At 51.5% G+C, this 57,671-nt stretch carries 47 protein-coding genes and 3 tRNA genes (1 of these 50 running past the window's edge); 25 read left to right on the top strand and 25 right to left on the bottom strand.

What is annotated here, in order from left to right; genetic code table 11:
- Positions 1-674, bottom strand: partial view of a 4-demethylwyosine synthase TYW1 gene (gene twy1 / locus AAA857_RS08125; RefSeq protein ID WP_338174460.1) — the 5' portion only. It extends 337 nt beyond the left edge of the window; 674 of the gene's 1,011 nt are visible here — the first part of the coding sequence; its start codon is at positions 672-674; its stop codon lies beyond the left edge, outside the window.
- Positions 675-984: 310 nt separating this feature from the next.
- Entirely contained in the window at positions 985-3,108 is a 2,124-nt protein-coding gene (locus AAA857_RS08120; protein ID WP_338174459.1) for a DUF47 family protein, read from the bottom strand.
- Positions 3,109-3,188: 80 nt separating this feature from the next.
- On the opposite strand from AAA857_RS08120, the gene AAA857_RS08115 reads away from it, so the two are divergent.
- The 8 genes from AAA857_RS08115 (at position 3,189) to AAA857_RS08080 (ending at position 12,890) form a co-directional block, all read left to right on the top strand.
- Positions 3,189-4,241 carry a phosphate uptake regulator PhoU gene (locus AAA857_RS08115; protein WP_338174458.1) on the top strand — a complete coding sequence of 351 codons (1,053 nt, stop codon included), beginning with the start codon at positions 3,189-3,191 and terminating at the stop codon, positions 4,239-4,241.
- Positions 4,242-4,347: 106 nt separating this feature from the next.
- Positions 4,348-4,512 carry a hypothetical protein gene (locus AAA857_RS08110; RefSeq protein ID WP_338174457.1) on the top strand — a complete coding sequence of 55 codons (165 nt, stop codon included), beginning with the start codon at positions 4,348-4,350 and terminating at the stop codon, positions 4,510-4,512.
- Positions 4,513-4,667: 155 nt separating this feature from the next.
- Complete coding sequence (locus AAA857_RS08105) at positions 4,668-5,618, top strand: fatty acid desaturase (RefSeq protein WP_338174456.1); 951 nt, start codon at positions 4,668-4,670, stop codon at positions 5,616-5,618.
- A gap of 83 nt (positions 5,619-5,701) precedes the next feature.
- Complete coding sequence (locus tag AAA857_RS08100; protein ID WP_338174455.1) at positions 5,702-7,690, top strand: aconitase family protein; 1,989 nt, start codon at positions 5,702-5,704, stop codon at positions 7,688-7,690.
- Positions 7,691-7,833: 143 nt separating this feature from the next.
- Complete coding sequence (locus tag AAA857_RS08095) at positions 7,834-9,897, top strand: DNA topoisomerase VI subunit B (RefSeq protein ID WP_338174453.1); 2,064 nt, start codon at positions 7,834-7,836, stop codon at positions 9,895-9,897.
- Positions 9,897-10,994 carry a DNA topoisomerase IV subunit A gene (locus AAA857_RS08090; protein ID WP_338174452.1) on the top strand — a complete coding sequence of 366 codons (1,098 nt, stop codon included), beginning with the start codon at positions 9,897-9,899 and terminating at the stop codon, positions 10,992-10,994. Before AAA857_RS08095 ends, AAA857_RS08090 begins: the two co-directional genes overlap by 1 nt.
- A gap of 45 nt (positions 10,995-11,039) precedes the next feature.
- Positions 11,040-12,089: a hypothetical protein gene (locus AAA857_RS08085; protein ID WP_338174451.1), complete on the top strand. Its 1,050-nt coding sequence runs from the start codon at positions 11,040-11,042 to the stop codon at positions 12,087-12,089.
- Positions 12,090-12,143: 54 nt separating this feature from the next.
- The gene (locus tag AAA857_RS08080) at positions 12,144-12,890 is read left to right on the top strand and encodes an ArsR family transcriptional regulator (protein WP_338174450.1); all 747 of its coding nucleotides are present in this window, start codon (positions 12,144-12,146) and stop codon (positions 12,888-12,890) included.
- A gap of 20 nt (positions 12,891-12,910) precedes the next feature.
- Here AAA857_RS08080 and AAA857_RS08075 read toward each other — a convergent pair whose 3' ends face one another.
- The 11 genes from AAA857_RS08075 to AAA857_RS08025 form a co-directional block, all read right to left on the bottom strand.
- Complete coding sequence (locus AAA857_RS08075; RefSeq protein WP_338174449.1) at positions 12,911-17,935, bottom strand: CARDB domain-containing protein; 5,025 nt, start codon at positions 17,933-17,935, stop codon at positions 12,911-12,913.
- 132 nt (positions 17,936-18,067) lie between these two features.
- Complete coding sequence (locus AAA857_RS08070; RefSeq protein WP_338174448.1) at positions 18,068-18,703, bottom strand: DUF2299 family protein; 636 nt, start codon at positions 18,701-18,703, stop codon at positions 18,068-18,070.
- A 59-nt stretch (positions 18,704-18,762) separates the two neighbouring features.
- Positions 18,763-20,361: a 1-acyl-sn-glycerol-3-phosphate acyltransferase gene (locus AAA857_RS08065; RefSeq protein WP_338174447.1), complete on the bottom strand. Its 1,599-nt coding sequence runs from the start codon at positions 20,359-20,361 to the stop codon at positions 18,763-18,765.
- On the bottom strand, positions 20,361-20,789 hold the full coding sequence (locus AAA857_RS08060; protein WP_338174446.1) for an HIT family protein: 429 nt from the start codon (positions 20,787-20,789) through the stop codon (positions 20,361-20,363). Before AAA857_RS08060 ends, AAA857_RS08065 begins: the two co-directional genes overlap by 1 nt.
- Positions 20,790-20,819: 30 nt before the next feature.
- Complete coding sequence (locus AAA857_RS08055) at positions 20,820-22,439, bottom strand: FAD-binding protein (RefSeq protein WP_338174445.1); 1,620 nt, start codon at positions 22,437-22,439, stop codon at positions 20,820-20,822.
- A 98-nt stretch (positions 22,440-22,537) separates the two neighbouring features.
- A complete protein-coding gene (locus AAA857_RS08050; RefSeq protein ID WP_338174444.1) occupies positions 22,538-24,106 on the bottom strand; it encodes a hypothetical protein in 1,569 nt (522 codons plus the stop codon).
- Between the two features lie 9 nt (positions 24,107-24,115).
- Positions 24,116-24,189 (bottom strand) — tRNA-Arg (locus AAA857_RS08045).
- 41 nt (positions 24,190-24,230) lie between these two features.
- On the bottom strand, positions 24,231-25,370 hold the full coding sequence (locus AAA857_RS08040; RefSeq protein ID WP_338174442.1) for a hypothetical protein: 1,140 nt from the start codon (positions 25,368-25,370) through the stop codon (positions 24,231-24,233).
- 50 nt (positions 25,371-25,420) lie between these two features.
- Positions 25,421-25,585, bottom strand: a complete 165-nt coding sequence (locus AAA857_RS08035; RefSeq protein WP_338174441.1) for a hypothetical protein — start codon at positions 25,583-25,585, stop codon at positions 25,421-25,423.
- A gap of 256 nt (positions 25,586-25,841) precedes the next feature.
- Positions 25,842-26,474, bottom strand: a complete 633-nt coding sequence (locus AAA857_RS08030) for a hypothetical protein (protein ID WP_338174440.1) — start codon at positions 26,472-26,474, stop codon at positions 25,842-25,844.
- 122 nt (positions 26,475-26,596) lie between these two features.
- Positions 26,597-28,033, bottom strand: a complete 1,437-nt coding sequence (locus AAA857_RS08025) for a class II aldolase/adducin family protein (protein ID WP_338174439.1) — start codon at positions 28,031-28,033, stop codon at positions 26,597-26,599.
- 66 nt (positions 28,034-28,099) lie between these two features.
- On the opposite strand from AAA857_RS08025, the gene AAA857_RS08020 reads away from it, so the two are divergent.
- A tRNA-Asp gene (locus AAA857_RS08020) sits at positions 28,100-28,171 on the top strand.
- 2 nt (positions 28,172-28,173) lie between these two features.
- On the opposite strand, the gene AAA857_RS08015 is transcribed toward AAA857_RS08020, so the two are convergent.
- The 3 genes from AAA857_RS08015 to AAA857_RS08005 are packed head-to-tail and all read right to left on the bottom strand — an operon-like array spanning position 28,174 to position 32,685.
- Positions 28,174-29,085 (bottom strand): hypothetical protein, encoded by a 912-nt coding sequence (locus tag AAA857_RS08015; protein WP_338174438.1) that lies wholly within the window; start codon positions 29,083-29,085, stop codon positions 28,174-28,176.
- A 29-nt stretch (positions 29,086-29,114) separates the two neighbouring features.
- Entirely contained in the window at positions 29,115-32,033 is a 2,919-nt protein-coding gene (locus AAA857_RS08010; RefSeq protein ID WP_338174437.1) for a low-density lipoprotein receptor class A repeat-containing protein, read from the bottom strand.
- A 52-nt stretch (positions 32,034-32,085) separates the two neighbouring features.
- Positions 32,086-32,685, bottom strand: a complete 600-nt coding sequence (locus AAA857_RS08005; protein ID WP_338174436.1) for a GMP synthase subunit A — start codon at positions 32,683-32,685, stop codon at positions 32,086-32,088.
- Positions 32,686-32,769: 84 nt separating this feature from the next.
- On the opposite strand from AAA857_RS08005, the gene AAA857_RS08000 reads away from it, so the two are divergent.
- On the top strand, positions 32,770-33,810 hold the full coding sequence (locus AAA857_RS08000) for a M24 family metallopeptidase (protein WP_338174435.1): 1,041 nt from the start codon (positions 32,770-32,772) through the stop codon (positions 33,808-33,810).
- Position 33,811: 1 nt separating this feature from the next.
- On the opposite strand, the gene AAA857_RS07995 is transcribed toward AAA857_RS08000, so the two are convergent.
- Positions 33,812-33,937, bottom strand: a complete 126-nt coding sequence (locus AAA857_RS07995; RefSeq protein ID WP_338174434.1) for a hypothetical protein — start codon at positions 33,935-33,937, stop codon at positions 33,812-33,814.
- Between the two features lie 42 nt (positions 33,938-33,979).
- Positions 33,980-35,074, bottom strand: coding sequence for a hypothetical protein (locus AAA857_RS07990; RefSeq protein ID WP_338174433.1), 1,095 nt, complete (start codon positions 35,072-35,074; stop codon positions 33,980-33,982).
- A gap of 37 nt (positions 35,075-35,111) precedes the next feature.
- Between AAA857_RS07990 and dph5 the strand changes: the two genes are divergently transcribed.
- Both dph5 and AAA857_RS07980 read left to right on the top strand, forming a co-directional pair.
- Complete coding sequence (gene dph5, locus AAA857_RS07985; protein ID WP_338174432.1) at positions 35,112-36,002, top strand: diphthine synthase; 891 nt, start codon at positions 35,112-35,114, stop codon at positions 36,000-36,002.
- A gap of 8 nt (positions 36,003-36,010) precedes the next feature.
- Positions 36,011-38,116, top strand: coding sequence for a sodium/proline symporter (locus AAA857_RS07980; RefSeq protein WP_338174431.1), 2,106 nt, complete (start codon positions 36,011-36,013; stop codon positions 38,114-38,116).
- On the opposite strand, the gene AAA857_RS07975 is transcribed toward AAA857_RS07980, so the two are convergent.
- Positions 38,106-38,957 (bottom strand): MBL fold metallo-hydrolase, encoded by an 852-nt coding sequence (locus AAA857_RS07975; protein ID WP_338174430.1) that lies wholly within the window; start codon positions 38,955-38,957, stop codon positions 38,106-38,108. The genes AAA857_RS07980 and AAA857_RS07975 overlap by 11 nt on opposite strands.
- A 100-nt stretch (positions 38,958-39,057) precedes the next feature.
- Between AAA857_RS07975 and AAA857_RS07970 the strand changes: the two genes are divergently transcribed.
- On the top strand, positions 39,058-40,803 hold the full coding sequence (locus AAA857_RS07970) for a hypothetical protein (RefSeq protein WP_338174429.1): 1,746 nt from the start codon (positions 39,058-39,060) through the stop codon (positions 40,801-40,803).
- A gap of 4 nt (positions 40,804-40,807) precedes the next feature.
- Here AAA857_RS07970 and AAA857_RS07965 read toward each other — a convergent pair whose 3' ends face one another.
- From AAA857_RS07965 to AAA857_RS07955, 3 genes are read right to left on the bottom strand one after another with little or no spacing between them, the layout of a single operon-like run.
- Positions 40,808-41,410 (bottom strand): LysE family translocator, encoded by a 603-nt coding sequence (locus AAA857_RS07965; protein ID WP_338174428.1) that lies wholly within the window; start codon positions 41,408-41,410, stop codon positions 40,808-40,810.
- A 23-nt stretch (positions 41,411-41,433) separates the two neighbouring features.
- Positions 41,434-42,612 (bottom strand): aminotransferase class I/II-fold pyridoxal phosphate-dependent enzyme, encoded by a 1,179-nt coding sequence (locus AAA857_RS07960; RefSeq protein WP_338174427.1) that lies wholly within the window; start codon positions 42,610-42,612, stop codon positions 41,434-41,436.
- Positions 42,613-42,647: 35 nt separating this feature from the next.
- Positions 42,648-43,616: a DMT family transporter gene (locus tag AAA857_RS07955; RefSeq protein WP_338174426.1), complete on the bottom strand. Its 969-nt coding sequence runs from the start codon at positions 43,614-43,616 to the stop codon at positions 42,648-42,650.
- A 93-nt stretch (positions 43,617-43,709) separates the two neighbouring features.
- Between AAA857_RS07955 and AAA857_RS07950 the strand changes: the two genes are divergently transcribed.
- From AAA857_RS07950 to AAA857_RS07935, 4 genes are read left to right on the top strand one after another with little or no spacing between them, the layout of a single operon-like run.
- Positions 43,710-45,089: an NAD(P)/FAD-dependent oxidoreductase gene (locus tag AAA857_RS07950; protein ID WP_338174425.1), complete on the top strand. Its 1,380-nt coding sequence runs from the start codon at positions 43,710-43,712 to the stop codon at positions 45,087-45,089.
- A gap of 9 nt (positions 45,090-45,098) precedes the next feature.
- Positions 45,099-45,887 (top strand): HAD-IIA family hydrolase, encoded by a 789-nt coding sequence (locus AAA857_RS07945; RefSeq protein WP_338174424.1) that lies wholly within the window; start codon positions 45,099-45,101, stop codon positions 45,885-45,887.
- A 5-nt stretch (positions 45,888-45,892) separates the two neighbouring features.
- The gene (locus tag AAA857_RS07940) at positions 45,893-46,789 is read left to right on the top strand and encodes a nuclease-related domain-containing protein (RefSeq protein WP_338174423.1); all 897 of its coding nucleotides are present in this window, start codon (positions 45,893-45,895) and stop codon (positions 46,787-46,789) included.
- A gap of 47 nt (positions 46,790-46,836) precedes the next feature.
- A complete protein-coding gene (locus tag AAA857_RS07935; RefSeq protein WP_338174422.1) occupies positions 46,837-47,124 on the top strand; it encodes a SemiSWEET family transporter in 288 nt (95 codons plus the stop codon).
- On the opposite strand, the gene AAA857_RS07930 is transcribed toward AAA857_RS07935, so the two are convergent.
- Positions 47,118-48,128 (bottom strand): glutamine synthetase beta-grasp domain-containing protein, encoded by a 1,011-nt coding sequence (locus AAA857_RS07930; RefSeq protein ID WP_338174421.1) that lies wholly within the window; start codon positions 48,126-48,128, stop codon positions 47,118-47,120. The two genes, AAA857_RS07935 and AAA857_RS07930, sit on opposite strands and share 7 nt — an antisense overlap.
- 313 nt (positions 48,129-48,441) lie before the next feature.
- On the opposite strand from AAA857_RS07930, the gene AAA857_RS07925 reads away from it, so the two are divergent.
- Positions 48,442-48,573: a hypothetical protein gene (locus AAA857_RS07925; RefSeq protein WP_338174420.1), complete on the top strand. Its 132-nt coding sequence runs from the start codon at positions 48,442-48,444 to the stop codon at positions 48,571-48,573.
- A gap of 50 nt (positions 48,574-48,623) precedes the next feature.
- Here the strand turns inward: AAA857_RS07925 and AAA857_RS07920 are convergent, their stop codons facing one another.
- The gene (locus tag AAA857_RS07920; protein ID WP_338174419.1) at positions 48,624-50,405 is read right to left on the bottom strand and encodes a CocE/NonD family hydrolase; all 1,782 of its coding nucleotides are present in this window, start codon (positions 50,403-50,405) and stop codon (positions 48,624-48,626) included.
- Between the two features lie 96 nt (positions 50,406-50,501).
- Here AAA857_RS07920 and pyrF point away from each other — a divergent pair, with 96 nt between their 5' ends.
- Both pyrF and AAA857_RS07910 read left to right on the top strand, forming a co-directional pair.
- Positions 50,502-51,296, top strand: coding sequence for an orotidine-5'-phosphate decarboxylase (gene pyrF, locus AAA857_RS07915; RefSeq protein ID WP_338174418.1), 795 nt, complete (start codon positions 50,502-50,504; stop codon positions 51,294-51,296).
- Between the two features lie 36 nt (positions 51,297-51,332).
- On the top strand, positions 51,333-51,650 hold the full coding sequence (locus AAA857_RS07910) for a hypothetical protein (RefSeq protein ID WP_338174417.1): 318 nt from the start codon (positions 51,333-51,335) through the stop codon (positions 51,648-51,650).
- 594 nt (positions 51,651-52,244) lie between these two features.
- On the opposite strand, the gene AAA857_RS07905 is transcribed toward AAA857_RS07910, so the two are convergent.
- Positions 52,245-53,294, bottom strand: a complete 1,050-nt coding sequence (locus tag AAA857_RS07905) for a DegT/DnrJ/EryC1/StrS family aminotransferase (RefSeq protein WP_338174416.1) — start codon at positions 53,292-53,294, stop codon at positions 52,245-52,247.
- Positions 53,295-53,384: 90 nt separating this feature from the next.
- On the opposite strand from AAA857_RS07905, the gene AAA857_RS07900 reads away from it, so the two are divergent.
- From AAA857_RS07900 to AAA857_RS07880, 5 genes are all read left to right on the top strand, one after another.
- Positions 53,385-55,829: an ATP-binding protein gene (locus tag AAA857_RS07900; RefSeq protein WP_338174415.1), complete on the top strand. Its 2,445-nt coding sequence runs from the start codon at positions 53,385-53,387 to the stop codon at positions 55,827-55,829.
- Positions 55,830-55,854: 25 nt separating this feature from the next.
- A complete protein-coding gene (locus tag AAA857_RS07895) occupies positions 55,855-56,385 on the top strand; it encodes a heme-binding protein (protein ID WP_338174414.1) in 531 nt (176 codons plus the stop codon).
- Positions 56,386-56,462: 77 nt separating this feature from the next.
- Positions 56,463-57,131, top strand: a complete 669-nt coding sequence (locus AAA857_RS07890; protein ID WP_338174413.1) for a nitroreductase family protein — start codon at positions 56,463-56,465, stop codon at positions 57,129-57,131.
- A 54-nt stretch (positions 57,132-57,185) separates the two neighbouring features.
- Positions 57,186-57,272 (top strand) — tRNA-Leu (locus AAA857_RS07885).
- 79 nt (positions 57,273-57,351) lie between these two features.
- On the top strand, positions 57,352-57,660 hold the full coding sequence (locus AAA857_RS07880; RefSeq protein ID WP_338174412.1) for a hypothetical protein: 309 nt from the start codon (positions 57,352-57,354) through the stop codon (positions 57,658-57,660).
- The last annotated feature ends 11 nt before the right edge of the window (positions 57,661-57,671 follow it).

Here is a 57,671-nt window from a genome sequence, read left to right as displayed (position 1 = left end):
ATCAGCGTATGGCGGCATACAATTCGTGTGTCAAGAGATGGAAGGAGGTCAATGGTCTTCTCAAACTGTTCCCATGCGCCATGATTGTATTTTGGCCGGCAAACATCGTCAAACACTTGCTTGTTTGGAGCATCGACCGAAACATACAGTTGCGTGGGAAGGGTGTCCAATTTCTCGAGTACCTTCGGAAGCGTCCCGTTGGTCACCAGCATCGTTGTCATTCCATGTTTATGGCACAAATCCATGTATTCTGAAAGGCGTGTGTAGAGGGTTGGTTCTCCGTTAAGGGAGATGGCGACATGCTTCGGGTTTTGGGCATCGAGCCATTTTTCCCGAGGTACTTTGGGGTTGCCTCCGAAGCCGGAAAGAAGGCGTCGTTGAGCACGAACGGATTCGTACAGTAGGTCAAGCGGGTCTTGATCTGTGAGTTCAAGTGTGTCCATATGGGGTTCTCGCCAGCAGTACGTGCAAGCGAGATTGCATTGGTCAACAACGGGCGACATCTGCATGCAGTTATGGCTTTCAACGCCGTAAAATTTCCCTTTGTAGCACTGCCGGTCTCGAAGAAGCGATTCTTTAGTCCAATGGCAGGTTTTCACACCGCCATGCTCACCAACAATGTGGTAACGTTGCTTCTGTAATTTGGCTTTGAGTTGAGGGTCCATTCCTGCCATGCAATCACACCTTGAGTCGTTATCCTCTGTTGGGCACAGGCCCTGTTGGGAGCGGCTCGGTTGGTAACTCGTCAAGTTACCATGCTATCAAGGCCTCGCTGAGAACGAGCCGTTAGTTGAGGTCGCGGCGAGCAGCCCTGGGGGTTTTTGACCCAAAAGGCTCCACCTCGAAATTTTTACTTCTGTACCTCGTTGATATTTGCCTCTTGGAGAACACACGTCACCTGCATTGAATGTCCATCATTTAGAACATGGCGGCCATGCTTTTGCGATAACAAGCGTCTTGATCGAAGACTGACTCAATCAAAACTCATCTGTTGAGGATTGGGAGGAAGGCATTTGCGGCCTTTTCACAAGCATTAGCGACATCGTCAAGACGTTGCAGGACCCGGTACATGTGCATGGCTGCAAGCGGGGAATCTTCTCCGTTGGTGAACACGTAAGCTGCCGCCATTGCTTCCACTCCATCCGCATCATTTTCTTTGATGTTGACTTCTCTGATGAGGTCAGCCAGTTTGGTTTCTGCAGCCTTGGTTTGACCGCTGATGGTGAAGTCTCGGAGTGCTTCTACAGCATCTTCGTACTTGGCAACCGTCTCAGCGACAGCCTTCGCCATCTCTTTGAGATTCTCCTTGGCTTTCTTGTCATCGAACAGAGGGCGGAAGGCCAGTTGCTCTGCGACATTTTGAGCATAGTCAGCAATCCTGTCCTGGCGCGTGACCATGTACAAAAAGTCATCAAGGCTGAGTTGTACGCCAATTCTCATGTCATTGAGAGCCAAACGGCGAACTTCAGTCTTGACGTTGTCCGCCGCAAGTTCAGATTCGATGGTGGATTGAATCGCTTCGCTTGCGTCCTCTCCATCGCATGCAATATTGACCGCATCAAGCATGTGTTCAACCGTCTTCTCCACCGCTTGTGCGTGCGCATGGAACAGTTCGAACGGCGTCACTGAATGAGCCGTTCCGCCAGCATCAGAGAGGGCATCTTCAACATGGACTTCACCGCTGCTCTTCCAGATGGCGTAGCCGACGGCGATGAACGAGAGGGGAAGCAAGACGATCATGTTCAACGGTTCGCCTCCGGAGGCTACGAACAATACAATGGCCCCAAAAGCCGCAGCCGGAACGCTTGCGACCCAAGATGCGGCAATTTTCCCAAACACTCGGAAGTCAACGGCTTTGGCGCCCCCGGCTAATCCAACTCCAACAACTGCACCAACGAGGGTGTGAGTTGTTGAAACAGGTACGGCCAAAAATGGCATTGAAAACACAAGAATGGTGGTCGCCGCCCCAAACTCTGCAGCGAAACCGCGAGTTGGAGTGATATCGGTGATTTTCTTTCCAATGGTTTCCATAACCCTCCAGCCCCAGGTCATGACACCGATGGCGATTCCAGCGGAACCAAGGAGGATGAGCCAAAGAGGAATGTCTGCTTTGGCCGTTAGCGTACCACCGTCGCTGCTGAGGACCTGCCAGACCGCGGCCATTGGTCCAATAGCGTTGGAACGGTCGTTGGCGCCGTGAGCAAACGCAACGTAAGCTGCAGTGATGATTTGCAACCAAACGAAGATACGCTCAACGCCACGGAAACCGCGCTTCTCTTCGGCGATGTCAATCCGGCGTAGCACGAGGTAGAGTACCAAACTCGACAAGACACCTATCGTCGCTGCAAGCATAATGGAGTTGATTGGAATCCATGCATTGACTGCCCATGGGTCGAAAACACCGTCTTCCTTGGCTGGCAGCCAATCGCGCTTATCGTCAATCCAACCCCTTCTGTCCGCATTTGAAATGAAGCCCTTGAGCGCCTTGAATTGAAGCGCCAAACCGAGAACGAAGAACGTGGGGAAAGCAAGCAGAGGTGCGAGCCATCGTGAGCGGTCGACTGGGTTCTCGTTTTCCAAGATGAGTTTCTTGATGATCATGAACGAGAAGAAACCAAGCAATCCGCCCATAACCGGGCTTGCAACCCAGGAAAGCACCACTTTCTGGACAACGTCCCAGTCGATTAAGGAGGTTTCATACTTGACTTCCAAAATGAGCCCAACACCAAGGATTCCTCCGATGATTGAATGCGTGGTTGAAACCGGGAGGCCCATTCGTGTAGCAATGGTGAGCCATGTGGCTGCAGCCATCATGGCGGCAATGAATCCAAAAGCAATGTCTTGGGAAAACGCAGGGTCAATGAGTGGGTCGGCAAAATCAACACTGAGAATGCCTTTTCGTACCGTATCCGTGACCGCATCGCCAGCAAAGAAAGCCCCACAAAACTCGAACACTGCTGCAATGATGACCGCTTGTTTGAGGGTGAGTGCTCTTGAGCCAACCGAGGTGCCCATGGCGTTGGCTACATCGTTTGCACCGATGTTCCAAGCCATGTAAGCACAGACTACGAGTGCTAGTCCAATCAGTACGATCGTGATTGCTTCCATGGGACTTCCTATAGTAACTCAGTATATATCCGAATTCCTGTATACTCTATATAGTGCTATTTAGTGAGAGGCGTGTTCACATGGTATTAGGACCTGGCGAAAACGAAGTCCGCAAGTTGCAATCCACTGGTGGTAGCACCTTCACAATCAGCTTACCAAAGCCTTGGGTGCTGGCCCAAGGCCTCAATGCAAGAGATTCGTTGAGGATGGATTGGCGGCCAAGCGGCGCCCTTCGAGTCACTCCTTTGGATTTGGCTACATCGTTTGGAAAACATGTATATTTTGATTTTGATACGCTACCGGAACACAGCCTTCATGACCATTTGATGGGCGCATACATCTCCGGGGCTGACCTGATTACGATTGAGTGTGGAGAGGGGGCGCGTCAAATGATAAATCCGCCCATCCGACGCTTCCTGCGTGCAACGCGCGGGTTTGAAATCATAGAAGAATCGGATACTCGCTTGGACTTGCGCTGCCTCCTCAACGCCGGCGACATGCCACTTCATTCAAGCCTTAATCGAATGTACCTGCAAGTTACATCTCTAATGCGAGACGTGATCAGCGTGTTTGAGGGGGGCGATTCAGAGTTCATCAGCGATGCTGAAGAACGAGAAAGTGAGGTGGACGCTTTGTTGTATTTGATCGAGCGCCAAGTCCGAATTCTACTTGATTCTCACCTGGTAGCAACGAAATTGAACCTCACTCGGACTCAGGCCCTTGAATACGCTAACCTTGCCCGATGCCTGGAGCGTATGATGGACCACGCATTTACCATGGCGCAATTCATTATTGAATACCCGCAGATCATTGAGCAGAATACCGAAGAGAGTCCGATTCACCATGTACCTGAATGGCAGTCTGCTCTGAAGGAATTGATGATCAACATTCGTACGAGGGACTCCACGCGGATTGAAGAAGCGCGGCATCAGTTGAAAGCCCTGCAAAAAACACTCCTGGTCTACGAACACAACATACTGAGCGAGAGGGGTGCTGGCCAATGGATGGCGCAAAACTTGAGTCTGTCAGAATCCGTGCGTCGTCTGTGTGCATATTCTCGAGATTTTGGAGAAATTCTTCTGAATATGAAGGTTTCTACCGAGATGATGCGGGTTCGCGAAGTGGTGTTGTGAAAAACAGTTAGTTTATATTATACACCTTTGTGTTGGCGAATTCACCGCTGCTTGATATAGGGCGGAGTGCAACTATAACATGAGAACAACTCAGAGGATGAGCCCCATGGACAAAGAATTGGAAACCTACGTAGAATTGACGATGACCGCCCAAAAATACCGAAACGGTATCTTTGGCTCGATGCTAGATCGCCTTGCAAACGCCATTGCATTTTACCGCAGCGGTGTTGACAGTCGTGGGGCTTACCACGCACGAAAGGGGGCGTACTGAATGGACGATTATCTCGAATCCTACGTTGATGAGGCCATGAACGCCCAGGTTCTTCGAAACGGTATCTTCCGTACTTCAGCGCTTTCTTGGGTCAAGGGCCTTTTCTCTAAGAACTGAACACAGGCTTTACAAGAAACGGGGATAACACTCCGTTGATGAGAAAGCTCTGGCTCCCTCACCTTCTTGGCCTCGCAACGCCGGCGGCATCCCTTGTTGGACTCTGGCTCGGCGGTTGGTGGATGGGTTTAACGCTCCTCCTGCTGTTGGCCGTGTATCCGCTGCTTGATACACTCCTAGGCATCGATGAGGAAACCGACCCGCTTCAAGAAGGAAGGCCCTACGACGTCATTCTCCACTTTCACGGCGTCTTGGTTCCGTTGACTGTTGGGGTTCTTTTGTGGCGCATATCCGTTGAAGGGTTAACATCATTCACTGCCCTTGGGATTCTCTCTGTTGGACTGAGTAGCGGAGCCTCAGGAATCGTTTCTGCACATGAGCTTGGCCATCGAAAACCACACTCTGGAAGTTGGTGGCTCGCTCGTCTAAGTTTATTTTCAGTCCTTTACTTGCATTTCACGACCGAACACAACCATACCCATCACAAACACTGGGCGAAGAAGATCGACCCTACTTCGTCGCCATCGGGTCGAAGCATTTACCGCCATTTCATCACGACCGTTCCGCTTCAAGTTCGTGGAGCTTACCGCGCCCGACCTGTGGACACCCGGCGGTCGCTGATGCTTGAACTCGTGTTCCTTGTAGCCCTATACGCCCTCAATCCTGAATGGTTGTTGGCCTTTGTCGGCCAAGCCTTCATCGCTGTGTTCCTTCTTGAGTTTGTAAATTTCCTTCAGCATCATGGATTATCTCGTCAAGATGGGGAGCGGGCTAGCGCAAAGCATGCTTGGGAAAGTCGTCACCGTCTGTCTCGTTGGACATTGCTTGAGTTACCACTTCACCCGGCCCATCACATGAAGTCCAGTACGCCTTATCATCATCTCAAAACCCATGATGAAGCGCCTCAACTTCCATACGGGTACTATGTTATGTTCTTGCTGGCATTGGTCCCGCCGTTGTTCAATCGCGTTCTGAAGAACCGTTTTTGACCCTGTATTTACCCGGGCTGACAAAAAATATGGCCCGAACCGATTATCAACAGTTGGCCCTTGAACCGAGTTGAGGGGGAGCAATGCGAGACAACTGGCCACCTGCAAAAGTCGCTTTATCGCCCGGAAAGCGAGTCTTGTTCCTTACAAAAGACCTTGAACTGATCAAGCAACAACTCTACGAAGGGTTAAACCTCAAGATGGAGGATTTGAAGATTGAAGATCTGCTTGACGACATCAACACCGACGTCATGACGCCTGCATGGGTTTGTTTTGACCATGATCCTGCTGAAATCGCCAAGAATGCCTACGCCGGACTCATGCACAACGGGCTTCGCGTGTTTCGTGAAAATGCTTTGAAAGACGGTGGTTTTGAAGTCATCGTTTCAGGCCAACGCAAGGGTACCGGTTCAAGCCGTGAAACGGCTGCTCAATGTGAGCGGTGGGCGGGAATTAACATTGTCATCGCAGCTTCATTCGCACCAATTCACGAGCGCAATAACATCAACCTTGGCCAACTCATGGCCGGACACGACGTATTGAAACGATTGCAGGACGGAGAAGAAATCTCACTCGACGAATTCACTGGAGTCTACGACCCAGTAACTCAACTCATCCTTGAACGGGGAGGGCTGTTTCCTTTTGCAAAGGCACTTCAAGCCAACGAATTGGAACTCGCCCCACTCAACACACCTCTCAAGCCCATGACCATGGCAGAACACATCATCAGTCGCAACTTGGTCGGACAGCCAGAAGGTCAGTGCGTTAAGCCGGGTGACCCGGTCATTGCCCAAGTTCAGGGAGGATATTCACACGAATTCACAACGGCTCAAGTTCACACGTTTCTCCAAGAAGAATACGGAGTGGACTACTCGCTTCCTAACCCGAGCAAGTTCGCGGTTTTTGAGGACCATCTGCTCTATGCGCATCACAATCCTAAATTCGTCCCGTTCATGCACAAGGTGCAGACCTTGCGCGATTTGCAAGTTGCCTTCCAGCAACATGCTGGCGTCCGGGATTATTCTGCAAAAGACGGCGTTTCTCCCGGAATCTGCCACCAAGTCGCTCGTGAGGAATTTATTGAAGTCGGAGATTTCATCCAAGCAACCGATTCCCACACCTGCATGGGTGGAGCGTCAAATGCACTCACGTGGGGCGTCGGTGCTACAGAATATGCGAATCTTGTAAGTGCAGGATTTACCTTTGTCAAGGTACCCGAATCCATTCGGTTTGAACTCGTTGGCGAACTCCACAACGGTTGCACTGCAAAAGACGTTATTCTCGCCATCCTCGCCGACCACGCTCGCGAAGAATTAACGCTGAACCGCAGCATGGAATTCGGAGGACCTGGGCTTACATCGCTCTCCATTGACGAGCGAGCAACCCTGTGCAACATGGCTACTGAATGCTCAGGAAGAACCGGTATTTGTGAAGCCGATGACGCCCTTTATGATTGGATGGTTTCGGCCCAGCCGCACCTGTCGATAGGGGGACAAAAAGCTCGGTCCGTCCATCCCGACCCGGGCGCACATTACGATGGAGGCGTCCACACCATTGACCTCTCAACAATTGTCCCCATGGTTGCTCACCCGGGCGACCCGGACCAAGGCGTTCCAAGCGACCCTACCAATGGAGCAAACATCAGTGACATTGGACAAGTGAGCATCAACATCGCCTACGGAGGCTCGTGTACTGCCGGTAAAGAAGACGATATTGCCTACTACGCAGAAGTCTGCAAGGCTGCTCAAAAAGCAGGCCTCAAGGTCAAGGAAGGCGTTGAATTCTTCATCCAATACGGTTCTGGCCAGGTCAAGCAACTCGCTGAGGACAGGGGCTGGCATGAACTCTTCCAAGACGTTGGCGTCAATCTCATTGACCCAGGGTGTGGCGCATGCATTGGTGCTGGTCCAGGCGTTTCAATCACGCCTGACCAGGTCACTGTTTCGGCGATCAACCGCAACTTCCAAGGTCGCTCAGGTCCAGGTAAATTGTATCTGGCAAGCCCCCTAACGGTTGCTGCATCCGCATTCACAGGAGTCATTTCTTCCTGGCACCCGAAACTCTTTGTTTGATTTCCGCGTCAGTTTTTGACCCGAAAAGCGCGTGACTTCATCCCAATCCTACTGCTTTCTATATGTACCCTCAAAGAAGCGGGTAAGCCATCTGTCGGCCCGACGTCATCAAGACGAAGGAGGACCGGTCGGGTGGTGTGCGCATGTCAGGAACTGCAGAACGAATGGCGAAAAACCAAAAGCAAGTCGCAATTTCTGAATTTTTCGAGAAAAACAAGCACTTTCTAGGATTTGATTCGCTCACCCGATCGCTGATCACAGCAGTAAAAGAAGCTGTAGACAATTCATTGGACGCTTGTGAAGAGGCTCGTATTCTTCCCGAAATACGCGTGCAAATCACAAAAATTGATGACAAAAAGAACATTGTTGAATTAAAATCAGAAGATAATGGCCCCGGCATTCCTCAACGGAGCATCGAGAAAGTGTTCGGACAGTTGCTGTTCGGTTCCCGGTTCCATGCCATTCGTCAATCAAGAGGGCAGCAGGGGATTGGAATCACTGGCGTGGTCATGTACAGTCAACTCACTACAGGTCGGAAAACTCATGTTCGCTCAAAAATCGCTACTGAGGCATCGGCTGCCATCGTCGATATCGGCCTTGATACGCGTAAAAACAAAGCAACAAAATCCAATGAAAGTCGTGAGATTTGGGAGCGACCTGATGGCTCCTTCAAAGAGCACGGACTTGAAGTAACGACGCGAATGAAAGCGAAGTATCAGAAGGGGCGTCAGAGCGTTTACCAATACCTTCGAATGACCAGTATCGTCAACCCTCACGCTGATATTACCTTCATTGACCCTGAAGGGCAAACACACCACTGGCCTCGTGTAACAGAACGACTGCCCACGAAAGTCGAGAGCATCAAACCTCACCCGCACGGCATTCACCTCGGAACATTGCAGCGAATGTGTACCGAATCCACGGATTCACGCATGACCGTGTTTCTAAGAAACAATTTCTCTGGGATGTCAACCCGTGCCGCAAAGGAATTGTTGGAAGTTGCTGAAATCAATGAAAAGGCAAAACCTAAATCCCTCAAACCAGATCAGTATAGGGCGCTTTTAGAAGCATTCCAGGGTGAACGAACGTTGAACAACAAACCCGTTAAACTCCTTAACCCACCAACGAACTGTCTTTCACCAATTGAAGAGCTTCTCATCAAAAAAGGTCTTTCGAAGACCATTGATTCTCGTTTCGTTACCACGATGACGCGGGCGCCTACAGTTACACAAGGAAACCCGTACCAGGTTGAAGTCGGACTGATCTTTGGAGAAGGAATGCTAGCCGACAAACCTGTTGAAGTTCTTCGGTTTGCTAATCGAGTACCTTTGATGTATCAACAAGGTGGCTGCTTGCTCACCAAGGCCATTGAATCGGTAGATTGGCGACAGTACGGGTTGGACCAGGCCGGTGGGAGAGGCGTTCCGAAAGGGCCTGCGGCAATTCTTGTTCACCTTGCCAGCACGAACGTCCAATTCACATCAGAAGCAAAAGAAGCATTAGCCGATAACAACGAGGTGCTGGATGAGACACGAAAAGCGCTCTTAGAAATGGGTCGCGGACTGAGAAAGCATCTTGAAAAGAAGAAAAAGATGGCGAAAACTCAAGAAAAGTTTGAGTTGGTCAACGACATCATTCCCGCCATTGCAGAAAAATCTGCTCAAATTCTTGGCCGTCCTGTTCCCGAGTTAGCAGGTTCGATTACCAAAATCATGAGTGCTGTCATTGCAGAATCCGAAACCGTTTGGAACAAGGAAACGAAGAATACTGAAGTATCGATTACACTGTTCAATTATACCTCCCGTGCTCGTTCTTACACGCTCTTAGCCTCGTGGCCAGAACGTGAAGGTGCTTCCATGGAGAACAACGAGACCGGTGGAAGAAAGGAAGCGACCGGCGTATGGGCTTGGAAACTAGAGACGCTTGACCCGGGCCAAACCTACGTCATCAAATACACGCTTACGGGACTGGAAAAAGGCGACTGGACCGATACGGACGTGTTTTTCAGAGGAAGTCAAGATGTCATCGGAGCCACAAAGATGGACGAGAAGTTATTGGAAGAAATCCGTAGGCAAGAGGCGGTTGGAAATGCCGATGAAGAGGAAGAGGATGGGAAATCTGAATCTGAAGAAGTTGCCGAGGCGTTAGCCGACCCAGAAGTTCCTCCGCCCACCGGGCAACAAACCTTGTTTGGGGGTGGTGAATGATGTCAAGAACACATACGAATGAAGAAACTAAGACCGCACTGCATGAAGTGGTTGCTGAAATGTACGATAAAATCGTCAAAGGAGAGGCGCCCACTATGACGCTTCCAGTTCGAACCAAAACCAACATCGCTTTCGATGATAAATTGGGAGTGTACAAGTACGGAAAGAAGCGCTCAACTCGTGATGCTACAAGCCTTGGTTCGGCCAAGCAACTGCTACGAGCTCTGCACGTCGTTGAATTTATTGAGGAAATGATTGATGCTGGAAAGTCGTCAACTCTGAGAGAAATGTACTACATTTCGGAAGCGTGGGGTCTCGGGAAATTCGGGTCACAAAACGAATCAAACAATCTTGCTGAGGACTTGGAAGTTGTTACCAAGTGCCTTCGTGAAGATTTCAAACTCCGTCCAGAAGAAGATGGCGCTCGTATGATTGGAAACCTCACCTTGCGGGAGCGAAACCGACGGGGTGAATGGATGCGGATCAATGCCCGGGACGATGTCGGAGATTCCGGTTATGGCGTACCCTACAACGTTGAACTCGAAAAAATCGAGTTGCTTGAGCACGACATCAAATTCATTATGGCCATCGAGACCGGTGGTATGTTCGACCGACTGATAGAAAATGGTTTTGATGAAGATTACAATTGTGGACTTTTGCACCTCAAGGGGCAACCTGCCCGTTCAACGCGTCGCATTCTCAAGCGCATGAGTGAAGAATGGGATTTGCCTGTCGTCGTCTTCCTTGACGGCGACCCGTGGTCGTTCCGAATCTTTGCATCCATTGCCTACGGTGCGATCAAGACGGCACACATTTCAGAATATCTTGCAACCCCCAGCGCCACATATCTTGGAATTACTGCGGATGACATCATGGCTTACGACCTCCCCAATGACGACCTTTCACCTCGAGATATTGAGGCCCTCAAAGCGGAACTTTCTGACCCGCGATTCGCTGACCCATGGTGGCAGGAACAGATCAACATGATGTTGGAGCTAGGGAAGAAGGCTGAACAGCAATCTCTAGCCAAATACGGCCTTGATTTCGTAACCGATACTTACCTTCCGGAGAAATTGGCTGACCTCGGCTTGGCCTGAAGCCCATGAGCGAGCCTTATGGGGGAAGAGGGTGTGGAAACCACCATGCAAGCCCCGCCGAAGGAGAAGGGTTCCCCCTGGCCCATGCGCCTTATTGCAGTTGGAGGAGCGATGATCCTCGTTGGTATGGTCTTGCTCATGAGCCAATCTTCCCATGTCTCGGAAGCATTTGACCCTAGAGAAAACCACCATGGCAAATACACCGGAGAGGGCATTTTCACTACGGGGGCTGTTGAAGATACATGCTACCGGTTCTACCAGATCTCTGGGGAGGAAAGCATGACGGTTGAACTGAAGCGGGTGGCTGGGGCGGCTCCGGTTGGAGACACTATTGAGGAAGCGAATTGTAATCTTGATTTCCAAGCGATGTCCGGGGACAACACCGACTTCGTAGAAGTCGCTTCTTGGAAACTGAATGCCACAGAAAAATACATGCTTGAAATTCAATGTGAAGGTGACTGCAGTGAAACGGACGGTTGGTTTGTCTCAATCGATTCATTTCAAAGCGAATTCTTCTCTTCAACGTGGCTGATTGCCGGGGGCGCAATATGTTGTTTCGGTGTACTGATTACTCCCATCGCCCTCATTGTTTATCTCGCATCAAAGCCAGGCAAAGGGCCTCGGGTCATGATGATCAATGCGGATGGGACCATGATTCCCGTGACCGATTTCACACCGGACCAGACCGTAGAATTTTCACAGAACACTGGCAGCCCCTCCAACATCGATGAAAGCGTTGCTCCACCCTTTGCCGACACAACCGCAAAAAGTCCACAAAGTGAAGATTTTGTAGATGGGAAGCCGGATGTTGCTGCGGGAAACCTCCTCACAACAGAACAAGTTTTTGCCTTAATGAAGGGCGATGTGGAAGCGGCTCAAGACCATGCCAGAACCGATCGATACCAAGGAGAACAGCCCGAGCAAGTTGAGGCTGAAGCTGCAAACGCGGCAGCCATATTTTCCTGGGATGAAGGGGTTGAGGCGAATGAGGCTGTTCCTGAAAGAAAGAAGGAAAAGCCTGCTAATCGACCCTCTACGGATACCGCTGTACCGGCTGAAAACGATAACGGTTGGAAAGACTGGGATGAGCAATGAGCAAATCGGTGAGTTCATAGAGGTCTGAGCATTACCCAACCATAGGTTGAGAAGATGACGGAACTTGATATGGCCCTTTATTTGCTTCAAAACAAGACCCGACGTCACATTGTTGAGCGATTGGTTCGAGAGCCGCATTACGCCATGCAACTTTCACAACTCATCGGCGTGAGTCAGCCCGCAGTCGTCAAACATCTATCGGAATTGGAAAAGGGTGGACTGGTTTCGAAGGCTAAGGTCCCATCGGAAAAAGGTGGGCCTCCACGGACTGTTTACAGTGTTGATAGAGCATTTTCGCTCCACATTGACCTCGGCCCCGACCTCTTCCGTTGTGAAACACGCAAACTCCCAAAGGGTGGGCCAATGCGCCTTTCCCCTAAATTGCCCAAGGCATCTGTACCAATCGCAGAATCCCTGAGCGGAAGAAAGAAAATCGCTGTTGCAGAAGGATTGGCGCACTTGCGGACTCTTGCCCAAGTCATGGATGACCTGGACGCACAACGCGATGCTTTGGTTTCGCTTCATCAGCACATCCGACAACGTGTATCTGCTGGGGTCGAAGCCGACTTTACGCAATACGAAGAACGCACCATCGTCCAATCCATGGTTGAAGCCAGCGGGGAGCGGCTCGACATTACCTCGTTAATCCGAGACGAATTGGTTGGAGAAGCCAACGTAGGCGAGATGATTGAGACCATCCGTGCACAGCTTGAACGCCAGATTGCACGTCGTTCAGGCCACATCATTGCGGCTCCACTCAACACAGAGCTGCGCTGGTACCTTGGACCCGGTTCCAACTAAGCCCGAAGGCTGTTTGTGCCTTATACGTCTTCTTCGGAAAGAACCGAAACAAGTGAGGATTGTTCTGCTAGGCGCTTGTTGACGTCTTCACGGCGGCCCTTACCAACAAGGTAAACAACACCGAGCAAAGCAACGGTAAGAACGATCACGGCAAACGGCAGTGCTGTCTTTCCAACGACTTCACCAGCCACGTCCAAGAACGGGCTATCGGATTCAAGAGCCTCTCCTACGGCCTTCACGTTATCACGTTCGTCCGACTCAACAATTTCGTTCATTGGGTCAACCACGACATAGATGCCCTTGCTTCCTGCGCTAACAGGGTAAAGGAGGTAAAGTTCGATTTCCTTTGCATCTTCGGTAGCATCAGGGGCCAAAAGGGCTCCAACAACTTGCCTCATGACGATGCGCTCTTCGTCGCAGCCATTCTTTCGGATTTCCTTGATGATGTCTTGGTCGTTGACCTTGTCGTACTCACAGAGAACGATTTCAATGTTCGTTGCGTGGACGTTACCGGTGTTCTGTAGAATGATTCCAATGGGGATGGTTGAATCTACTTCACTGCTGAAAGATGGAGGGGAAATGATTTCCTTGATCTCCAAATTTGGTGCCCTTAGACGAAGTGTAACAATGAATTCGTTGGTATCGAAGTCGTCTCCACTCCATTCAGGTGAGTCGTCGTGGTCGCCATTGTTCTCCATGTTTCCGTGCATCGAAACGACCTTCAAACCAAGGTTTCTCGTGTCAAGTTTAGCATTGACTCCAATGGACACTGCAGCAACCACAGATGCGACTTCATAGGGAGCCATTTCTGGAAGGCGGTACTCATTCAGGTCGGTCAAGTAAACACAGGAGTCTTCAGGGAAGGACGAGGCGGTCGAAACTTCTTCAATACATGCTTCTTCAACAACGACATCAGAACTAATTTGCTTGAGCATGTACCATTCAACACTCCATCCATCGAGCATGTTCATGCCCGGCAGAATCTGCCAAACCAATTCGTCACCATCACGTTGAGCTGTGTGGTTGTTCATGGATGGAACATCAGCCACGTTTCCGTTGTTGGTGACATTGAAGGTGTATCTGACAATTTTACCTGGTGCAGAAGTCTTGACTGCGTTATCCACACGAGGATCCATTGAGATTTGCATGTCGTGGAATTCGTTGACGGTAACCGTCATTTCAATGGTGTCACGCAAACGGGTTTCTCTACCGCTTGAATCGGGGTAGGCTTCCTCGGAGTATGCCTGAAGGATCACCGTGTATTCGCCAGCATCCACCTTGTTTGGAACGTTCATGAGAACGTCAAAGGCCTGGTAGGAATCAGGTGAAAGTTCCATCAAACCATCGCGAGGGATGTCAATGTCCCAGATGACATCAACGCCAAAGGCGTCCGTCACACGAGCAAGTCGGAAGTCGAAGCGGTCAGGTCCATTTCCGTCATTTGAAACAGTAATCGGCAAGATGATTTGCTCTCCAGGGTTCACCTCAATTGAAGTTCCAACGTCTGGGTCAATGCCCGCATCGAGAATGTATTCGTGGATCACGTTGGTTGACAAGATGACCGAATCCGAGATACGTGGGTAACCCTCGAGGTATGCCTTCAAGGTAACAGCCGGTCCAAGACCTGCTGTTGCGTTGGTCGGGGCACAAACATCGACAGTCACCGTCTTTGTTACGGAATCAGCTCCACCTGCAATGGTCCAAGGGAGCGGCACTCCAATAGCGGCGTCAGGATTGTTTGAAGCATCCGAGAAGTCAACGTCAACGACCCAGTTTTCAATTCTCCATGCATCCATATTGATGCCGTCTGGCTTAATCTCAGGTGCTCCAGGTGTCACAAAGACGAGGTCGCCAGAATCGAAATTCTTGGTAACTGGAATCTCATAGGTTGCACATTCTCCGGGCAAGATGTATGAACCGGTATCTTTCGTTTTGTCAAATTCAATGTTCCCGGTTGAACGGATGGAAACAAAGACACTCAATTCGAGGATGTCGTACGTTCCTTTTTCTACCGACTTAATCGGTTCACCTTCAGACCAGCCCTTGACATAAATTACGAAGGCTCCAGGGTCTTCTGTAGTTGGGACGCTGATTGCCAAATTCTTGGTTACAGACTGTCCTGGATCAAGCTCTACACGGGTAGGGAAGTCAATCTGCCATCCAAACGGTAAAAGCCATTCTTGCTGGCCCTCAAGACTGTTTGAATCCCAGAATACGAAGGCGTCGTTGACGTTTCCTGTATTGGTGATGGTAATTGAGAAAATTGCTGTTTGGCCTTGTTCAATGTCTGCCATACTGTGCGACGTATCCAAATTGATTCCGTGAACAACGTCCATCAAGGTGAGTGTTGTAATCTCGTTCTGGATGGCTGGATCCTTGTAGGATTGTGCTGTGACCCTAATCTCGCCCAGTTCGTCTCCATTTGCTTGGTAGATTGACGGTGCTTTCACTCTCATGTAGAAGCGGATGTTTTCTCCCCCTTCGAGGAAAATTGGAGTGTCAGGGAAGATACTGGAATGGTTGGAGGCGAAGTAGAGGTTGGCAGTCCAATTCAGTGGAACACCGGAGATGTTCAGCCCATAGGTATCTGCAACCAAGTCCTTCGGCCCAGGTGTAGAATTGTTCATCGTCATGTTGTAGATGGTTTGCTCTCCTGGTTCGATCACGTGGTAGAAGGTCTCTCCTTCCTCGTAATCAAGGTCTACTTGTCCAGTTAGTACGTGGGAGTAACAGATGGTGAAGCGGTTGTTGTTTGCCTCATCACCACACTTGTTGGTATCCGACCATGCGAGGTGTGCGCCGCTTCCCAAATCGTTGGAAAAGGCGGGTGGCATTCCAATAGCTGGTTGCCGCCCACTGTTGGGACCTAATTTATTCGAGTTCCAAGAGGTGACGGGTATAGCCTCCCACGGATCAAGGGCGGTGAGACCGTCCCCGGTCAAGTCGGTTTGATTTAGACGAACGTACATGACTTCCTCGTTAGCAGATAGGTTTCCTGAGTCAACCCAAGCGATGTGGATGTTGTTCTGATCGTCTGTGAGCAACGATGGGAACACGGAATTTCCTGCATACGGTGATGCTGGAGGGAGTCCGTTCTTTCCTTCGACATTGGAGATAGCGATATCGTTAATCTTCTTGATGGCGTACGTGGACAAGCCTTCCTCGGCACCGTCCCAAATCCCGGCTCCTTGAAGGCGGAGTTTTGTGTAATAGACTTCGTAATTGGTGTCCTTCTCAAATCCATAATCACGGCCATCCATCCAAGCGATGTGCGTGTTTCCTTGCATGTCTACGCCGATGGAAGGGTGGAAGGAGTAGGCGTCATCGATGGTAACGCGGGTGTCGTTAACGACGACCAAGTGTCCGTCTGCAGCAGGGCCAGTGTCTTCGATGTAGGTCTGTCCGCTGACGGAGTGACCGTGCTCTCCTGGAACGAAGGAAGGGTCGTTGTTCATCTTTGCATACGGGTCAAGCACCGTCATGAAGATTTCACGAGAGTTGTTGGTAGAGATGTAGACCATGGCTTCAACGAGAAGGGCCATTTGGTTGGTACCGCTTCCGGAAGGGAACTCGTATGCCTGCCCACCTGAGTCGGTGTTCGCAAGAGTGTTTCCTGGGCAGTTTCGTGTGTTCGTGGAGACGATGCCGTTCGGGCACTGGACCAAGTCCATGAAGTGAGATTGGATGTTGCCTGCTCCACCGTATCCTTGTCCATAAAGGCCGACCGGGATAACTCCGGCAAGGAGACAGTTGTCGTGGGCTTCCTGGATTGCGGATTTGTCGTCGGCTTGCTGAGACGGGTCTCCGTCCTTGGGCCCTTCATCGGAAACAGGAATCACGATCTTTGTTGCGTTCGGGTTCCAGCGATGGTCGTCACCGGTTGGGGGGTTTCCTGGAACGTTACCTTGTGCGTCTTTCCATGAAAGGCAAGCCCAGTTTGATCCTGGGCCCCAGTCTTCTCCAGAGTATCCAGAATAGGTGTTTCCGTTGTAAACGGTACCTGGGAGTTTGCGAATTCCACCGGAATCGTCACCGGGAGTCTGTCCCAGAGGGATGGTGCGGGGTCCAGCGTTTTGGTTGTAACCTTGGCAGTTTCCGGAACTGGCTGCACCGGGTAGGGTGTTGCCGAGGCCGTAGATGGTTTCGTAGACGGTCATGTTTGCTACTTCGAGCATAGGCTTGATTCCTTGGAAATAGCTTCCAGAGGCAAAGTTCCCACCGTATACAACGGTGCAAATGTCAGCCCATTCAGTGTACATTGAACCCGATGTGTCGACGATGAACGCAAGTTCAACTTTACCGCCGCGAGTGTCGTCCCAAGCAATTTGAACGTAGTCGTTTGCGTCAACGACGACGTCTGGGTGTCCCTTGTGTCCAATAATTGGCGTGAGGAGTGTGTCGTCAAACAACGTGACGATGGCCCGGGATGAAATAACAGGTTGAATCATCGAGTAATAGATTTGAGGTTGGTTGTAGAATTTTCCGAGTTGGTCGTAGTTGTCTTCCCAAACGATGTGAACGTTGTTTTGGCTGTCGATATCAAGGGCTGGCCAATCGCGGTTTTGAGAGCGGCGTTCAATGATGGTGTCATCAATCGCCGTGATGGTTCCGTCGTCCGAAGCCATGCCGTCCATAGGTGCGGCCCATGGATTGAGTACGGTATACATGATGGCGTGTTGGCCCGATTTGTCAGCCCATACAATGTGAACTCGGTCAAGGTCGTCGACCTTCATGTCTGGGTGCCAGACCTTGTGAAGGCCGGGATTGGTGACTTGTGTAGCATCGATGAGTGTGTCTCCACGAGGAGAGATCATCGAATAGTAGAGGTGTTGATTGTTGCGGGTCCAGACGACGTGAACGTTTCCAGAACTGTCGGAACCGACTGCGGCTTGCGCATCGGAGGAAGTTCCACCGTCTACGATTTGCACGGCTTCGGTAATCACGACTGTACTCGCTGCTACGCTAACGCTCGCAACAAGCAAACTGGACATAACGGACAATACCATAAGGGTTGCAAGGCTGATTGACTTTGTTTTTTGATTCATAGGGCCACCTCTAATGAAAGAACAAATGCAGGGGGTGTGTCTTCCTACTTAACCGCGTCCCCTTTCGGTCTTATTTATCAAAGCCCAGTGACCCGTTTTAAGGTCAAAATAATATTTTGGAAGTCGGTGATTTTAAGCCCATTCCGAGGGGTCAAATCCTGACCCAAATGACATCTTTTCATCGTATTCAATTTGTGGGGTATCCGTTTCACTGGCATCCGCAGGTGGGCGGTTTTGCCCGTTTTTGGCCTTCTTCCAATCGTCAACGGGGCCGGGTTTCCCGACTCCAGGGCCGTAGGAATACTTGATTTCGTGAATGAGCGCAAGTTTTGCAAGCCATAATTTGCGTAGGCTGTTCATGAATTCGTTCTTGGTTAACCCGTCAAACCAAACGGGCAGACTTACGTTGAACGCTTGCATTGGGCCTGGCTTCTTCTCCTCTTGATGGCCCATGTGAACCACCCAATCAACTCCCGAACGTATCAAGTGAAGTCGGCTTTCATGGATCCATTCACCCCAATCGCTCTCTTCATCATCCATGTGTTCTTGCATTTCTTTTTGTTGACCTTCGTCAACACGAGTCATGCTTGAAACAGCAACGAGGTCTCTACCTTTTGGAATGACTACGGCAAACATATGCCCTTGCTTCCCTCCAGGATAACGAACGAGAAAATGAGCGGTGGCCCTTGGATCGTTTTGGGCCTTGGCCGTGAGCCGCTCTTCAGTAAACCATTGTTTGAGTTGGTCGGCTACTTCATCAGGCGTCATGGACCATCCCAAGACTTCCTCCCGTTTGAACCGAACCCTTGGGGATTGGTTGCAGTTTCCTAACGCTCAAGAAGGTTTTTTAGAAGACGTCCGAGATTCTGTCGGTCCTCGTTCTTCATCCATCGCCGCCGCCATGCTTTACGGGTGTCGACGTAATCATCCCATGACCAAGAGAAGGTCTTCCCACTGAACCAAAATACAGGGAAAAGGCCGAGATAAGCCAGAGTCGCGGCCGTCACTCGAAGCATTCCAGAATCTCCAAAGGCACTTCGCCAATCAAACCCAAGAAGAGAGGAAAGGGTTTCGTGGAACATGAACCCCGCACCAAGCCACAACGCTGCTATGACTGGCCATATCAGGAGGGAACCGAAAAACGCCGCCAGGAACTGGTAACTGGTTCTGGCGTCTTGCCCTTCATCGGTTGAATCACCAAGAAGACGGCCTAAGGCAACCTGCAAGCCTAACGACGTAACAGAAAACGGGAGGAACGTCAAGAAGAGGAGGAAGCGTAACAACGCCGGTAGCAGGTGAATTGGGCTCGCTCGGCGTAATCCATTACCGGTTCTATTGAGGTCTCGCCCGTCCAATCCATGGCTTTCGAGAATGCCGGCTGCCGTGGTTGCATCAGCGATGCGCTCACCCTCGAGTGGAGCAGGGGGCAGGGCGTTGGATGGTGGTGAAATTCTATTTTTCACAGCACGAGCAGCGTGAACTTCATCCTGCCATGTTTTGAGAGGGGCGTCGTTTATCCTGGCGTCTACATGAGCGAGCAGGTGGACGGCTCGATGTTCTTCCCAGGAGTCAGTATGTGCGGTAAATGTCGGCAATTTTTCTTGTAACTTGTCGCGGACGGCAAACACGATTTCTGCGGGAGGCTCTACCCAGCTGCCTTTGGCGACAGCCTCAACCAAGTCTTGAGGAATGCTTTCTTCTGACAACAGAAGTGGTTCCCCAAACTCGATGTACTGGTCGGTACGGAAGTATTCGCGGCGGCGATAGTGCAACCCTACGGGGAGCAGTGTTGGCATAGGTAGGTCGTTAGCTTTTGCAAGAGCTGCGGCGGCGAGAACGGTCCGAAACGGTCCTGTTCGGAACCGTATCATGTGCGAGTTGTCATGGCTCGTTCCTTCGGGAAAAAGAACGCAGCCAAACCCGTGGGTGATTCCGCTTGCAAGTGCAAGCAGTGAACGGCCGTTGATGTGTTGGGCTTCCTCTTCGGTACATCCTCCCCGAAGCAATTCTGCTTTTCGCACCACGGGCTGTACCGCAAGTTTTCGCGTCCACCACCCAAGTAAAGGTCGTGTTACGAGGTCGTGCCGTCCACCAACAACAAATTCCTTCGGATGGTGGAGAAAAACCCCCAGGGGATCCATGAGTCCGTTGGTATGCCATGCACAACACATTGAGCCCCCGCCCCCTTTCTCCAACGGCGTTTGGCGGGTGGATGATGTTGTCCTGAATTGGATGGCAGCCACTCGCCTGCACATCCAAAACGCCACCTTGGTCCATAAATAAGAACCTGGAATAGAGGAATCATACGTCGGCAGAGGCGTGGCGAGGAGTTTATCCATTCGCATATTTTTTGCCGAGGATGAAAGGATGGGGAGCGTCTCTCCGTTATGCACCAATTCTTCCTCTTCGGTAACGATTGTAGCCATTATTTGCCCCCTCCATGCAAAGCGGAAGAAAGACGTGCGAGGTCAGGATGGTTTGGCTCCCCAGGACTTTGTGACGGCCACATCGCCATCAAGGTCGCCCCACCGTCACCTTCAGTTCGAGGAATGACATGGATGTGAACGTGAGGGACTTCTTGTCCAGCCAACGGGCCGTCGTGAATGCAAACGGTAAAATCGGTGGTGGAAAAATACGCCCCAAGTACCCGTTGGACCTCTGTAACCCCTTCCATCAACGCCGCCTGCTCATTGGAGTTCAATTCGCTTAGCCGCTGAACACCACGACGTGGAATCACCAAGGTATGGCCAGACCGTCGAGGGAAAATATCGAGAAAGGCAAACCAGTCTTCTCCTTCTGCGACCGTGTGCGAAGGAATTTCACCCCGCAAAATTTTCTCAAAGAGGGTCACCATTGCCTCAAGCGAGGACTACGATGCCTTTCTTCATTGTGGAGGAAGAACCCAGTGGCCACCCTCTCCTTTCTTGAGAGCGAGCGTTCCAATGGACCCAAGATGGTCCACAGTATTGTGGTGGAGAAGGTCTTCGTTTGATGCTTCGAAATCGCTTCGTTGGAAAGCACCCCTTGATTCCTTGCGGGCCATTCCAGATTGCGTAGCCGCGATGAGCATTCGCACCGAGGCTTGAGTTCTGAAAATTTCCAACAGGTTCGTATTGGCTATGAGCGAGGTTTGGTCAAGGTGAATTGACTCAGCCGCAACTGCAGCAGATTCAAGTTTGGTCAAGAGGGTCGCGAGGGAATCATCGGTGCGGTTTGAACCGGTAGCAAGTGCTGCACGGACGGAGGCCATGACGGTTCCACAGCGAACAACATGAGTCCCCTCTCCATCGCCAAGCATTGCTGAGAGGTCCGCAGTTGATTGTTCAAGGGACGATGTCAGTGCGTCTGCAGAGCCAAAGGTACGGCCCTTGACCCATTGTCCCGCATGAGATCCAGCGGCAATACCCGAGCATAGGCCATCGAGCATCCGATTACCGGGAAGGGCTGCTGCGCCATGCATTCCAGTACACGCCGCATCGCCGGCTGCATAAAGTCCAGTGAACCAGCGAGCCCAAGTGTCTACGACACAACGGCCGTTAAGGTCAACCGGCAGCCCACCAATTGTATGGCTGACAGCAGGCTCCAATGCAACCGTTTGACGGCTCATATCAATGCCTGTACGTTGCTGGACAAGGCGGAATATTGACCCCCACCATTCAGTGCTAGCGCCCATTTCTCTTGCGTCAAGAACAGGTTGAACGGCCGCTTCGATGGCCGCACAAGCCTCGATAGGACTCATTGAGTTGACTTCGATCGGCGCGCCACTTCCTTCGTGAACGCGCGCTCCATCTCCGAGGAGGTCAAGGGGGAGGAAGAGATTGGTTCCCTTGATGACCAGAGGGTGCTTCATGACGAATTCCATGTCCCGAAGTGAAACGCCAGCCCTGAAAGCCAGATCCATGCCCAAACCGGAGATCCCACTGGAGTACGCTCCTTCAAAGCCTTCGTCGGCGATGATGAGGGCTTTGCATTGTAGACCGATTACTCGACCGTTAACCATATCAAGCGCAATCATTCCAGTTACTGTTTGATTGTTGTGAACCAGTGTGAGGGGGATTTGGTCGCCTCGGCGGATGACGCCGTGGCGCATGCATTGCTCTTCGCTGATTTGGTGCAATTCACGAGCAGTGGTGCTCCCGGCGCTTACATTTCGGGGTTGTGAATGGCCGAGTGACTTTCGGACCATGGGTAGGCCTTGGGCATCTCTACGGAAATTCACGCCCCTGCGTTCAAGCAAATCGATGATTTTGACTGCTTTTGCCGTGGTGGATGATACCATGTCTTGGTCGGAAAGGAACTCACTGCAACGGATGGTGTCTTCTCGGTGACTGCGGTTGTTGGATTCTTGGAGCGATGCGGAAAGCCCAGTGAGGGATGCCATTCCAGGCTGACCGAGTCCTGTTGCTGACATCAACAACGTGTTGGCTCCTTCCTTTGCAGCTTCGGCAGCAGCATGCAATGCTGCGGGGCCGTCTCCTAAAACGATGACATCCCATGCTTCCATGACTTCACTTCCGACATTTTTGCCGAAGCATCGGCCCGCCATAAGGAGCGCGCTTCATTTGCCTGCAAGATCGGGTTATTTTTGCAACCTGTTTTTGTTCAAGAATGGGTTTTAGGAAGCGGTTTTGAAGACCATGAGCGTGCTTGTTCCAACTTCTTGTTTTTCTGCCTGTAATGGCTGCTGTTACGGTTTTTCACCACGGTACGTAAGACCCGTGATTCAATGACAACGCCTTCATCATCACGAAGAATAACTTGGACATACCGTTCACCCTGTAACTTTCCACCCCAGGCCACTCCAAGCCACAAGACAACACCCTTCTGAAGGTAACGTGGCACCCAATCCAAAGCATCGTCTTCTCCCGTAGCGTTGAGTTGGACGGAATGACGTGGCGGAGGGCAGGGTTGGAGTTCGAAGCGATGATCTCGAACAACCGGTTCTCCGCCGGGACAAACAACCTGTATGCGTGCAACAGTGGATTTGAACGATTGGTTGTTCAGAGCGATAAAGAGGTGGCCCGTACCTTCATCGCATTCAGAATCCAAAGCCACATCCATTCTCCACGGTGAGCGAAGAAGCATGGGCGACCCTGATAACAAATCAAGTTGAAGTCGCTCAAGGAGTCGGAAGGCACTCGGCTGCCATACTCGGGCATGTTCAAGGAGCCGTTGGAGGGAACGCCAATTGAACTTGGATGATTCGTCGAGCAAGATCTCATTCAAGGCATCGGGTCGAATGAATTCTGTTAATTCCAGCATTGCTTTTTCATCATTGAGTTCATCGTTTGCGTGGAGATGAAGAATGTACAATACCCGCTCCCATGATTGGTCTTTATCGTACCCAGGGAGGATACTTTCTCTGAACTCATTCAGCCATTCAAGCCATTCCAAGTAGAGGTCGGGGTCGAGATGGAGAACGATGAGTTCTCCTAAAATGGAGCCGAGTTGGGTGGGGTGGTGGGTTGGTGCATGATGGACCAGGCAAGGCATTTTGTCGCCTTGCTGGCGCACTGCGTCGGTGGTGAAATACGAATGAAATGTATGGGCGAAACCAAGCGTCATGGCCACGAGGAACGAGAGGTTCCAAACCAATGAGTCTTCAGCAATAACCGTCCCAAGGCCAAGCAAAAAAACAGCACTGAACGCCAGTAGGGCATTGACTGAATTGTGCCGGCGAACATCTGTTAATCCCTCAAGAATACGGTCCATACCTGGCTGAGAGCGTAGCGAGAGTTTTCCCCCGATGGCTTCGTCGTCAATTTCTCGAAGAGAAATTCTTGCTTGAATGGACTGCCACATTGCTTCTCCAGCGAGAAGCGGCGGGAGGATGCAAAGTGTGAGGGGAGCCAGCCAAAACAGTATCACATATCCCGGGTTGGGTGGAGCTGTCTCTGGAAAGAGAACGGAGACAAGAGCAACAATGGCCACACTTAATCCCAGCAGCAAACGAAGCAAGAGAAGGGTGCGCCTGCGTGCAAAGGTACCGACTTTCATTCGGAGTTCTTCTTGCCGTTGCCACTTCTCAACCGTTCGCTGCAGTGGATTTTCACTTCGAACGAATCCGTGACCGTAGGGGTCGGGTAAGGCCGCGGCGAGTTCAACCTCTTCTCCCGCCTTCACTTCGCCACCGTACCTGCGTACGCATTGTTCAATATGGCTCTTGTCCAAATAAAAAGGCGGGCGTGGCAGGATTCGAACCCGCGATCTCCGGCTTAGGAGGCCGGTGCATTATCCAGCTGTGCTACACGCCCATTCTCATGTGATGGACAATGTTTCAAGATGCTTCCGATGGTTATGGCTCTGCGTATTCCACGCCGATCTGGGCAACTCGATGCAGGAATGCTTCGAGCTGAATTCGGCCCTGTGCGGAGCGTTGGAGTGAGGTGTCGCACAATGATAATGCGTTCAAGAGTGCGGTTAACAAGTTCGCATCAAAGTGAGAGCGGCCCGCCGTCAAAAAACGATGAAAGCGGTCCACAACTTCTCGAGAATCCATGTCGTGAACGTTCATCATCTGGTCAAGTGCCCCCATGGCTCCTTTCAACACTCGACTGTTTTTCTCGCCTTTCTTTTCCCATCGCCAATCATGGACCCGGCCTCGAAGAGCTTCCTCAAGAATGAGTTGGACTTCGCGAAGTGAAGTATTGGCCATGAGCGTTTGAACATTTTTGCGATCGTTCAACAAATCCCGCTGAGCGAGGAGTTGGGTCATGAAGATGGCCTTCCGGAGGTTTCCATTGGCCACGTGAGCTACATCGCCTACTAAACCCAGAGCCGCATCATGGCCTTCTTTCCCAAGAATCTCATTCAATCGTTGTTCGATCATCACCCTTGAAAGTGTGGGGATGCGCACGTGTTGGACTCTGCTTCGCAGCGCCTCAATCATCCTCGAAGGCGTGTGAGTAGTGAAAATAAAACGTGCACTCCGGCTGCTCTCTTCCATCATTCTTCGCAAATACGATTGCCTTGCATGGCCGAGGTAATCGGCGTCCTCAATAACAATGATTCGGGACACTGGGGCTCGTCCGGATGACGGGTCGCGTTGCGACTCTTGGCCAGACGGCGGCGGAGTTCCGTCCCCTACCAAGCTCATGGAATGGTCAAAGGCGTCAAGACTTGTTCGTCCGGCAAGTGTGTCTTCTGAACCCGACCCTGCTGGGCGTAAGAACGCCTCAAACTTGGCCATTGCTCCTGCAGTTTTGGCTAAATCACGGGCTTGAAGCACGTGTGTTGTAGACGACCAAGCCGGGCCGAGAACTTGACGGCACACAAGACGATAGGCGGCAGTTTTTCCACAGCCTGCTGGCCCTGAAAGCAAAAGATGGGGGGGGTTGGATCCGACGGCAGCGCGCTCAAGCGTTTGAATCAAACTTTCTGGAGCGACGAGTTCCGAAAAAAAGCGTGGCTGGTATTGCTCAAGCCACATCGTCATAATGACAGCAAATTGACCAAGGTCTTTCAACTCTGCGAGAAAGTTAAATCTCACTCAGCGTTGATGCGCTTGGTGCCGTGACGGCGGAGTTTCATGAAAATACGGGAACCGCAGGCCTTGCAGCTGATTCCGTTTCGCTCTCGATGGAACGATTCCAGGCTTCCACAGTCAGCGCATTTGTAATCTACGAGTTCAACCATAATGTCTCTCTCCATTCACCGCGACCGTGCATCCCGTTTTGAACCTGTTTGTTGCGAACGGCTACGAATAAGTTCATCCAACGTCGCTGGAGCCATCACGAAAAGCTTGCCTGTTTCGTAAAGAAGCGTTATTCGAGAACGGACGGCTGAAGCCGTACGCTGATGCAAATGTGCTATTTCAATCAGGCAGCATTGGCTCTCAAGATTCTCGATGAGATGATCGTCTTCCGAGTCAGACCAAGGTCGACCGCTTCGAGATGACATGTGTGCCTCAGCAGAGGTTGCCACCAACCAAGCCGGGCATGAGGCGGATGCGGCTGCCTGCGTCAATGTTCATGGCGGCCACGTCAGCGGTGCTGACGAGTTGGTCGTTCACGAACACCCAGGTGCCTGGAGCGCTCTCAGCCTTCTCTGCGATTTCAGCTTGGGTCATCACCACTTCAGAGTGGCCAGACTTGTCTGCAATTTCGACATTGAAGGTCGGGGCGTTGCCACCAACCAAGCCGGGCATGAGGCGGATGCGGCTGCCTGCGTCAATGTTCATGGCGGCCACGTCAGCGGTGCTGACGAGTTGGTCGTTCACGAACACCCAGGTGCCTGGAGCGCTCTCAGCCTTCTCTGCGATTTCAGCTTGGGTCATCACCACTTCAGAGTGGCCAGACTTGTCTGCAATTTCGACATTGAAGGTCGGGGCGTTGCCACCAACCAAGCCGGGCATGAGGCGGATGCGGCTGCCTGCGTCAATGTTCATGGCGGCCACGTCAGCGGTGCTGACGAGTTGGTCGTTCACGAACACCCAGGTGCCTGGAGCGCTCTCAGCCTTCTCTGCGATTTGTTCTTGTGTCATCTGAACCACACTGTGGCCGGATTTGTCTGCGATTTCTACTTCAAATGTATTGTCCATGGTTTCCACCTTTGAGAGGAAGAAACTTCGACCACATATAAACCTCGGAAAAATCCGAGATTATTTGAAGTGGGGTTCGTTTCAACATCACAGAAGTTGAACACCTTAAGCAGATATAAACATCAAAGTTTGAGGTTGGCTTGTCGACTCAAGAGATGGATTTGCATGCTGTGTTCAAGGATGGCTGCATTGGCCCATGCTTGATCGAAATCTGCGCCCACTGCATAGGCACCGTTGCCTCGGACAACAACACAGCGCATGTTTCCTTGAGTTAGCGCTTCTCTAACTTGGCGAAGATAATCTTCGGGCTGCTCTTCGTCGGGGTCTACGATAATGATTTTACCGATATGGTGCTTACCGATTTCATCGATTGGATTGAGCAATACAAGGTCCTTTTCGCAACTCGCCGTGGTCGTGTGGGGGGCATGCATGTGAATGACTGCCGCAGGACCGCCGGTTACAACAGATACCGATGCCAGAATGACTTCCATGACGTGCCAGTCTGACGGAGCGCCTCGCGGTGAAGTGCCGCCAAGTTGACCAGCACACAAACTTCGTTCATTCATCCTTGGAAGCATAGCCATGTGGCGGGTAGACACCATGATGTTGGGTTGGTCTGGCGAAATCATAGCCAGACTCCCCATGGTTGCTCGAATCAAATGTTCTCGGTCCAGTTGCCTCCCCATACGCACAAAGTCTGAAACGACGTGTGCAGGGATGACAATGTTGTTTTCAACAAGGGGGGGCATGGGAGGCTCCTCCAATTGTTCGATGACTTCGGTTGCTCCGACGACCGATTGACGCAAGCGAGCATTCTCCATGTGAAGCCGTTCAAGCTCCGCCTCCTTTTCCGCAAGTGCCATGAGCATGGCCTCTGATGGTTCTGGAGCCGGCGGTGTGATTTCCAGTTCTTCGGAAGGCCCTTCAGCCAAGACGGTCGTTTCTTGCGGTTGTTCGGCTTGAGGTTCAGGGGTCGGTTCGGATTCTTCCTCAGGGGATGCTTCGGTTGACTTTGGGGCGCTTTCAGCCTCCAATACATCCGCTTCAACGACAGCGTCAACAACCGCTTCAACGGTTTCTTTAGCAGCAGGCGTTTCGGTTGCGGGTTTCTCTGGCTCTTCCTTTGGCTCTTCTTGAGGCGGTGAAGCGTCGGGTGGGCCGCTGGGCGGGCCGCTGGGTGGACCGGAAGGTGGGCCGGAAGGTGGGCCGCTGGGTGGGCCGGAGGGTGGACCGGAGGGTGGACCGGAGGGTGGGCCGGAGGGTGGACCGGAGGGTGGGCCGCTGGGTGGGCCGCTGGGTGGGCCGGATGGAGGCATAGGGTTGTTCTCGACCGGTTCTTCAACAGGAGATGAGGGTTCGGGCGCCTCATCGGCCGCTTCTGAAACAGAAGGTTCGAGTTCTGCGGGGGGCTCTTCGTTCGCTTGTTCAGGCTGAACTTCTTCTTCTGGTGCCTTTTCAAGACCTGAGATGTCCCCAAAGGCGCCGCCCAGCATGTTCTCTAATTGGTTATTTTCAGCTTCTTCTCGTGCGATTTCTGCTGATGTTTTCGGTTTCGCCATGGTAGCACCCAATTCCCCCACATGGCGCGGCTTAAATAGCGGTTGCGCCCCCGACGGGTTAAATCTGCCCGCTTGGTGTAGAGGTTATCATGCAGGATTGTCATTCCTGCGACCCGGGTTCAATTCCCGGAGTGGGCGCCTCACTCTTCTTCAAGGAGAGTTTCGTATGTCTTTTTATTGTGGTTTATGGGTCGTGCGGGCAGAAAGTACCACATCAATGGAAGTACAAGAAGTGCATCCAAATTCTTCCCGAGCTCGATGTTAAAGGTTGACTCAAAGGCGACAAAAGACTTCGCTCCCGTTTCATTTTCCTCTGGCGGCTGTTCAATAACTGCAGCCCTGTCCTCTTCATCGACAAGTCCAAGATCGTAACCCGAGAAGTCCGCTTGAAGTTCAAAGCCAAGCCATATCGGCCTCAGTCTGATGTCCTCAGTGGAATGAGCAAAGGATTGTGTTTCAATTTCGGCCCCGGGGGCACCTTCTGTGGCTGAGCCCCCCCCGTCATCATCGTCGCCGCCGCCATCGTCTCCACCTCCGAGGCTTGCGACGTAGGCAATGGGGAACATAGAGAACGCAACGAGCGTCATCGCAAAAGCGAACACGCGCAGATAATGGCGCCACTTCCATGGGACCATCATGAGAAGTTCACTCAGAACGAGGAGAATGAGAGAGGCTTTGATCCAATTACGACCTATTTGGAGCCAGTCCCGATCGCTACCACCTGATTCATCTGATTCACCTGAATCATCTGATGGTGAACCTTGGTCGTCATCTCCAGTTGTATTGACGGGCATCCTCGCCGTATCGTCCCGTTGCAGCGTGTAGAGGAAGAAGGCCGTCGCCCTTTCGATGCGAACATCGATGAGGGTCTGTTCGTTGTCAATAGCGACGAGGGAGTGGAACTCTGTTGGCGAAGGTCTGCCTTCGGTGTACGAGGCCTCTACAGATGCTACAAGCCATGCTGAAATGAACACGTGAACCGCAAGCAGTACAGTGATCAGAAGGCGGACGCCCCCGGCAGCTGCAAAAGGACGCGGACGAGGCGGCTTCACAACCGCCCCTGGCCCTCGTGCTTATTGATTCACTCGTTGTCTTCACGGCGAGTGGCATTGCCTGCTAATGCTGCAATACCAACCATTGCAAGAACGCTCAGAGGAGATAAGAACGGAAGGAGGCCTGCATCGTCTGCAACTTCTTCAGCAGTATCTGGCGCACTGGTTCCATCGCCGTCATTGGCGCCGCCGTCAGAGGTTCCATCTTGGCCGAGGTCCAAGGTCGAAGTGTCTACTCCGGCTTGTTCTAGTGCGTCTTCAAGAGCGCTGAGGTCGTGGTCTTCAATGTCAACGATGTCGGAAAGGTCCTCAAAGTCGGCCATGGTTGTTTGAGCGGACTGAGCGGGTGTGCCGGTCAAGTAACGAATGGACATGAACGTCATTGGGAGGTCTTCACTGTAACCAGTGGTTTCAGGACCTGCGATGACGTACTTATCCCCGTCTTCATCCACTGCATAGAGCCCCACTCCGATGATGGTAGCGTGCTCGGTACTCCATAGTGGAGCCCACATGCCGTCGGTGTATGGGAATTCTGGGGCTTCATTCTCTGACACTTCCTCAAGGGTACTTTCAAGGTTTTCACCAAAGTTCTCCATAACGTTTTGGAGACCGGAGTCGGCAATTGCTTCAGCGATCGTGGTGAGGCGCTCGCTTGGGTCGCCCTCTGTAGAAACTTCTTCGCAACGTTCTTCTTGCCAGTAAGCTTCTGTTTCACCTGGGGCCACAAGAGCTACGATGACACAGTAATCCCCTTCGGTTGAGACATCAAAGGAGTCTTCCACATACGTAGCGGAATCGGTCTCATCAAGAGGGAACGTTTTGGATTGTATTACTTGTTGCCCGTCTTCAGGGACCAATCTCACTACAATTTCCACATCTGATTCGGCATCCTCGGTGCTGTAGTGACTCACTCGAGCATCATAGTTCAATGTCATTCCATCGCTGTAAACATCCATCCAATCAATTTGAGGGCCCATCCACATGTTGTCACACATCATGGGTTGCTCATAGACCGAGTTGCCGTTGAGCATGATATTACCGGTCGTACACAAGACGTTGTCCCCAAAGTTGAGGCCTGGATCAGTCATATCGTCGTGTCCATAAGAGAACGCAGATCGTTCGTTACCGCCCTCCGGTGTAATGTCGCATGCGCCATTCCAGGAATTTCCTCCTCCACAAATTGTCATTGTATCGTTGTGGTACAAGATGTTCGCATCTGCCATGGAGCCATCAAGGAGTATTGCTTCAATGTGGTAAATTTCGTTTGTGTTTCGTTCATCCGAACCGTCTCCGCAATCAGAGTAGCCGTCGTTCACGTCATCCCAATCAACGGTTTCCACCATATTAGGCGTGGATGATTCGCATTCGTATGTGTTAACGTCCCCATTGGCGTATTGGGGTTCATCGGATCCGTCGGCACAATCGGCGGCGTTGCCGCCGTCATTGACGGAGGTCCACATGATTGTGGTCCCATCGTCACAAGTGAATGTTCTGTCAGTGAACGAAAGGTCATCCGCATACACGGCACCTTCGATTCTGTGAACTTGTTCACCGCTGTTCCAGTCTTCATAGGACTGGTAATTGGCGCCCAAGGTCATCTCATCTGACCCATCGTAGCAATCTTCGTATCCATCGTTCACATCCCATTCGTAAATCCACTGGCCACTGTCGCATTGCCACTGGTTTTCGTACGGGTCCCAATCGTCGCCATCGCTGTTGCCTTCTGCGAGGCTGCTTGCCCATTCATTGAGGAATGTGTCAACGATTGAATCTTCAAAGCTAGCTTCAAGGTCGTCAGCAATTTCTTCTCCGAATGCAATTGATGCGTGGCCAAGCACATTGCCCATCATCATGAACATGATTGGGTTTCCTGGAGGGCAGTCAACACACGCTACAGCGTCAACGGTCTCTCCGTTTCCGAGGCTGACCTCGAAGTCTTCTCCTTCCATGTCAGACTCCATTCCGAAATCAGCACTGGCGTCAAACTCTCCGTCGTAGTTGCCGGATTGTGTGAAAGCGTCAGACACCGTCAAATCAAATTCTCCTGAGTCAAGGCCAAATTCTTCGGTTGGGAGTCCTGTGAAGTAGATTTCATAATCTGCAGAACCGGTGTAAGTTCCCAATACATCTCCACAATAATCCCATACTTCGGCTTCGTAACCTTCATCCCAAACGCCGACGTCGTCGTCGTCGTCGGTGCATCCCCATCGTGTTTGTTCATTCTCTGAAGCTTCAATGTAGATTGGGCTTTGACTCTGAAGGCGCCACTCAGCGTCGGTTGACTCCATGCTGTAACCAAAGTTAATTCCGGTTGCAAAGTCAACGGCGAGTTCTTCGCCACCACCTTCTAGAGCGATGTCAACATCAAGGGACATGTCTACGCCAACGGTCATGTCAATGTCCATGTCTGCGCCAACGAGTTTGTAATCGTCGGTGAGGTACTCAGTGTAGAGAATGTCAACGGTAAGGACGTTTTCAAACTGAGTGATGACGTCGATGTCAATGGAATTGTCGTTGCCTCCGAAGGATGCTGTTTCATTCCAATCTGTGAGAAGCACGCCGTCAAAGAGAATTCCGTGTCGTAGAACGACGTCGCTGGTCCGACTCCAAACCTGAACGTCGTCTCCGTTTCCGTCTTGGATGGTTTGCATGGTGATGTCTTCTGTTTGGTGAACATAGACATTGGTTGAACCGGTTGTCAATTGTCCGATGTCCAAATTGAATCCAGCACCTTCTGCGTCGTCCATAATTTCAGTGAGCAACTCATCGATGTGAAGGCCGCTCACGTTGGCGAAGTCATCATCGAGACTTTGCCAGTCGTATTCAACACCGTAGTAGAATTCTGATGGGTTAGTTGGCTGTGCTTGTACCATGGTAAGGGGGGCAAGAGCAGTCAACAACAGGAGGGTTACAAGCAGGCCGGATTGAGAGCGTCGCTTAACGGACATTAGCCTCACCGGCGTTTTTGTCCATATTAAGTCTATTGATTGCAGAAAAGGCTTATTTCTGGAGGTTTTCTTTGTTTTCCCGACAAACTCGAACAAAATTTTCAAACATCTCTTTTCCAAATTCAGAATCGTTTACCTCAGGATGGAATTGGAGCCCGAAACGGTTTCCCGCCTCGTTTTCCATACCTTGAACCTTACAGGATGGACTGCTTGCTGTAATGAAAAATCCGTCCGGCACTTCGTGCACTTCATCGTTGTGAGACTCCCAGACCGTCTGGGTTGGTTCGGTGCCTGCAAAAATCTTCCCGCCGCCTTGTTCAAGATTGATTTCCATCGCCCCAAATTCCGGCTCTGGAGACTCCCGGGCATCTCCTCCATAGTGTCGAGCCATGAATTGATGGCCTGCGCAGATTCCAAGAATTGGGATGTCCAAATCCAAGAATGCTCCGCAATTCCCCAACTCTCCGGTCAACCCGACTCGTGCAGCCCCGCCCGAAAGAATGAGTCCATCAAGTTCACGAATTTCACTCACCGGCGTGGTGTTTTCAATGATTTTAGTATCAACTTTGAGATACCGTAGCATACGCCATTCTCGGTGCGTCCATTGTCCACCGTTGTCAACAACATCAATCACAAGAGGTTTTTCTGACATCAAGGCCACCTTCCTTTCTTGGCGGTAGAGGGACGACCATGAACATGCCGATGCATCAAAGAGGGAGGGGGTTTTCGGTAAATCATGCGCATGGGTCTCATGATAGGGGTGCTCCTCTCTCTATTGGTTGCGACATTACCGCCTGCAATGGCGTGTGAGACTGAAGTAGAGCGGGTGCTCAACGGCGGATTTCCCTCGCCAACCGGCATATCTCCCAACAAAGATGAATCCATTCGTGAATCGGTAAGGTTGGCCGGCATCGGGCAAAACGTGGCTCGTGAAATGTTGTGGCAGGTTTTGATGGGCGCTGAACTCAGTGAACGAGCCATCGCGGATGAAATCGACAGGGCCATGATCGAAAACGGCTCCAACCCTGACTGGCCTTCCTTTTCCACAATTGTGGCATCCGGCGCCAACGGAGCCATCCCCCACGGCGACCCAACAAACGATGGCGCTGGTCCAAAGCAGGTGCAAATTGGTGATGTTGTTGTTGTGGACCTTGGCGCAAGAGTCAACGATTGGGTCAGCGATGTCACGAGAAGTTACGTCGTCGGTGGAACAACAAATGAAACCATCATCAAGGCTTACATGGCCGTTTACGATGCTCAAAACCTCACCTTTCCACTGATCGAGGCAGGTACGCCTGCATGGGCTTTGGACGATATTGCTCGCGCCCACATTGAAGAGCAGGGCTTTGGAGAAAACTTCATTCATTCTCTCGGCCATGGATTTGGAGTCTGTGTCCATGAACCTCCTTTGCTCTCAGGTGGGACCGACGACCCATTGTTTGGGCTTTCATACAATCAACAACCGCTTGCACCGTACGATGCCATCACCATTGAGCCTGGAATTTACCTGGATGGATGGTTCGGAATTCGAATCGAGGATGATTTTTTGGTCAATCAAGAAGACCATGAATTCATGACTGCTGATTTGCCTCGGGATTTGGATTGGTTTATGATTGAACCAGATGCTTACGACATCTCGATGGCATTCAACCCTCCCGTTGAAGAAAGCATTGATTCAAATCAATTTTTACCGGTGCCGCTGGGACTTGTCGAAATACTCTGTTTAGTCGGACTAGCAGGACTGCGCCAAGACCGAACGGAAGAACACGATGAATGATTCAAAGCCGATGGTGGAGCGTTACCGTTCCGCAAACTCGGCACCAAACCTTGGTTCCGTCCTTACGAGGTGTTGCACCGGCGATGTCAATGCTTGCTCCGCATTCGCACTTCACGATGTTGTCCATGAGGCTCCGAAGCGGACGGGCTTCATGAAGTGAACGCTTGGTTCATATTGTAAAACGGCATTCAAATGCGACAAAACACTTTGAAGTTGAAAACCCTTTGATTTCAGAGAGGGTGGCCTCAATTTCATTCGCCCCGTGATCGCTTAGAAGTTGCCGGAGGGCGTCTGTATCTTTGAGAAGATGTTCACGTTCACGGATGGCCCAACCTCGAATCATAACGGGGTTGCCAGGTCGCAAAAGCGGCAGGAGGGTGGGCAGGTGTTCCAAGCTATCATGGGGTAAATTGACCAGTAAAACGTCTGCTTGTTCACGAAGGGTTGGGTTTTCGCCCCACAAAAGGGCATCTGCACACATGATTTCTGTCCGTTTCAATGGGCCGTCCGAACGCTTTGACCCCCAATATTCAACGTTCATTCGCAAGAGTTCAACGGCGTCAGGATTCAAGTCGCCAACAAGGCATCCGTCAATCAAGCCTGGCTCTGCAAAAAGAAGAGGGAGGGCCGGCCCCACTCCAGCATAGGGGTCGGCGAGAACAAGGGGGCGGCCAAGGTCCCCCCTTAATTTTCGAATGGAGGTTCGTGTCTTCTCTCGTTCGCTTGACAATCGCGTTGAAAAATAGGCTTTTGCTGGGTCGACCCAAACCAAATGGCCGTGTTCTCGTACCCTCGTCCGGGTGTGCTCGGTTCCATCTCGACTTTTTAGAACGGTCAATTCACGAACGCGGAAATCGCCCTTAACCCCTTCATCCGCGCATACGAGCCGAATGTTAGGCAGTTGTTCCAACATGGCTTGAGCGATACGTTCTCCATGAGGTGATGCAGGTCCTTCGAGTTTGACGATAAGAACGTCGCCTTGTATTTCATAGGCCGATGGCCATGTGTCCAGAGGCAACTCTTGCAATTCCTCTGGCAAACGTTCCGTCCAATGCACCGGCCCCTTGCCTTTCCCTTCCACCTCGATGTGCGAATGTCCGTCCCAACAGAGGTCTGCCTCCTTTGGCGCGTGTTCTGCAAGTGGAATTCCTCTGAAGTCGCCTTCTAAACGAACAACTCCAGCGGTGGTGAGCAACCAATTTGACGAGCGGCACAAGGCCAGCCAATCTTGAGTTTCCGCACTCGGCACTCTCAAATGACGCATGGCCTTCGCTCAAGCCAAGCGAACGGGAGGTTTGAGCATGGCGGAGGGTTTCACAACAACGCAAAACCTTCCTTCAACCGGACTCCTTCTTGTTGGAATGGGCCCTGGGAGCGTTGGCGCAATGACGCTTGAAGCCGTGGAGGCGGCCACTGCCGCCACGCATCGAAGGTATGAGGCCTACACCGCTTTGTGGCCGGATGAGGAGCTCGACCTGCTCGAACAAACCATTGGCCCAATTCAGCGCGTCATGCGGCCTGAGGTTGAGCAACCAGAGGATTTGTTCGCACTCGCATCCACTTCGCTCGTGGCCCTCTTGGTCGTGGGAGATCCTCTTCAAGCAACCACTCATGTGGATTTGCAACTTCAAGCGATTGAAGCCGGCATTGAGTGCCGGGTGTTTCACGGCATCTCAATTACCACGCTTGTCACCGGCGCAATCGGCCTCTCAAACTATCGGTTTGGTCGCCAAACAACCCTTACTTATCCCTACGGCGGATGGGTTGCAACATCGCCTCTTGAAACCATCGCCCACAACCGATTTACTGGGCTGCATACAATGGCTCTCCTCGACCTCGACCCTACCGGCTTAGGGACTGGTGACCAGCGTCCAATGGCTCCCAGCGATGCAGTTGAAGCGATTGTATTGATGCGTGAGAAAATTGAACAGGGTTTGTCTGAACGTGAGTTTTCAAATGACAGCCCTTCGGACATGATGATGAAAGAAGCCTTGCATTCGTTTGTGGCGGAAGATGTGCACATAATGCGAGTTGTGCTGTGTTCTGATATGGGTACTGACGACCAAACCATTGTTTCGACAACCGTTGAGGGATTGAGGAGCCAAGCCGGCGGTCGTCTAAATTGCCTTGTTTTTCCAGCAGCGACGGGTGAAGTTGAAGAGAAAGCGTTGCTTCGTTGGGCACAGGAGTAGAGAGGGCCATGTCGGAAAGTGTACTTTTGTTGCTCTCTTTTTTGCTCTTTATGCTCTTTTTTGCTGGCGTTGGACTTGCCTCAATGCGAGTTAAGGAAGATACAACGGACGATTACCTCGTAGCTGGGCGAGGAATGCATCCTGCACTTGCAGCATTGTCGGCGGTGAGCACGTGGAATTCGGGCTACATGTTCATTGGATTCATCGGTTTTGTTATCCTTCAAGGATATTCTGCAATCTGGATTGCCGCAGTTTCTACCATCGGGCAACTGGTTGCATGGATTTGGCTTTACAAATACATTCAGAAAGAGGGGGAAGCCCGTGGAATCCGGTCACTCTCTTCTCTGGTTTCGAGTACCAGCGGCTCACCTGAAGCAAAACTGGCGGGCGTACTTTCTGTGCTCTTCCTCTCGATTTACGCTGCTGCGCAACTGACCGCCGGAGGTGTTGCTCTCGAAACAATGCTAAATTGGTCTCCAACGATTGGAATTCTCATCGGTTTCGTGCTTGTCGTTGCCTACTGCTATGCGGGTGGAATTCGGGCTTCAATTTGGACGGATGCCGCCCAATCTTGCGTGATGATTGTTGGTTCGACCATTCTGTGCCTCGTTGCACTCAAAGCAACGGGAGGTTTCTCGGGACTCAACGACCAGTTGAATGCTATCGACCCTGCTATGACCAACCTTTTCCCATCGGGGCTCAAGTTTGGTGCAACGTTGTGGATTGCTGCCTTCTTCTTGGGTGGATTGGGCGTTGCTGGACAGCCTCAAGTGGTGTCTCGAGTGATGACGCTCAAGGACGATAAGGCACGTAAAGAAGCGATGGTTTGGTTCTTCGTTTGGCAGACACCATTCATCATTTTGATGTTCCTCATCGGCTTGTCATGCCGTGTTTTGTTGCCTGAACTGGGCACCAGTGGGGCAGAAACCGGCCTTCCACTCCTCGCCATGGAGAAATTGAGTCCGTTCCTCGGTGGGCTCATTTTGGCCTCAATTTTTGCGGCGACCATGTCCACTGCAGACAGCCAAGTTCTTGCCTGCACCGCAGCCATCACCGATGACATTCGGCCGGAATGGAGCCAAGATCACAAGACAACGAAGCAAGTGACGCTTGCTGTTGCTGTATTCGCCACACTGATTTCCCTTGTTGGACAACAATTTCCTGGATTTGGGGATTCGGTGTTTAAACTCGTTGTCCTTGCCGTCTATGGATTGGGTGGAATCTTTGTCCCACTCATCTTGGTGCGTATGATGGGTTACGAGCCCGATACCTTCCACTCCAGCACGATGATGATGTCCGCCATGAGCGCTGTGGTCGTTTGGACCCTGCTTGGATACGGTGGAGCGGATGGAATCTTCCCTTCCGTACCTGGCATGGGGGCTGCATTTGCTGCTCATTTCGCCATGTGCGCTCTACGTGATTCCTCAATAAGCAATCCCTTCGGACGCTACGCTGTTCCGAGTCAAAACGGACTCATCATCGGAGGTGTTGTTGTCTTACTCCTCACTGCCTCTGTAGAAGCCAGTTATATGAAACTCGGACCAAGTTCTTCATCGTCATCTGGAAACGTTGTGGGCGATTACCAAGTGAACGGAGAACTTTCCTATGTGTTGCTTGATTCGGGTACTGAATACGTCGCAGACGGAACGCCATGGAATGAGACCTTTTCCACTGATTCGGTCGATAACGCAGATGCCCTCAACATTGTGGGCCTGAAACTAACGCTTTCATACGGCGAAGATGAGGAATCCCAGGGAGGGGTTTGTCAATCGGAAACTTCAGCCGATACCATTTCAGGAACGGTCTCTCACCTTGAATTCTCTTTGAACGCTGCGGGGCAAAACAGCGAACAGAATGACGGCCATGAGGTTGTTTTAGAATGGTACAATTCCAGCATGATCGGTACAAATGTGTCAGGCTTGACAATAAATGAAATCGTTGAGCAGATTGATTCCATGGGCGCTGGACTTGGCGAGCACACGACAGAAATTTCTGTTGCTGCACAAGGTGATTCGTGCATCATTGGCGGAAGCAACGAAGACAACGGTGAAGAAGTGACATACACGATTGAACTCGTTGTCTTTGACTACACGATTGAAGCCGTCACAGCGTGAATTGCTGGCCCTGCTTTGCTACACCCCAGCCCATGGATTGGACCTTTCGTGAAGCTTCGCTGTTTTCATCATGAAGCGGATTGGTGTGGTTCAAGTGAATGAAGAAAATCTCCGGGTCGCCTTCTGTGCGATTCCCAAGACGGTTCAGTGTGTCACAAACTGGAGGATGAGGGACGTTGTTTTGTCGCAATGCTGGAAGTTCATCCATGTCCCAAAAAGTACCGTCGATCAAAGCGATGTCAACCTCAAGAACGTTCAACCATTCGCGAATTGACGTGCATTGATGTCGCTTTAGTGTGCTGTCCCAGTCGTCGTGGTCGGGCAAATAGAGGAGGGAGTGGTTTGGCCCTCGTACAACAAAGGCGTGCATGTCGGAGAGTTCCGCTCGATGGGGAACATGGACCGGTTCAACCCTCAATTCATCTGACAAAACGATGCGGTCATTGTGCATGAAGACTTGTTCGGAAAAGACGCCTTGAGCAAGCATGAGGGCCCATTGTGGGGTTTCCTCCATCAGATGAAACATCGAGGATGAGACGTGGAGGTTCAGGCCGTGTGCATTCATGGTTTCCTTGCCAAGAAGGCCCAGCCCGTCAACATGACCAAAGTGAGCATGGGTCAAAAAAATAGATGAAAGTGGGGGGTGCTTCCAGATGGACAATTGACCGGCTAAATGGCGGGTCGTATCGATGAGATGTCCGTTCCCTTCTTGGTCAACCAACCCCAAACTGACAGGATAGCGGTGTGCGCTCTGAGGCAGGTCGATGCAGCACTGTTGCTGACACCCCGCTTGAGGGAGTCCGCCGTCTTGAGCCGTGCCAAGAAGGGTTGCAGTCAGCATAAACAGGGGAATATGCGCTACATGATAGTGCTTTTCAAAGAGAGCCCCATCAAGAGAAGGCCTCAAACACTCAAGCCTGTCCGGAGAAAACGGGAGCATCATGGCGGCACCATCCAAAGTGGAATTTCCTGGCCAAAAGAAACAGCGCATGAAAATGCGCGGGACGAAGCAGGCCAACGAGGCCACGGCGAAAAAACTCGCCCGGCAACTCAGCGCGTTCCAAGAGAGCCCTCGTGGCCACTTGCCTGCTATGAACTTCAAAGGAAGATTAAGTTGGGGGCGTACCGACCCTGTCACAAAAACCCTGAGGGAAATTGAGCGCATCATCAAGAAAAAGAATGACCTTGGGTGGCTCTCAAAGCGAATGATGGCGCGTCGAGGCGATCCTGTCGCTAAGGCTTTTGCAGGCTCACTCCATGCCACCCATGATGAACAATTTACACTCGTTGGACAATTCAACTCCAGCTCATTTGGTTCTGCGTCCTATGTCCGAAGAGGGGATGGAAAGCCGGGTTATCTGGCTGGGATACAGAACTTTTCCAACCTCACCCTTCGCATGCTCCCATGGGAAGACCACGCAAAGAAAGGAATGTATTTCTTCAGTTGGGAAGGAGGGTTTGTTTGCACTGGCCCAAACCCGAATCCACCAGAAGAATGGCTTGCGGATGTACTCAAACGCTCACGGTTTGACATGACCAAATCAACCGTTGACGATAAGACAGTATGGGTCACTGAACGGCTGGACCCCGCTGCTGTCATGGAAGGAAAGGGAGGCAAAGAAGGATTTGTGACGCTGCGTTTTCATCACGGCCCGGTCGTTGGAATTGATTTTGATTCCCTCAACTCGTTCTCGAAAAAAGATGCATCGTTCATTCACCACCTCGCATTGTCCATGCTGCCGCCCCTTCTCCCGTCCATTTTGTCGGTTGAGGCTTTTTATCTTCCCAAAAAATGGCCTGAAGGTAAAGCGTTACCAGCGGCGTGCAGCGAAGGGATCGAACGTGTTGTTGACGCCTGGCAGGGGCTGACCTTGAATGAGGGGCTGATCGCTAACGCCATCAAATCTACCACGCTTGAAGGGATTGAAGATGGCCTCCTCATCGATGAAACTTGGATGCCAGGGGCCGATGTTGAGGCGATTGCCGAAGCTTTGGAACCCCTTGCGGGCTCACCTGACGAACGTACCCTCACCGCCCACATTCTGCGCGCTGCAATAGAACACCCTCACGAGAACAACGATTCGCTTCGAATTGAACAAAAAGGAACGACAGAACAACGCGAAAGTGGTGGAATTCGAGTTCTCAAAGGCGTGACGTGCGGCGATATTCTCTCCGCATTTTGGGAGACTCATGGTGAGCAAAGTCTCGCTGGCCTCGGCCTTGAAGGGGACGAAGCCACTGCTATTTGGGAACAGCAACATTCAACGCCGAAGCCTTTTGGTAAATTTCTCAAAGGTTTGGATAAGGCTACAGAACTCGCACGGCAAAAAGCACGATTCCCATCGTTGGAATCAAACGACGGTCCTGCTGCAATGATCCACATGCTCACGGTAAAAGGACTCACTTTGGGTATGGGGTCGGTTGAACGAGAAGCCACGGGCCGCCACGATTCTATCGACCGCTCTGCAGCAGCATGGGCATGGCTTGTTGCTGTCAATCGTTCAACAGGGCAAGAATGGCATTTTGATTCAAACGCACGCGACCGAGGAGGAGTATGGTTTCCAGCGACAAAGCATCTCCACGAAACCGGGCAAGCCTTGCTGGCTGCCGGCGATGATGATATTGGCGTCTGTCGGGATGCATGGCATGAGGCGTTTTCGGCGCTTCGCGCATTGATTGGAGAATAATGCCTCAGTGAGGCATGACAACCCAAACGGCTACGAGAACCAGAGAAAGGCCGAGACTCATGTTGAGTCGCTTTGCATTTTGAGGTGAATTGAGCATGGTGCTCAGGCGGGTTCCGAACATGGCCCAAGTCAGTACTGCAGGGTATCCCGCTAAGGCATTGACTGCAACAAGGATGATTTTGCTTCCAATTCCCTCGCCAAATAAGGTCCCCCATGCTGCCATAAGGGCCAGAAAATGAACCCATGCCTTTCCATTAACAAGTTGCAAAGCTGCCCCAGTACGAAATCCCAGACGTTGCGTTTCTTTGGCATCCCCTGCGGATTTGGCTTGGCTGCGGGCAATTGAAATTCCAAGGTAGGCAATGTAAGCCGCTCCGGCATACGTCAATGCATCAAATACTGCTTTGTTTGACTCGATTGAAGCCGTAGCCATGCCCACTGCGATTCCAAGTGTTGACCATCCAACGACCATTCCCCAAGTTAGAGGAAGAGTCGCACGAAAGCCGTGCTGAGCGCCATGTGCGGCGCATAGCATGTTGTTAGGCCCCGGTGAAAAACACATGGGGATGATGAAAACCAAAAGAGCCAAGAACGCAGTCCAGTCCATTTCAGCACGCCCTAGAGGGTTGTTCAAAGGGTGTTGAGAGCGTCGTTGATGTCCTTCCAAAGGTCTTCAACGTCTTCAATGCCGATACTGAGGCGAACAAATCCCGGTACGACGCCTGCTGAATGACGTACATCTTCTGGGACGAACATGTGGCTGGAATTAAACGGACATTCGATCAACGATTCAACGCCACCGAGACTTGTTGCTTCGTAAATCATCTCAAGACCTCTCATGAACTTCAGGGCCGCATCATCTCCACCTTTGACAACAAAGGCAACCATTCCCGCCCCTTTAGGAAGAATGCGTTTTGCAACCTCGTAATCGGGGTGAGACTCAAGGCTGGTGTGAAGAACATAGTCAACATGGTCGTGTCCCGTGAGGCGTTCTGCAAGCGTTGCAGCGTTGGTACAAATGCGTGGCATTCGAACATCAAGCGTTCGCATTCCTCGCTCAAGGAGGTAGCATGCGTGCGGGTCTGGGCTTCCTCCGAAGTGAACCTTGCGCATGAAGATTTGAGCGATGAGTTCTCTTGAACCGACGACGGCCCCCCCGATGATATCGGAGTGGCCACCAAGGTATTTTGTGGTTGAGTGGATGACCAAATCAACGCCCATTGTAAGGGGTTTGCAACCCCAAGGCGATGCGAAAGTGTTGTCGATGACGACCATCACATTGTGCCGTCGGCCGATTTCAACCATAGCAGGGATGTCGCACACCTTCAAAACAGGGTTTGTTAATGTCTCAATGTAGAGCATCTTGGTGTTCGGTTGGATGGCTGCTTCATAGGAAGACGGGTCCTGCATGTTCGCCATACTTACTTCGATTCCAAAACGGGTTAACTCTTCGGTCAAGAGCCCGTAGGTTCCGCCGTAAACGTCTGCGCTGGCCACGATGTGGTCGCCTTGATTGAGGAAGGAAAGCATGGTTGCTGAAATGGCTGCCATCCCTGAGGCGAAGGTTTCTGCATCTTCACCTTCTTCAAGCGCCGTTAATTTCTGGGCCACTGCATCTGAATTCACCGTAGAAAGTCTGCCGTAAAGAAGCGTGTGTTGAGCGCCTGCAGCCCATCCAGCATATCGCTCATCCGTCAACTTGTATGTTGAGGATTGAAAGATTGGCGTGTTGACTGCGTCGCCAATGTGTTGTGTGCCGCTGTGAACTGCTTTACTAGCAAACCTGTGGTTCGTGTTATCGTTCGACATGACCCTCAACAACCTTCCCACACATGGGTTCTCCTTCAAGGGTTCTCCTTTTCGGCTTCGTCTTGTGGAGTGGTCAGTTCAACCAAAAGGTTGCCACAAAGAAGTACAGAGCCCCCGATCAAAATCCACCATGTCCAAGGGACGAGGCCAAGACTGAGCCCAAATATAGTCGCCCAAACCGGTTCAAACGCATAGATGATTGCAGCTTGTACCGGGTGCATGTGGCGTTGATACATATTGAGTGCTAACAGGCAGAAAAATGAGCCTCCAACTCCAAGGAGAACAAGGGGTAGAAGGACGCCTTTGGTAGAGAGAACTGCGGGAATCATCGACCGGATTTCTCCAGAGGCGGCGAGCATGATGACCCAAGCCCCAGCGCAGACTACCGCAAAGGACGTGAGTGAAAGACCAACAGGGTCAAGGCGTTTCGTGAGGGTTTGAGTGAACACAATATGAAGGGCGAAAAAGAAGGCTGAAATCACCGTGACAATTTCTCCCCACCCCCAAGAAAGGTGCGGGGGGCCTCCGATAAATCCGGCTCCGAATGTCGCAAGAAACACGCCCCAATAGAGCGTTGCCCGGGGCGGGTGTTGGGTCATCCGAACGCTGAGCATCGCAGTCATGACAACATAGAGCGAAGTAAGAAACGCCGATGTGGAGGGATTGATCTCTTCCAAAGCGACCATCTGCGTAACAAAGCCAACGAGCATTAATCCACCCAGCAGTGCGCCGCCGCGCCACAATTCCTTTCCCTTGATGGCCGAACGTGCATTGGAGAAAAACAGCAACATCAGCACCATGGCGATGAAGAAACGCGCCCCAACTAAAAAGGCGACAACGGGGACGGTTCCATACAGTTCCAATTCGCTTTCAAGGGCATTCAATGCTTGCTTCATCCAAATGAATGTTGCACCCCAAACCAGCGTGACGCTGAACAAAACAAGTGCAGCAGTTCTCCGCGTCGGATTTGACAGAGAAGCCGACTGTTTTTCCCGCCCCCCCATGCTCGCTGGGTGGTTCGTAGGGGTCATGAGCATGATGGTTCATCTTCATGGACAACGCATATCCTCAAGGAGTGCCCCTTCTGTGGGACCTTCATGAGCGGTACATCTGCTGTTGAGTCAGTTCCCTGGAACAGCCCTATTGACACGGGTGAACTCCCTAAAAACGGAGCTTCATTCGACTCGATTGTTGTTGGAGGTGGACCCGGTGGAGCGTCCGCTGCAGGCTATCTGGCCATGGGCGGTCAACGCGTCTTGTTGATTGAAAAGGACATTTGGCCAAGAGACAAAATTTGTGGGGATGCCGTTGGTGGTAAATCTTTGAGTCACGTTCAAAGGTTAGGTGTCAAGGAACATCTTGAACAAACCCCCCACTTCCGCGTCACAGGGATTCTCTTTTCATCACCAAAAGGGCATGAGGTTCGTGTCGCTCTTCCCGAAGAAGATGTTGCCCGCCTTGAAGCGGGTTATGCCCTGCCCCGGGAACAATTTGACACGCTCTTGTTTAGAGAAGTTCAGGCAACGGTTCGAAAAGCAGGTGGAGCCGTGATTCAGGGCGGAGAAGTTCGCCAAGTCCTCTACGATGACGGCAACGGTGGCGAAGACCCTGGGCCAAAAAGTGGCGATGCTCGCCACGGTTCAGGAGTTGTTGTACGAATCGGTGGAAGGGGTGGAGAGGAGTTGACGTTTCACGCCTCAAACCTCGTTGGAGCCGCAGGTTATCGTTGCCCCGTCGCTAAGTCAATGCTTGAGGAGACGTACGAGGAGCCCATGGTTGACCGCGACCACTACTGCGCCGGTTACCGTGAATATTGGACCGGTGTCAAGGGATGTGAGGCTCAAGTCGGCGACATTGAGATTCATTTCGTCGACTCGGTTCTGCCCGGCTATTTCTGGCTCTTCCCGGTCTCTGAAGGCGTTGTTAACGTTGGAATTGGAATGGTTATGTCCGAAATGGACAAGCAAAAGATGAAGCTCAAGGCCTTGCAATCTGACGTGATTGCAAACCACAAATTGTTCAAAGATCGGTTTGCTGATGCGACCATGATCGAAGGTTCGGGTCGCGGTTGGCAGTTGCCCTTTGGCTCACCACGAAAGAAGGCCAAATTGCAACCTCGCAGGTCTGCTGCGAATCGCGTATTCTTGGTCGGAGATGCCGCCACATTGGTTGACCCGTTCAGTGGCGAAGGCGTTGGAAATGCATTGGTTAGCGGTGAGTTAGCTGCACAACACATTCTCGATAAGAAGGCCCCGATGGACTATCAGAAGGCCCTTTGGGATGCTTTGGGTCCCGAACTCACCAATTCACACCGCATGCAACGAATGAGCCGAAAGGCATGGCTCCTCAATTGGTTCGTCAAGAAGGCTTCAAAGAAACCTGTCATTCAAGAAATGATGACGGAAATGATCGCCAGTAAAGAAGCGCAAGAGAACCTGCACTCGCCATGGTTTATGTTCAAGACACTGATGTTCTGAGGGAAAGATATGGACGCTCAACTCAACGAAATTGACGCTGTTTTCCTGGATCTTGACGGGACCATTTACCTCGGTGGTGACCTCATTGAAGGGGCCGAGGCGTTTCTCCAACGCTGCACAGAACGCGGTGTGCGCCGATATTTTTTGTCCAACAACTCGTCCAAATCTGTTGAGCAATATTTGAAGAAATTGCACGGTTTAGGGTTGGAGGCAAAAGCCGACGATGTCCTTCTATCAACGCATGACCTTCTGGCGTGGCTCAAGAAAGAGAACGTAACGGAAACGTGGATGGTCGGAACCGAGGGAATGCGGAGCATGCTTGAACAGCAGGGCATAGCGACAACGAGTTCTGCGCCTCAATACGTCGTCCTTGGCTACGATACTGAATTGACGTATGATAAAATTTCAATGGCTAGCATTCACATGCACTCCGGCGTACCATTGGTGGCCAGCCATCCTGACATGGTGTGTCCAAGTCCTGATGGCGGACTTCCCGATGTCGGCGCCTACCTTGCGATGTTCAAAGCCACGACCGGCCAAGACCCCGTGCACATCACGGGTAAACCAAATGCTGGAATGATTCTTCACAAAATCGAAGCCCTTGGCTTGGAACCTGGACGATGCGCCATGGTCGGTGACCGATTGTATACCGATATGGCGATGGCTACAAGGGCGGGAGTCGTGGGCGTGCTGGTCTTGTCAGGAGAAGCAACTCGTGAAGACGTTGCAGCATTGAACCAGGACGCAGAACAACGACCAACCTTCATCGTGGAAAGCGTTGACCAACTTCTTCGGTGAACGGCATGAATTGGTCCCAGCGATGGAAATGGTGGCGCCAGAGAAAGGTTTCATCGCCTCCTGACGACATTCATCGTGCTGGTGAGTTGGCTGAACAACGGTTGGCTAAAATCAGCAGAGCTGCGGGAAAAACCAACGGATGGAACGTCTTTGAATCGGTGCGCATCCCCGATATTGAACAAGGTGGAAAGCGGGAAATTGACCTTGTAATTGTTGGCGGAGGAACGATGCTGGTGGTTGAACAGAAACATTGGTCCGGTTCTTTTACCATCAACCACAAAGAAGAATTTATTCAAGAACGGAACAACGGAACAAGCCACAATCACAGCACCGTAAGTCAGCGTATTGAACGAAAAGCCAAGATTCTCCATGAGATGTTCAAAGCACGCCATCCAGATGGTAAGGAAATCACGGTCCGTGTCTTGTTAGCATTCACCCACCACAAACTCGAGTGGCCAAACAACGTTGGGATACTCAATTCGGATGTCAGAAATGAAAATCAATTCATCAACTTGTTGGAAGAAGAAAACCCCGGCCCCCTCAACCAAGACTTGTTTGATTTTGTCAACGGGTTTGGGACGTGGGATGAGATCGAATTGAATGGGGGATTGATGCTCAAGGGGGACGTCCTCGGATTGGGGCTTGGTGACGACATTGCTCGATGGCAGAATTCGTGTGAAGAGCCACTTCTCGGTAATGCGAGTCACGCCCGCTCATTCTTTTCGCTGTGGTCAAAGGAGCCGTCAAACGTTGAATTATACTACGGCCAACAGCATGTGAAAGCATCGCTTCCATACGGTAAATCATTGCGGATGCATGTTGTTGGACGAAAAGAGCCTGAAGATGTTCCTTGGGCCGGTATTGTTCGGCTCAATCTTTCAAAACCTCCATCAAGCCCCTGAAGGCGCTTGGGAGAGGATTCAAACACCAAGAGCGTGGCCGCTTATTTGTGGCAGAAGCATGGATTGAGGCCATCGGTTTGTTGGCCGGGGTTGTTGGAATCATTGCATGGGTTCCTCAAATCATTGAAGTGTGGAAGCATAAACGTCACGAAGGAATTTCGCTCCCTACCTTCGCCGTTGTTTTCGTAGCACTTTCAATGTGGCTGCTCTACGGAATACTTGTTGACTCCTTGGCGATGATCGTAGCGAATGTCATGACCCTTGCTGTCATTCTCACCGTAATCATCGGCGTTGTTCGTGCTCGAAAGGACGAGCGGGGAACTTCCATTCAATAAGCCGCTTTTGTGGTTGAAATAATCACGGAACCGATCTTGTAGGGGTCCCCGTTTGAGGCGGGACGGCGGTCTTCAAGGCGACCTATCCAGCCATCATCTACCGTGCTGATGGGCACGCGAATTGATGCGCCTCGATCCGAAACACCGTACGAAAACTGGTCAATGGATTGGGTTTCGTGGAGGCCGGTCAAACGAAGTTCGTTGTGAGCGCCGTATACGTCCATGTGCTTCTTGACGTTCTTTCCAAATTCTTCACAAATTTTGTTGAAGAGTTCTTCCCCTCCCTCATCTCGCATTCGTCCATCGCTGAAGTTGGCGTGCATTCCTGAACCATTCCAGTCTCCCTTGACGGGTTTTGGATGGTATTCAATGTAGTACCCGTAGCTTTCTGTCAAACGGTCGAGAAGGTAGCGTGCAACCCACAATTCATCACCCGCTCGCTTTGCACCCTTTGCAAAGACTTGGAATTCCCACTGGCCACAAGCAACTTCTTGGTTGATTCCTTCAAAGTTGATTCCTGCATCAAGGCAAAGGTCTGCATGTTCTTCAACAAAGGCGCGTCCGTGTGTGTTTCTCCCACCAACTGAACAATAATACAATCCTTGAGGGCCTGGATATCCACCGACTGGGAAACCAACCGGGAGGGTTGTTTCAACATCCATGATGAAGTATTCTTGCTCAAATCCGAACCAAAAGTCTTCGTCGTCATCGTCAATGGTTGCCCGTCCGTTGCTGGCGTGAGGTGTGCCGTCTGCATTCATGACTTCACACATAATCAAGAATCCATTGAAACGTTGAGGGTCTGGGAAGATTGCAACCGGTTGAAGCAGACAATCGGAGTCTCCACCTTCTGCTTGGAGGGTTGATGAGCCGTCAAAGCACCACACTGGACAGTCTTCGAGTTCACCGGAAAAATTGTTTTTCACCAGTGTTTTACTGCGCATGTTTTGCGTTGGTTGGTATCCATCAAGCCAAATGTACTCTAACTTTGCTTTATCAATCATAGTATCATATGCTTCGTTGATAAGACGGCTTATGAAACATACGCTCATAAAATTATCTTTTTACATAATCATTTGACCAATTAAGAAATAATATGGAATTCTTTTGATTAATTGAAATCGTCATTCTTTCAAGTGTATGCTCGTATGCCGTGTTTTTCGAATTATTTTGCGGCATCCGAATAGATGCTTTACCCACCCGTGTACAATCAATAATGTTCGTTCCGAGGGATGCAATGCAGGGAGAAGTAATTTATTCTGATTCCTTTATCCCACATTCATGCAAGGTTCACCGTGTCAAGTGCGCCCGCGTTTTATGTTCCTCGCCCTGCTCAGTTTGGCGTTTGTACTTCTGTGTGCCCCAAGTGCCCTTGCTGATGAGTCATCAGGAAGCGATATCGAGGATACAGCAAACTCACTGGATTTGAATGTTCTTTCAATGGATTGAATATCCTCATTCCTGGGACGTTCACCATCGAACTCAACGACTACTCGTAATCACTGGTTGTTGGCGGCATCTTCACCTTGCGGGGTGAGCAACATGCTGCTTCCGTCCCTCGTAATGTGGTCTACCGTGAGCATTCCTCCGTTCACAGTAACGGGACAAAGAAGACCGCACGCTGGTGCGAGGTAATCCTCTCCTGTTTCGGTGAGGACAAGGCGGATTCCGTGCCCTGCGGGTAGGTTGGCGTCAATGGCCTGAAATTCCATCAACATGGTCAATGTTTGACCGGGGAGGACGGTTGTTGGGTCGCTTCCACCTTGATGGTAGCGGATGTCCATGGTGGCGTGGCCAAGGCGAAGTCCGGTTTCCGCATCTTGCATTTCGGCAAAGATTTGCCCGCCGTCCATGGCGGCTGTTACATCTAGATGAAGTCGGAACAATCCTGACAGGTGGGCATCTTGGTCGGCAAAGAGAGCGGGGCATTCGAACGTTACGCTCATCGCCCCGCCGCCAGCAACGCTTGCTCCAGCAACACGCTGGCCGTTTTGAGTGCAAGCGTCAAGGGGTTGTTCCAATGGTTCTGCATCGAGTGGGGGCCAAGTGGATTCAATTCTCCACTCGCCGTCGTTGCGTTGAATTTGAGCATGAAGTTCGGGTTGAGGCCCTACGCCTTTGAGATAGTATTCAAACCACTCAAAGAGGTCTTGGGCCCAATCCCAACGCGTCATGTTTTGGATGGCTTCTCCGCCGTATCCTGAATCCTGATTGTTGTGTTTTGTCCACTGATCGGGGTAGTTGTGCTCCCACTGCCCAAGCATCCCCCGAACTTCGAAGCCTTCGTCGATGAAGGTCTGATACCACGGGAATACTTGGTGGGGGTCAACGTTCCAATCTTGCATGCCTTGTACCCAGTATACGCTACCTTTGTAATTCTCCAAGGCTTTGGAAATATGTTCTCGTTCATCGTAATAATTGGCCATGTAAGGGTCGAGTTCCCCGGCGCCGTAGGTGACGGGCCCTGCGAAGAAGCCCTCAATAATGTCGGGACAAATGTTGTCAAAGTCGTCTTCATTATAGTCAACGGTACTGCTGAAATAATTCATGTGCATGACTTGGCTTCGTGCTTCTGCACTACCGTTCTTGTAGAGGAGGGGGTGGAGGCCTGTTGTGCCTGAGATTGGAACGATGGTCGCCAGGTATTCGCTTCCAAGGGCCGCAGCTTCCCACTGTGTTGCGCCTTCATAGGATTTACCATAGAGGCCGACTTTGCCGTTGGACCAATTTTGTTGGCCCAACCATTCCACCGCAGCGTGGATGCCCCAGCCCTCACCTTCGCCACGATAATCAAAACAGCCGCTTGATTCCTCTGTTCCGAATACCGATACCTGGGCAAAGGCGTACCCGTGTGGAACGTAGTTTTCGTAAATGAAATCGCCCCGGCCCGCCCCAACAACGTTGGTTGCTCCACTTTCCGAACCGGGTTGTCCAAAGGAAAAGTAGGGGCTGACAACGGCGATGACGGGCACAGATTCACCTTCAAGGGTGTTCGAAGGAAGCCAGTAGGAGAGGTGGACGTTTGAGGTCGCTGGGCCTGTTTCCCAAACTCCGGATGTATCAACTTCAAACGTTGCTTCTTGGACAGCAAGGGCTTCGTAGGGTCCTGGTTCGAGGACATAAGAGATCGAACTGGTCCAATTCCAATCCAATTCGTGACGGTCCCAAACCGACGGGTAAAGCCCATCCATGCCTTCCTCCTCACCGTTTTTTTCGTCGCTTAAGCAACCTGAAAGCGGCATGAAAAGCAACAGGACAGCAAGAAATAACGCCTGTCGCATGGGTGGATTGGCGCGGCGGTCCATCATGAAGGTGATGTTTGTTTGACAAAACGCCACGCCGCAAGGATTGAGGGCAGGGTCGGTTCACCTTGGGTCATGGAAGCCGCAACAATTTGGGGAGAGCGATGGAAGTCGGCTACCAACAGCATGGCCAAAGAATACATGGAAGTTGCATGCCGAAAGCAGAGTTTGGTATGCCTCGCCGCCGACAAACCAACCATGAAGGAACTTGAGGATCTCATTGAGAATGTTGGACCCTATATCGCAGCGTTAAAAACCCACGTTGACCTTGTAGAGGATTGGACTGCTGAGCGCTGGGGAGCGTTCTGTAAGCGTGCATCAGCACACAACCTTTTGATTTTTGAAGACCGTAAATTTGCTGACATCGGTAAGATCTCTCGTCACCAAATGGGCGGAGTGTACGCCATCGGTTCTTGGTCTAACTTGGTCACGGCGCATCTGATTTCAGGTCCTGACATCGTGGACGGCCTCCAAGCCGGTTGGAGCGATTATGGGAATGAAGGTGGGGTGCTGTTGCTTGCTCAGATGTCGAGCCGTGGAAACCTACTCAATCCAAATTACACGGATGAAGTCGTCAGGCTCGGCATTCAACACACTGGCGTCTTTGGATTCATCGGCAATGGGTCCCGTCCCGAGGAACTCAAACTCTTGCGGGCTAACGTTGGAGTGGAAAAAATGATTTGGACTCCGGGAGTTAATTTGCAAACCGGCGATGGGGCCATGGGTCAGCGCTACGGCGACCCAACTGAGGCTGTACTTGCAGGTTCGGACTGCATCATCGTCGGTTCCGGAATTCACGGCTCTGATGACCCTGCATCTTCTGCGAAAGCATATGCCGATGCATCTTGGGCGGGCTTGTTGAATCGTTAGGCACATCTTGATGTCCTCCTGCGTGATGGAGGAGCCATGGCGGTGAATGTTTTCTTGGGATTATTCATCGCAGGATTAGGCCTTGCATTTCCTCTTTGGTTGATTTGGCGCGCCTATTCAACATCAAAGAAATTGGAGCAGGGGTTGCTCTTTGGAGACCCTGCCCTTTTGGAAAGCGACCAGTTCAAAATTGACCGAGTGACGCTCGGGCCACAAGGAACGCAACTGATCGAAAACGTCGAATTTGTAATGGCGCCTGCTGCAGCAACAACCAGTCATACGCAAGGAGGAAATGTAGATTCTGACCGAAGCATGATAGAAATTGAGCGGCGATATATTAGTCGACGGGCGTGAAGAAAAACCATGGCGCACCAATGCAACGGCCTCGGAGATCAAGCAATATTACCTCCCACAAGGCGGCACGCTTAGCCGGCAGAAACGGAGTATTGCTTATCGGATCTCATGGCCCTTGTAAATGAGCCCAACGGAAGAAGAGACAAGAGTGTGGAGCAAACAGTTCAGCAGTGGGGTGGCGCGAATGCGGGTTCGCAAGATGGCGTCTTGTATCGTCACCTGCAAGTCAAAAACGTCACGACGATTCCGCTAATCACGAACTTGGAATGGATCATCGATGCGAGAAGCAGGAGCGAGAATTCTAATTGAAGGAGGGCCCTTCCCTCACGTTGAAAAAACACGCTATGTCTGGCCAGGTTCGGCCAACAGATGGAAAGGTGTGGGAAGTTGACGAGTTTGAAGGGCGCCCTGGCTGGGCTTGTATCTGGCAGAAATCGAGTTGAACCAACAGACGGAAGTGAAGAAGTTGACAAACCAGAAGTGGATTAGGCCAGGAAATCACCGGACTTGGCTTCGTGGTCAAACCGATCACTGGCCGACACCATCGGGACATTGAACAAGGGCGCCACTACTGCATCGATGACGCGCTGAACTTCACTCGTCTGTAAGCTGATGGTGGATAGGGAAGGCAACCAAGTGAGAAGCGACTGAATCTGTAATTGGGAAGGTCGCATGATGTTGAGGGTGTGAGGCGTAGACGCTTTGGCGGTGGCAGGGTTGGCTGTAATAAATTCTTGAATCAATTCCTTTCCCGTCCAATGTTTCTCTCAGTGCATCGGGTTCATCGACCAAGAGGCAGTATTGATGCCAGGCATGTTGTGTGTTCTCTCGGATTTTTGGGAGGCGTATGCCTGGAAGGTTGGAAAAAGCTTGAGTGTAGAGTTTTGCTGTGGCTCTTCTGCGTTCAAGCCACCCCTCAAGCCGTTGCAATTGCACGCGGCCAATGGCCGCGGTGACTTCTGACATTCTCAAATTCGAACCCAATTCGTGCGATTCAAGGCGGGCATCTCGGCCATGATTGACCAAGGCGTCCATTCGTGCAGCTAAATCGCTTCGTTTTGTCATCATCATGCCGCCTTCACCGCCAACAGCAAGATTCTTTGAAGGGAAAAAGGAGAAGCACGCAATGTCTCCCAGGGCTCCTGCTTTTTGCGACCCATTTTGAGATGCTCCGTGGGCTTGTGCGGCATCTTCGATGTAGGCGATGTTGTTGTTCTCGCACCACTGCTGGAGTTCTGGAGCGCATAATTGTCCGAAAAGGTGGACACCGATGACCGCTTTTGTTCGTTCGGTTCGGGCCGCTTCCAACGCATCAAGGTCAACGCACCAGTACTCTGCTTCTACGTCAACGAACACGGGAGTTGCGCCAACCAATGAGACGCATGTTGCTGTTGCGATGTAGGTGAGAGACGGAACCAGCACTTCGTCGCCTGGACCGATGTCCAACAAACGGAGGGCTCCCCACAAGGCCACTGATCCGCTTTGACAGGGTGTGCCTTGCAAGGCACCACAATACTCGGAGAATTCTTTTCCGAAGGCTTTGCCTTGGGGCCCTTTGACCCAATGAAGGGAGTCAAGGGTTTTTATCGCAGCATCCCGCATCTCATCGTCCCACGAAGGTTTGGCCATGGTGATGCGTTCCATGGTACGGCGATGTGTTTCTCCTCCTTGAGTCTGCGTCTTCACCCTTGTTCCAATCGCGCCTTTCAAAACCTCCCACGCTTCTGCGCGGTCATGGAGTCGGAAGATGGGAGGCCTACTTGGGCTGACGATTCGCCGTCTGAAGGCTCCGGTAAAGGAAAGCTTGCCGACCTCGTTGGCGACCTTTTGAATTCCACCGAAGAAGTCAAACCTGCTTTGATTCGAAAAAAGAAGTTCAAGCCAAAAGGATTGTTTCTTGGTGCGCGAAGAGACAATGGAGAACCGATTGACATCAAACCCCAAATTCTCGCACGTCACGCAGCCATGCTCGGGTCAACCGGTTCGGGAAAAACGGTCATGGCCAAGGCCCTCATTGAGGAGGCCGCTCTTGCTGGAATTCCCTCGCTCATTATCGACCCGCAAGGCGACCTTGCCCGTCTAGCCATGGGAATTGACCCGGATGACCTTGAAGCCCAAGACGGAGACGTGGCTCGTGCGAAGCAATTGATGGAGAAATGTGAGGTGCGGATTTGGACTCCGCTGCGTAGCAAAGGACTTCCTTTGTGCATTGACCCGTTTCGCGCACCCCCATCTGACCTCGACCCCGAAGAAGCGATCACCGCTTGGGACATGATGGCTGCAGGGTTCGCAAACTTAGCAGGCTTTGATGTTGAGAAGCCTAAGGGGAAGACGGTGAAGCCGTACCTCTACGAAATATTGGTTGAAGGAACGCGATGTGGGTTGGATGTAGGTGATTTCCAAGCGCTCGCTCGAGTTGTTCGTGAACCCCATCAAGAATTCATTCGCCATCTGTATCCTGAATGTTTTGAAGAAGATGTTGACCCTGAAGACAAAATCAGCCCACCGACTTGGAACGAGGTGATGATTGAGCACAGGTTGACTGATTTCGAAGAGCGTCTGCCAAAATCAACGAGAGGTGAGTTGGCCAGAAGACTTTCAGCGTTTTCCTCTGGAGTTAACCAGTTGTTGTTCTCAAACGGAGTCCCGATTGACATTGACGCTTTTGTTGAACCCGCCATGCCCGGTAAGATTCCATTGAATATTGTCTACTTGAATACCATTCAGGATGAAAATCAAAAGCAGTATTTCGTCCAAGAATTGTCCCGTGAACTCTACGATTGGATGCTTACGCAACAACCTGCTGAAGGTGAGTTGAAGTTGTTGTTCTTCATGGATGAAGTCGCTCCGTATCTCCCTCCATATCCCCGGAACCCCCCTGCTAAGGACTTGATTAAATTAATTTTCAAGCAGGCCAGAAAATACGGCGTTGCATGTGTTCTTGCGACCCAAAATGTAAGCGATGTGGATTACAAAATCCTCGCCCAAGCCAATACGACGTTCATCGGTCGTTTCACTCAGCCGCAGGACGTTGAGAAGGTGCGCCATTTGCTCAAGGAAAGTGGAGGTGACCAAGACTTGGTCGCCCAATTACCAACCCTTGGTCCGGGGCAATTCCAAATGGTTGCTCCCGACGTCGACCCAAATCCTGTTCCCATTCAATGCAGATGGCTCTACACGGACCACGGTGCGCCACTGAACGAAGACCAGGTGGAGGAAATCATTGCTCCCGAAATACGTGCATGGGCCAAGACTCGTTCGGCTCGCGGCGGGTCCACCCGGGGTTCAGGCGCGGCGCACGCTGCCAGCCGGGGCTCTTCGTGGACCGGAGGGGGTGAATGGGAAGACGGCGCCGCCCAGAGCATTGTTGAAGCCGCTCGCATCAAATCGGTTGGCGGTATGGCGGCAGCAAGTCATGGCGTCGTGGATGATTCTGCGTTTGAAGTTCGGTTGATGGGTGGCTTAGCGGTACTTCGAGACGGTCGTGACCCGCTCTACACCATGCAAGCAGTGGTTAATGTCGCAACCGTACTTGCTCTTGGTTGGATTCTTTCTGCCCTCATGCTCGCATGGCGTGACAGTTCCTTGTCGGGATGGTGGTTGCTTGCTGGTGCTGTAGCGTGCATCGCCGCGGCTGGCGTGTTAATTCTTGAGTCGGTGCTTGGCCATGATGCCGAATTGCTCGCAAAGATCAGTCGGTTCGCCCATACCTTCCAGTTGTTGCTTGTCGGATGGTTATGGTCGCTGTTAGCATGGACGACGTGGGGTTCCCTCAACCTGCGAGGGGGCGAGGCGTTGCTTGAAGTGGTCGTCGTTTGGATCACTTTGTTTACCGCCATTGAATACCTCACTCGGTTCAAGCTTGGGCGGATGCGGTGGAACGGGGGTTCAGCGCTGGACAAAATAGCAGGTGTTTCCGCATTGCTTACCAAGTCTGAATTAACCGAAATGAAAGCAACCTCACGAGAACTTCTCAGTTCCATTCGGTGGATACTCCACGGAGTTACCTTGGCGTGGTTGTGCGTCTTGCTCTCAATGAGCAGCGGGGTTTTGCCCGCTGATTCTCCTGCAACATGGGGCAGGCCAACGCTTTGGTTAGCATCGGTCTACGGGTTGATGTTTTGCAGTGAGGCATGGTTGCGCCTTCGAGGAAGAATGCCGCCTGAAAACATCGCATAATAAGCGCATATACTGAGGGCGGGTCATGGGTGAAGAACTCGAAGAACCGGCGTATGACATTCTCCAAAATTACGGTAGTTTTGAGTTGCGGCGTTATACCTCCACCATACAAGCCCGGGTTCAAACCACAGGCCCTGGGCGACGCCCATCGGTTGGTGGTTTTCGGCGAATAGCAGGTTATATTTTTGGCGGAAACCAAGACAGAACTTCCATTGCAATGACGGCGCCGGTTGAAACTTGGGTAGAAGAAGGACGCGAGTGGATGGCGTTCACCATGCCTTCTGCTTACACGCTTGAGACACTACCGCTACCGGTTGACGCGGGGGTTTTGCTAACTGAATGCGAAGGGCGGGATGTTGCTGTGCTGAGTTTTTCAGGGCGGTTTCATCAAAGTAAAAGTCAGAAGTTAGGCCAACGCCTGAGGTCCATGGTCGTTGAGCAAGGACTTAGGCCAACTCAAGAGCCGATTCTTGCCGTTTATGACGGCCCGATGACGTTGCCCTTCAAGCGAAGAAATGAGATGCTTTTGCCCGTTGAACGCGTCTCCATGCGATGACCAGAAGTGATCCTTGTGGCCGCACCCTGTTCGGGTCGCGATTATGAACCGACGCCCTCAACATCTGCACGAGCATCATGCCAGACCACCCGTTTGTACCGTTACAATGGAACGAAGTGCCCCCCGCAACAATGCTCGAAGTGGCTGAAGCGAACTATGCTCTCATGAAAACAAGAAGAACGACGCGCCACTTTTCCTCACGTCCTGTTGAACGGCGTCTGATCGAGTTAGCGATCCTAGCGGGCTCAACAGCGCCAAACGGCGCACACCTCCAACCTTGGACGTGGGTTGCAATCAGCCAAGATGAATTGAAGGTGCATCTTCGCGATGCTGCTGAAACAGAAGAACACAAAACATACGATGAGAGAATGCCGGAGGCATGGTCCGAAGTATTGCAGCCGTTAGGCACAGACGCTGTCAAGGCCCACCTCACCGATGCTCCATGGGTTGTTGTATTGTTTAAACAAAAGAAACGTCAGAGGAGCAACAAAAAATGGGGCCCAACATACTACGCCACGGAATCCTGCGGCATTGCTGCTGGAATGTTCATTCAAGCGGTCCACACCATGGGGTTGGTCACCCTTACCCACACCCCCTCTCCGATGGGCTTCCTCCGAGAGATTCTCGGTCGGCCATCGCATGAAGAAGCCATGCTCGTCATGCCCGTCGGGTATCCTGCTGAAGATGCTGAAGTGCCCGACATACATCGTAAACATCTCGATGAGGTTGCGGTATTCATCGAATGACGGTACCTGTCCTGTCGCGGTGTTGATATACGCGGGGCGAGAGCCGAACTTGCCGCAGGAGTCGCCCAGCTTGGTCAAAGGCGCTGGGATGAGGTCCCAGTCCATATCGGTTCGCAGGTTCGAATCCTGCCTCCTGCACCATCATACGCCAAATGGAAAGGTTCATTCGCGCCCAAGGTGAAGTAAAAATAACTTTAACCAAAACGGGTTATTTCCCGTCATGGAATACCGCTTGACGGAATGGGATCACATCGGCACTCAATTTTCAAAAATGTTCTACGGGCTTGGGGATGTTGTGTTCACAACAAACTCCCTCTCCTTCTCTTCGACCGGTCCCGTGGTGGCCACTGGAATCGCATTGACGAAAGAAGGAGGGTTGGTCGCAAGCATGCCGTTGCACAGCATTGATTCGTGCTTTGAACGGGTTTTTTTTGGAGAGGATTTTGAATCAATACGCCTTGTTGGGCCTGCGTTTGATTATACGTATTCCATTCCGTTGGAGATTCTTAGGCTTCGTGAGTCTGCTTGAGCAATGGGTAC

The organism is Candidatus Poseidonia alphae (assembly GCF_943787815.1).
In the GTDB taxonomy this organism is placed as follows: Archaea; Thermoplasmatota; Poseidoniia; order Poseidoniales; family Poseidoniaceae; genus Poseidonia; species Poseidonia alphae.
This window is presented reverse-complemented; position numbering and strand designations above follow the sequence as displayed.

Coding starts and splice junctions, on each gene's coding strand:
- AAA857_RS07900 (WP_338174415.1), top strand. CDS start 53,385: ATGGAGTCGGAAGATGGGAGGCCTACTTGGGCTGACGATTCGCCGTCT.
- AAA857_RS08005 (WP_338174436.1), bottom strand. CDS start 32,685: ATGTCAGAAAAACCTCTTGTGATTGATGTTGTTGACAACGGTGGACAA.
- AAA857_RS07940 (WP_338174423.1), top strand. CDS start 45,893: ATGAATTGGTCCCAGCGATGGAAATGGTGGCGCCAGAGAAAGGTTTCA.
- AAA857_RS08060 (WP_338174446.1), bottom strand. CDS start 20,789: ATGGTGACCCTCTTTGAGAAAATTTTGCGGGGTGAAATTCCTTCGCAC.
- AAA857_RS07920 (WP_338174419.1), bottom strand. CDS start 50,405: ATGCGACAGGCGTTATTTCTTGCTGTCCTGTTGCTTTTCATGCCGCTT.
- dph5 (WP_338174432.1), top strand. CDS start 35,112: ATGGCGGAGGGTTTCACAACAACGCAAAACCTTCCTTCAACCGGACTC.
- AAA857_RS07965 (WP_338174428.1), bottom strand. CDS start 41,410: ATGGACTGGACTGCGTTCTTGGCTCTTTTGGTTTTCATCATCCCCATG.
- AAA857_RS08065 (WP_338174447.1), bottom strand. CDS start 20,361: ATGGCTACAATCGTTACCGAAGAGGAAGAATTGGTGCATAACGGAGAG.
- AAA857_RS07925 (WP_338174420.1), top strand. CDS start 48,442: ATGTTCCTCGCCCTGCTCAGTTTGGCGTTTGTACTTCTGTGTGCCCCA.
- AAA857_RS08075 (WP_338174449.1), bottom strand. CDS start 17,935: ATGAATCAAAAAACAAAGTCAATCAGCCTTGCAACCCTTATGGTATTG.
- AAA857_RS07950 (WP_338174425.1), top strand. CDS start 43,710: ATGAGCGGTACATCTGCTGTTGAGTCAGTTCCCTGGAACAGCCCTATT.
- AAA857_RS07895 (WP_338174414.1), top strand. CDS start 55,855: ATGGGTGAAGAACTCGAAGAACCGGCGTATGACATTCTCCAAAATTAC.
- AAA857_RS08110 (WP_338174457.1), top strand. CDS start 4,348: ATGGACAAAGAATTGGAAACCTACGTAGAATTGACGATGACCGCCCAA.
- AAA857_RS07880 (WP_338174412.1), top strand. CDS start 57,352: ATGGAATACCGCTTGACGGAATGGGATCACATCGGCACTCAATTTTCA.
- AAA857_RS07930 (WP_338174421.1), bottom strand. CDS start 48,128: ATGATTGATAAAGCAAAGTTAGAGTACATTTGGCTTGATGGATACCAA.
- AAA857_RS08030 (WP_338174440.1), bottom strand. CDS start 26,474: ATGGACAATACATTTGAAGTAGAAATCGCAGACAAATCCGGCCACAGT.
- AAA857_RS08025 (WP_338174439.1), bottom strand. CDS start 28,033: ATGGCGAAACCGAAAACATCAGCAGAAATCGCACGAGAAGAAGCTGAA.
- AAA857_RS08085 (WP_338174451.1), top strand. CDS start 11,040: ATGCAAGCCCCGCCGAAGGAGAAGGGTTCCCCCTGGCCCATGCGCCTT.
- AAA857_RS08055 (WP_338174445.1), bottom strand. CDS start 22,439: ATGGAAGCATGGGATGTCATCGTTTTAGGAGACGGCCCCGCAGCATTG.
- AAA857_RS07995 (WP_338174434.1), bottom strand. CDS start 33,937: ATGGACAACATCGTGAAGTGCGAATGCGGAGCAAGCATTGACATCGCC.
- AAA857_RS08105 (WP_338174456.1), top strand. CDS start 4,668: ATGAGAAAGCTCTGGCTCCCTCACCTTCTTGGCCTCGCAACGCCGGCG.
- AAA857_RS07990 (WP_338174433.1), bottom strand. CDS start 35,074: ATGCGTCATTTGAGAGTGCCGAGTGCGGAAACTCAAGATTGGCTGGCC.
- AAA857_RS08115 (WP_338174458.1), top strand. CDS start 3,189: ATGGTATTAGGACCTGGCGAAAACGAAGTCCGCAAGTTGCAATCCACT.
- AAA857_RS08100 (WP_338174455.1), top strand. CDS start 5,702: ATGCGAGACAACTGGCCACCTGCAAAAGTCGCTTTATCGCCCGGAAAG.
- AAA857_RS07945 (WP_338174424.1), top strand. CDS start 45,099: ATGGACGCTCAACTCAACGAAATTGACGCTGTTTTCCTGGATCTTGAC.
- AAA857_RS08090 (WP_338174452.1), top strand. CDS start 9,897: ATGTCAAGAACACATACGAATGAAGAAACTAAGACCGCACTGCATGAA.
- pyrF (WP_338174418.1), top strand. CDS start 50,502: ATGGAAGCCGCAACAATTTGGGGAGAGCGATGGAAGTCGGCTACCAAC.
- AAA857_RS08000 (WP_338174435.1), top strand. CDS start 32,770: ATGCGCATGGGTCTCATGATAGGGGTGCTCCTCTCTCTATTGGTTGCG.
- AAA857_RS08040 (WP_338174442.1), bottom strand. CDS start 25,370: ATGACGATGTGGCTTGAGCAATACCAGCCACGCTTTTTTTCGGAACTC.
- AAA857_RS07970 (WP_338174429.1), top strand. CDS start 39,058: ATGGCGGCACCATCCAAAGTGGAATTTCCTGGCCAAAAGAAACAGCGC.
- AAA857_RS08035 (WP_338174441.1), bottom strand. CDS start 25,585: ATGGAGAGAGACATTATGGTTGAACTCGTAGATTACAAATGCGCTGAC.
- AAA857_RS07890 (WP_338174413.1), top strand. CDS start 56,463: ATGCCAGACCACCCGTTTGTACCGTTACAATGGAACGAAGTGCCCCCC.
- AAA857_RS07905 (WP_338174416.1), bottom strand. CDS start 53,294: ATGGAACGCATCACCATGGCCAAACCTTCGTGGGACGATGAGATGCGG.
- AAA857_RS07955 (WP_338174426.1), bottom strand. CDS start 43,616: ATGGGGGGGCGGGAAAAACAGTCGGCTTCTCTGTCAAATCCGACGCGG.
- AAA857_RS08070 (WP_338174448.1), bottom strand. CDS start 18,703: ATGACGCCTGATGAAGTAGCCGACCAACTCAAACAATGGTTTACTGAA.
- AAA857_RS07960 (WP_338174427.1), bottom strand. CDS start 42,612: ATGTCGAACGATAACACGAACCACAGGTTTGCTAGTAAAGCAGTTCAC.
- AAA857_RS08010 (WP_338174437.1), bottom strand. CDS start 32,033: ATGTCCGTTAAGCGACGCTCTCAATCCGGCCTGCTTGTAACCCTCCTG.
- AAA857_RS07910 (WP_338174417.1), top strand. CDS start 51,333: ATGGCGGTGAATGTTTTCTTGGGATTATTCATCGCAGGATTAGGCCTT.
- AAA857_RS08120 (WP_338174459.1), bottom strand. CDS start 3,108: ATGGAAGCAATCACGATCGTACTGATTGGACTAGCACTCGTAGTCTGT.
- AAA857_RS07980 (WP_338174431.1), top strand. CDS start 36,011: ATGTCGGAAAGTGTACTTTTGTTGCTCTCTTTTTTGCTCTTTATGCTC.
- AAA857_RS07975 (WP_338174430.1), bottom strand. CDS start 38,957: ATGCTGACTGCAACCCTTCTTGGCACGGCTCAAGACGGCGGACTCCCT.
- AAA857_RS08095 (WP_338174453.1), top strand. CDS start 7,834: ATGTCAGGAACTGCAGAACGAATGGCGAAAAACCAAAAGCAAGTCGCA.
- AAA857_RS08080 (WP_338174450.1), top strand. CDS start 12,144: ATGACGGAACTTGATATGGCCCTTTATTTGCTTCAAAACAAGACCCGA.